Below are 54351 nucleotides of genomic sequence, written 5' to 3' on the forward strand. Positions count from 1 at the left end.
CACCGGCGAAGCCGGTGCCATGCACCGCGGAGTCGGCTTCGCGGGGCAAGCCCGCTCCCACAAGGTGCGATGCAAGCCTGACGTTTCACAGGCACAAAAAAGCCCGGCACATGGCCGGGCTTTTTCATGGCTTGAGCTTAGCGCGCACGGTAGGTGATGCGGCCCTTGCTCAGGTCGTACGGTGTCAGTTCGACGCGGACCTTGTCGCCAGTCAGAATGCGGATGTAGTTCTTGCGCATCTTTCCGGAGATGTGCGCGGTTACGACGTGCCCGTTTTCCAACTCCACGCGGAACATGGTGTTGGGCAGGGTGTCGACGACAGTACCTTCCATTTCGAAGCTGTCTTCTTTCGACATGCAGTAGAGCCCTCGGATCCAGTGTTGGCCCGACGCATAACCGCACCGGGCAAAAAAGTGGCGTGGATTATGCCCGAAAATTGTGTGTCAAGCCAATGCCTTTCAGTTGAGGGTAACCCAGCGCTGATTGATCAACAGTTCGATAGGCCGGTATTGCGTCTTGTAGTTCATTTTCTTGCAGTTCTTGATCCAGTAGCCCAGGTATACCGCCTCCAGGTCCTGGCGCACGGCTTCGGTGATCTGCCAGAGGATGGCGAAGCGGCCCAGGCTGCGGCGTTCTTCTTCCGGCTCGTAGAAGGTGTACACCGCCGACAGGCCGTTGGGCAGCAGGTCGCACACGGCCACCGCCACCAGGCGGCCCTCCAGGCGAAACTCGTAGAACCAGCAGAACGGCAGGTCGCGTACCAGGAAGGTGGCAAACTGGTCGCGACTGGGCGGGTACATGTCACCGTCGGCATGGCGCGTTTCGATATAGCGTCGGTACAGGTCGAAGTACTCTTCCTTGAACGCCGGGCGCGCCGCGGTCACGGTCAGGTCGGCGTTGCGCTTGAGGATGCGCCGTTGCTGACGGTTGGGAATGAAGCGCGCCGCCGGGATGCGCGCCGGTACGCAGGCATTGCAGTTCTGGCAATGCGGGCGGTACAGATGGTCGCCACTGCGGCGGAAGCCCATCTCCGACAAGTCGGCGTATACGTGCACGTCCATCGGCTGGCTGGGGTCGAGGAACAGCGTGGTGGCCTGCTCGTCGGGCAGGTAACTGCAGGAGTGGGGCTGAGTGGCATAGAACTTCAACCGCGCCAACTCTGTCATGATCAACCCCCTCGGTGAGACGTTGCTTTAAGTGTATGCCAGCTCTGGGAACTCGCCTAGGCAACCCAGGTGGCGCTGTTGGGCTGGTCCAGGTGGCGGGCCAGGTAGCCGACGAACTCGGCGCGGCTGATGGCCACGGCGCCGAGGCTGTGCAGGTGGTTGGTCGGCATCTGGCAGTCGATGAGGACGAAGCCGGCCTGACGCAGGTGCTTGACCAGGGTCGCGAAGCCGACCTTGGAGGCGTTGTCGGCGCGGCTGAACATCGATTCGCCGAAGAACAGCTGGCCCATGGCCAGGCCGTACAGGCCGCCGACCAGTTCACCGTCCTGGCGTACCTCCACCGAATGGGCGATGCCGCGCCGGTGCAGTTCGCAATAGGCGGCGCGCATGGTGTCGGTGATCCAGGTGCCATCGGCGTAGTCGCGGGGGGCGGCACAGGCGGTGATTACGGCGGCGAAGTCCGTGTCGAAGCTGACCTGGTAGCGGCCCTGGCGCATCAGTTTGGCCAGCGAACGCGATACGTGCAACTGGTCCGGGAACAGCACCGTGCGTGGGTCGGGCGACCACCAGAGAATCGGCTGGCCGTCCTGGTACCACGGGAAGCAGCCATGGCGATAAGCCTGTACCAGGCGCTCGGGGCTCAGGTCGCCGCCGGCGGCCAGCAGGCCGTTGGGCTCGTGCAGGGCTTTTTCCAGGGGTGGGAAGGTCAGCGAGTCGCGGGTCAGCCAGGTGAGCATGGTCTATCGTGCAGTGGGGGAGGGGAGCGGGCAGCATGGCTTGGGTGGGAGGCAGGGTCAATCTCTTTGGCTCCTTGGCGGGCACGCCCGCTCCCACAGGAGCCCAGCAGCCATCAGGGTTTGCACCCGGCTCGTGGCAGTGTGCATGGCCGCGAAAAGGACGGCACAGGCGGTGAAAAAAGGCAATTTCCTACACATTCAACAAAGCACAGGCACCATCCGCCACATTTGCTGTCACACCTGTGCAAAAACACAGCATAAGCCTTTGTCACAGAAGACAATGCGTGGTCAAATTGCAGCTATGTGAAAGTCGTCCCCGGCCAAGCCCCCATACGGCGCCCCGCCATGGCGGCCGGCGGGCAGTAATGTTAAAAGTAGTGGTTCATTGGCCGCACCGCCGGCCGATCACTATTGGACGCGCAGCACGCGCAGGAATACACGCGTTTTGAAGAAATCCACCGCAACCCCAGCTCCCTTGCCCGTGCCCCTGTGGCGGCAGCAGCTGCATTATCGCCTCAAGGAAGGTGCGTTGATCGCTGTCGGCGCCCTGTGCCTGTACCTGTGGATGGCGCTGCTCACCTACGACACGTCTGACCCGGGCTTCAGCCACACCAGCAACGTCGAGCAGGTGCAGAACGCCGCCGGGCGCGCCGGTGCCTACTTCGCCGACATCCTGTTCATGGTGCTGGGTTACTTCGCCTATATCTTCCCGCTGCTGCTGGCGATCAAGACCTGGCAGATCTTCCGCGAGCGCCACCAGCCCTGGGACTGGAGCGGCTGGCTGTTCTCCTGGCGGCTGATCGGCCTGGTGTTCCTGGTGCTGTCCGGTGCGGCGCTGGCGCATATTCATTTCCACCCGCCGGCCAGCATGCCGTTCTCCGCCGGTGGCGCACTGGGCGAGAGCCTGGGTGACCTGGCGCGTAACCTGCTGAACGTGCAGGGCAGCACGTTGATGTTCATTGCCCTGTTCCTGTTCGGCCTGACCGTGTTCACCGACCTGTCGTGGTTCAAGGTGATGGACCTGACCGGCAAGATCACCCTCGACCTGTTCGAACTGATGCAAGGCGCCGCCACCCGCTGGTGGGAAGCCCGCAACGAGCGCAAGCGCCTGGAGGCGCAACTGCGCGAGGACGAACCCGTATTCAAGGCCGCACCGGCGCCAGCCGACAAGCACGAGCAACCGGCACGCCCGGCGCTGCGCGAGCGCCTGTTCAAGCGTGAGGAAGCCCCCGCGCAACCGGTCGAGCCACGCGAGCCTACCCTGTCGCGCGAGCCGCTGGTGTCGCGCGAGGCCACTGCAGTGCGCGAGCCGGTAGTGCCCCGCGAGCCAGCGGTGCAGCGTGAACAACCCACGGCCCCGACAATCGTGCCGCCGTCTGCCGCCAGGGCAGCGGAACCGAGCAAGCGGGTAATGAAGGAAAAGCAGGCGCCGCTGTTCATCGACAGCGCCGTGGAGGGCACCTTGCCGTCCATCTCCATCCTCGACCCGGCCGAACAGAAGAAGATCGAGTATTCGCCAGAATCGCTCGCCGGTGTCGGCCAGCTGCTGGAAATCAAGCTCAAGGAATTCGGCGTGGAAGTGACGGTGGACTCGATCCACCCGGGCCCGGTGATCACCCGTTACGAGATCCAGCCGGCCGCAGGCGTGAAGGTCAGCCGCATCGCCAACCTGGCCAAGGACCTGGCGCGTTCGCTGGCCGTGACCAGCGTGCGGGTGGTCGAGGTCATCCCCGGCAAGACCACCGTGGGTATCGAGATCCCCAACGAAAACCGGCAAATGGTGCGCTTCTCCGAAGTGCTGGCCACGCCGCAGTACGACGAGCAGAAATCGCCGGTCACCTTGGCCCTGGGCCACGACATCGGTGGCAAGCCGGTGATCACCGACCTGGCCAAGATGCCGCACCTGCTGGTGGCCGGTACTACCGGTTCCGGTAAGTCGGTGGGTGTGAACGCGATGATCCTGTCGATTCTGTTCAAGTCCAGCCCGGAAGACGCGCGGCTGATCATGATCGACCCGAAAATGCTCGAGCTGTCGATCTACGAGGGCATCCCGCACTTGCTGTGCCCGGTGGTCACCGACATGAAGGACGCCGCCAACGCCCTGCGCTGGAGCGTGGCCGAGATGGAGCGGCGTTACAAGCTGATGGCGGCCATGGGCGTGCGTAACCTGGCCGGCTTCAACCGCAAGATCAAGGATGCACAGGAAGCCGGCGAAATCATCCATGATCCGCTGTACCGTCGCGAGAGCATGGACGACGAGCCGCCGGCGCTGAAGACCCTGCCGACCATCGTGGTGATCGTCGACGAGTTCGCCGACATGATGATGATCGTCGGCAAGAAGGTCGAAGAGCTGATCGCCCGTATCGCGCAGAAGGCGCGCGCGGCCGGTATCCACCTGATCCTCGCCACCCAGCGCCCCTCGGTGGACGTGATCACTGGCCTGATCAAGGCCAACATCCCGACCCGCATGGCGTTCCAGGTGTCGAGCAAGATCGACTCGCGGACCATCATCGACCAGGGCGGCGCCGAACAGCTGCTGGGCCATGGCGACATGCTGTACATGCCGCCGGGCACCAGCCTGCCGATCCGTGTGCATGGCGCGTTCGTCTCCGACGACGAGGTACACCGTGTGGTGGAGGCGTGGAAGCTGCGCGGCGCGCCGGACTACAACGATGACATCCTCAACGGCGTCGAGGAGGCCGGCAGTGGCTTCGAGGGCGGCAGCGGTGGTGGTGGCGATGGCGATGATTCGGAAAGTGACGCCCTGTATGATGAGGCGGTGCAGTTCGTGCTGGAAAGCCGCCGTGCGTCCATCTCGGCCGTGCAGCGCAAACTGAAGATTGGCTACAACCGCGCGGCGCGCATGATCGAAGCCATGGAAATGGCCGGCGTGGTCACCCCCATGAACAGCAACGGCTCGCGGGAAGTGATAGCCCCGGGCGGCCCGCGCGACTGATGAACACCTTGCCGGGCACCAACGGTGGTGCCCGGCCTATTTCAATGCTCGATGAGGATTCCCATGCGCGCGATTCGCATGCTGCTGGTTTCTGCCCTGACCCTGGGCACGGTTACGGCCTATGCCGGTGAGCAAGATGTACAACGCCTGACCCAACTGCTGGAAAAGTCGCAGACCATCGAGGCCAACTTTTCCCAGCTGACCCTGGATGCCGGGGGCACCAGCCTGCAGGAAACCTCCGGCAAGATGACAGTGAAGCGCCCGGGCCTGTTCTACTGGCACACCGATGCCCCGCAGGAGCAGGTGGTGGTTTCCGACGGCAAGAACGTCACCCTGTGGGACCCGGACCTGGAACAGGCCACCATCAAGAAGCTCGACGTGCGCCTGAACCAGACCCCGGCGCTGCTGCTGTCCGGTGACGTGTCGAAGATCAGCCAGAGCTTCGATATCACCTCGAAGGAGCAGGGCGAAGTGATGGACTTCACCCTCAAGCCAAAGACCAAGGACACCCTGTTCGACTCGCTGCGCGTGTCGTTCCGCAAAGGCCTGATCAATGACATGCAGCTGATCGACAGCGTCGGCCAGCGCACCAACATCCTGTTCAATGGCGTCAAGGCCAACCAGGCGGTCCCGGACAGCAAGTTCAAGTTCGATATCCCGCAAGGCGCGGACGTCATCAAGGAGTAACCAGAACCCGCCATGGACCTGTTTCGAAGCGAACCCGTCGCCCAGCCCCTGGCCGCCCGCCTGCGCCCGTCCAACCTGGACGAGTACGTCGGCCAGGAGCATCTGCTGGCGCGCGGCAAACCGCTGCGCGAAGCGCTGGAGCAGGGTGCGCTGCATTCGATGATCTTCTGGGGGCCTCCAGGGGTGGGCAAGACCACCCTGGCGCGGCTGCTGGCGCAGTTCTGCGATGCTCACTTCGAAACGGTGTCGGCGGTACTCGCCGGGGTGAAGGAGATTCGCCAGGCGGTCGAGGTGGCCAAGCAGCAGGCAGGCCAGTATGGCCGGCGCACCATCCTGTTCGTCGACGAAGTGCACCGCTTCAACAAGTCGCAGCAGGACGCCTTCCTGCCGTACGTGGAAGACGGCACCCTGTTGTTCATTGGCGCTACCACCGAAAATCCGTCGTTCGAGCTGAACAATGCGCTGCTGTCACGGGCGCGGGTGTACGTGCTCAAGAGCCTGGACGAGGCGGCGCTGCGCAAGCTGGTCAACCGCGCCCTGACCGAAGAGCGCGGCCTGGGCAAGCGCAACCTGCGCGTCAGCGATGACGCCTTCAGCATGCTGATGGCTGCTGCTGATGGCGATGGCCGGCGCATGCTCAACTTCCTCGAGAATGCTTCCGACCTTGCCGAGGACGGCAGCGAGATCGGCGTCGAGATGCTGCAAAGCCTGCTCGGCGACAGCCGCCGCCGTTTCGACAAGGGTGGCGAGGCGTTCTATGACCAGATTTCCGCGCTGCACAAGTCGGTGCGCGGCTCCAACCCGGATGGCGCCCTGTACTGGTTCGCGCGCATGCTCGATGGCGGCTGCGACCCGCTGTACATCGCCCGTCGCGTGGTGCGCATGGCCAGCGAAGACATCGGCAACGCCGACCCGCGGGCGCTCAGCCTGTGCCTGGCCGCCTGGGACGTGCAGGAGCGCCTGGGCAGCCCCGAAGGCGAGCTGGCGGTGGCCCAGGCCATCACCTACCTGGCCTGCGCGCCGAAGAGCAATGCGGTGTACATGGGTTTCAAGGCCGCCCTGCGCGAGGCTGCCGAACACGGTTCGCTGGAAGTGCCGCTGCACTTGCGCAACGCCCCGACCAAATTGATGAAGCAATTGGGTTACGGCGACGAGTACCGCTACGCCCATGACGAGCCCGATGCCTACGCTGCCGGCGAGGATTACTTCCCCGAAGCGCTCGAACCGCGCCAGTACTACCAGCCAGTGCCGCGTGGCCTGGAACTGAAGATTGGCGAGAAGCTGCGTCATCTGGCCGAGCTCGACCGCAGCAGCCCCCGACAGCGGAGAAAACCGTGATCGCATTGATTGCCGCCGTCAGCGCGGGCGGTATTGCCGGTACCTTGTTGCGCTTTGCCACCTCCAATTGGGTGGTTGCCCACTGGCCACGGCACTTCTATCTCGGTACGCTGGCGGTCAACCTGGTTGGCTGCCTGCTGATTGGCCTGCTCTATGGCCTGTTCCTGCACAAGCCGATGGTGCCGATCGAACTGCGCGCCGGTCTGATCGTCGGCTTTCTGGGCGGCCTGACGACTTTTTCTTCCTTGTCGCTGGATACCGTACGCCTGCTGGAAAGCGGGCAAGTGCCTCTGGCCCTGGGCTATACCGGTATCAGTGTGGTGGGCGGGTTGCTCGCGACCTGGGCCGGCCTGTCCCTGACCCGATTCTGAACCAACACCTACACATAACGAGAGAACGATATGCTCGATTCCAAACTGTTACGCGGCCAACTTCAGGAAGTGGCGGATCGCCTGGCCTCCCGTGGCTTCAGCCTGGATGTCGCGCGCATCGAATCACTGGAAGAGCGCCGCAAGGCGGTGCAGACCCGCACCGAGCAACTGCAGGCCGAGCGTAACGCCCGCTCCAAGTCCATCGGCCAGGCCAAGGCCAAGGGCGAAGACATCGCGCCGCTGATGGCCGACGTAGAGCGCATGGCCAACGAACTGGCGGCCGGCAAGGCCGAGCTGGATGGCATCCAGGCCGAACTGGACGGCATCCTGCTGACCATCCCCAACCTGCCGGACGCCAGCGTGCCGGTCGGTGCCAGCGAAGACGACAACGTCGAAGTGCGCCGTTGGGGCACGCCGAGAACCTTTGATTTCGACATCAAGGACCATGTCGCCCTCGGCGAAATCAGCGGTGGCCTGGACTTCGAAGCCGCCGCCAAACTGTCCGGCGCCCGTTTTGCCGTGCTGCGTGGCCCGATCGCTCGCCTGCACCGCGCCCTGGCGCAGTTCATGATCAACCTGCACACCACTGAGCACGGCTACGAGGAGCACTATACCCCGTACCTGGTGCAGGCCCCGGCCCTGCAGGGCACCGGCCAGCTGCCGAAGTTCGAGGAAGACCTGTTCAAGATCAGCCGCGAGGGCGAGGCTGACTTCTACCTGATTCCGACCGCCGAAGTGTCGCTGACCAACCTGGTGGCGGGTGAGATCCTCGATGCCAAGCAACTGCCGCTGAAACTGGTGGCTCACACGCCTTGCTTCCGCAGCGAAGCCGGTGCTTCCGGCCGTGACACCCGCGGCATGATCCGCCAGCACCAGTTCGACAAGGTCGAGATGGTGCAGGTCGTCGAACCGTCCAGGTCGATGGAGGCCCTGGAAGGCCTGACCGCCAACGCCGAGCGCGTGCTGCAGCTGCTGGAGCTGCCGTACCGCGTGCTGGCCCTGTGCACCGGCGACATGGGCTTTGGCGCGGTGAAGACCTACGACCTGGAAGTGTGGGTGCCGAGCCAGGACAAGTACCGTGAAATCAGCTCGTGCTCCAACTGCGGCGATTTCCAGGCGCGCCGCATGCAGGCCCGCTGGCGCAACCCGGAAACCGGCAAGCCGGAGCTGGTGCACACCCTCAACGGCTCCGGCCTGGCGGTGGGGCGTACCTTGGTCGCGGTGTTGGAAAACTACCAGCAGGCGGACGGTTCGATCCGCGTGCCGGAAGTGCTCAAGCCATACATGGGCGGCGTCGAGGTTATCCGCTAAATGGATTACCTGCCGCTGTTCCACAAGCTGCAGGGCGGCCGCGTGCTGGTTGTCGGCGGCGGTGAGATCGCGCTGCGCAAGGCGCGCCTGCTGGCCGATGCCGGGGCCGCGCTGCGCGTGGTGGCGCCGGAGGTCGACGGCCAACTGGCCGCGCTGGCCCGGGAAGGTGGCGGTGAGGTGCTGGTGCGTGGCTATCAGGCAGCCGACCTGGTCGGTTGCCGGCTGGTGATCGCGGCCACCGACGACACCGGGCTCAATGCCCAGGTGTCGGCTGACGCGCAGGCCCTCAGCCTGCCGGTCAACGTGGTTGACGCGCCGGCCCTGTGTACGGTGATTTTCCCCGCCATCGTCGACCGTTCGCCTTTGGTGATTGCAGTTTCCAGCGGCGGTGACGCGCCGGTGCTGGCGCGGTTGATTCGCGCCAAGCTCGAGGCCTGGATTCCATCGGCCTATGGCGAGCTGGCCGGGCTGGCGGCACGTTTCCGGCACAAGGTCAAATCCTTGTACCCGGACGTCAATCAGCGCCGCGGCTTCTGGGAAACCGTGTTCCAGGGCCCGATTGCCGAACGCCAGCTGGCCGGGCAGGGCGCCGAGGCCGAGCGCCTGTTACAGGCGATGGTGGACGGTGCGCCGGTACAGCAAGGTGGTGAGGTGTATCTGGTAGGTGCAGGCCCGGGCGACCCGGACCTGCTGACCTTCCGTGCCTTGCGCCTGATGCAGCAGGCCGACGTGGTGCTGTACGACCGCCTGGTGGCACCGGCAATCATCGATATGTGCCGGCGCGATGCCGAGCGTATCTATGTGGGCAAGCGTCGTTCCGACCATGCCGTGCCGCAGGACCAGATCAACCGCCTGCTGGTCGACTTGGCCAGACAGGGCAAGCGTGTATTGCGCCTGAAGGGCGGTGACCCGTTCATTTTCGGGCGCGGTGGCGAAGAGATCGAAGAGCTGGCCGGGCAGGGTATCCCGTTCCAGGTGGTGCCGGGCATAACCGCGGCCAGTGGTTGTTCCGCCTATGGCGGAATTCCGCTGACCCACCGCGACTATGCCCAGTCGGTGCGTTTCGTGACCGGGCACCTGAAGGACGGCACCAGCAACCTGCCGTGGCATGACCTGGTGGCACCGGCACAGACGCTGGTGTTCTACATGGGCCTGGTCGGCTTGCCGACCATCTGTGCCGAGCTGATTCGCCATGGCCGCGCGGCCAGTACCCCGGCAGCCCTGGTGCAGCAGGGGACCACACGTAATCAGCGGGTGTTCACCGGTACCCTGGCGGATCTGCCTGAACTGGTGGCCCGGCATGAAGTGCATGCGCCGACCTTGGTGATCGTCGGGGAGGTGGTGCAGTTGCGTGACAAGCTGGCCTGGTTCGAAGGTTCGCAGAACAGCTGAAACCGCCGGGGCCGCAAAGCGGCCCCGAATGCCTCAAACCTGCCAGATCCCTTCGCCCGGCAACCGCTCGCGATCATGCGGCAGGCTGAAATCCTGCAACGGCCCCTTGGGTACGATCCCGTTCGGGTTGATGGTCTTGTGGCTCAGGTAATAGTGTTTCTGGATATGCTCCATGTTCACCGTGCCCGCCACGCCCGGCCACTGGTACAGCTCGCGCAACCAGTTTGACAGGTTGTGATAATCGCTCAGGCGCCGCAGGTTGCACTTGAAGTGGCCGTGGTACACCGCATCGAAGCGCACCAGGGTGGTGAACAGCCGCACATCGGCCTCGGTCAGGTATTCGCCCGCCAGGTAGCGGTTGCGGCTGAGCAGGTCTTCCAGATAGTCCAGTTCGTTGAATACATCGTCGAAAGCCGCTTCGTAGGCCTCCTGCGTGGTGGCGAAGCCAGCGCGGTATACGCCATTGTTCACCGCTGGGTAGATGCGCTCGTTCAGTGCCTCGATGGTCGGACGCAGCGGCGCGGGGTAGAGGTCCAGTGTATTGCCGGTCAACTCGTTGAACGCGCTGTTGAAGATGCGGATGATCTCCGACGATTCGTTGTTGACGATGCGCTTGGCTTGCTTGTCCCACAGCACCGGTACTGTCACGCGGCCGGTGTAGTGTGGATCATCCTGGGTATAGCGCTGATGCAGGTACTGCAAGGCGTCGAGGTGGTCACCGGAGGAGCCTTGCTGCTGATCGAAGGTCCAGCCATGGTCCTGCATCAGCCAGCTGACCACCGATACATCGATCAGGGGCTCCAGGCCTTTGAGCGCGCGGACGATCAAGGTGCGGTGGGCCCATGGACAGGCCAGCGAGACATACAGGTGGTAACGGCCGGCTTCGGGGGCGGGCAGCGGGTTGCGGCGCTGGGCATTTTCACGCTTGAAGGTGCCGTCCTTGCCGTTTTCATACCACTGGTCATGCCAGCGGCCATCGATCAAAAGGCCCATGCTGAGCTCCTGAAACAAAGTTGTTTGTCGTTGGAGCTCAGTCTAGGCCAAATCGTTCGAAAAAATAGCGTAAAGATCCGGGGCTTATAATCGATTAGATCGATTGGTTTCGTGCTTGCCAATAGCCTCGGGCTGTTGCGAACGCCTCTTCGCGGCCCTGGCCCAAGCCGCGAAGGGCCAGGGCCATGGTGGCGATGACAGCCTTCTCGCCATAGCTGTCTTCAACCTCGCCACGCCAGAAAGCCAGCAGGTGCTCGGCTTGCAGGCTGGGTGGCTTGACGTGACGGCGCTCGCTCAGCGCAGGCCACTCTTCATCCCAGGCCTCGCCTGCCGTGGTGCCGTAAAGGTGGCTGATGACATCAGGGTTGACCTCGATCTCGCCACCATCGCCCTTGATCACCAGCGCATGGTCGCCCAGCAGGCGGCTGGCCTCGCGGTGGACTGCCTGGTAACCGGGGTGAAAAATGCTCTGCAGGCCACAGCGCGCGCCCAGCGGGTTGAGGACCCGGGCCAGCGAGTGGATCGGTGAGCGCAGGCCCAGGGTATTGCGCAGGTCGATCATACGCTGCAACTGCGGCGCCCAATCCTGCAGCGGGAAGAACGCCAGCTGATGCTGGTCGAGTGCCTCGGCAACGGCTGCCCAGCTGCGGCACGGGGGGATCTGCAACAGGCCGAGCAGTTGTTCGGTATACATGCGCCCGGCGGTATGTGCGCCGCCGCCATGCATCAAGATGCGCACACCATTGCTGGCCAGACACTTGGCGGCCAGCAGGTACCATGGCAGATGGCGCTTCTTGCCGGCGTACGTGGGCCAGTCCAGGTCTACGGTGATGCGCGGGGCCTGCAGGTGCGCGCGCAGTGCCTCGGTGAAGCCGGCCAGTTCTTCTGCGCTTTCTTCCTTGTGTCGCAGCAGCATGAGGAAGGCACCGAGCTGGGCGTCTTCGACCTTGTCTTCCAACAGCAGGGTCATGGCCGCGCGAGCCTCTTCACGGGTCAGGCCTCGCGCGCCGCGCTTGCCTTTGCCAAGAATGCGCACGAATTCGGCGAACGGGTGTTCGGTCGGGGTTTCCAGGGTGAGTGGGCGTGGCTGGGTCATATGCAGTTGGTCGGTTTGGGCAGGCCCGCCAGCTTGGCGGCGAGTTTGGCGGGAGTGCCGTTGAACAGGCGGTTCAGGTGCGGGCTGTTGCCCTTGTCCGGGCCCAGTTTGAGTGCCGTGTACTTGATCAGCGGGCGGGTGGCCGGGGACAGCTGGTATTCCTGGTAGAACTGGCGCAACAGTTCGAGGATCTCCCAGTGGTCCGCAGTCAGCGGGATGCCCTCGCGCGCGGCCAACGCCTCGGCAGCGGCAGGTGACCAGTCCTGCAGGTCGACCAGGAAACCGTCCTTGTCCAGGGCGATCGCCTGATCGCCAACGGTGAGCGTATTCATAGCCAGCTGTTGACCTTGTGGTAATGCAGCGACAGTTCGACGAAGCCGGTGTAGTCCACGGCCTTGGCCAGTTCGTTGCCGACTGCACGGGCCTGCACATCTTCCTCAAGCGCGAACAGGCGCTCGGCCAGGCCGGCGGCTTGCAACTGGCGGTACGGCTCGCTGCCGCTGCGCAGGGCGTATACCGCGTCACCGCACAGCAGCAGGGCATCGTCGGCGCCCAGCAGGCGCAGGCAACTGGCCAGGCGCTCGTCGCCAAACGGGGAGTGGGCAATTACATGCAGGGTTGTCATCACAGCGTTACCACCTGGTCAAAACGGGCGATCAGCGCGGCCAGAGCCGCATCGTCGAGCACTTGCACCGGCAGTGCCAGGCAGTCGGCGGCCAGGCCACGGCGGGCGAGGCTGTGGTTGCAGGCGAACAGCTCCTCCACGCCGAACATTGGCAGCGCTTGCAGATTGGCAGCCAGGTTCTTCTGCTGCACGACAGCGGGCTGCTGGTCCGGCGCAAGCTGGAAGACGCCGTCATCGAGAAACAGCATGCCCAGCGGCAGGTCGAACGCACCGCCGGCCAGGGCAATGTCCAGTGCCTCACGGGCCGATGGTCCGTTCCAGGGTGCCTGGCGGCTGATGATCAACAAGGATTTGGCCATTTCAGTCGCCTCCGAAGCAGACAAGGCGGTCGGCAACCTGGGCGGCCTCATGCAGTTGGCCGAGCCCTGACAGCTCCCACGGCTTGGGCAGGTTCACGGCCGGACGCTGATAGCGGTTGGCCTCGGCCTCGTCGAGCACGCCACGGCGTAGAGCAGCGGCAATGCATACTACGGCGTCCAGCCGGTTGGCGGCGATGAAGGTGCGCCACTGCCCAGCCACATCCAGCTCGTCCTGGGGCGCGACCACGTTGACCGAGGCGCTGTGCACCCCGTCCTGGTAAAAGAACAGCCGGGCAATCTCATGGCCGCCGGCCAGCACCGCCTCGGCGTAGCGCAGGGCGCGTCGCGAGGAGGGCGCATGGGCCGGGGAGAACACCGCGATAGCGAATTTCATGGGTCACTCATGCAGAAGGAATGGTGCCATGATAAAGCAAAAAAGCCCGCGCCCGCTTGTGCATGCGGGGCGGGCTTGCTGGGGCGCGCCAATCTCAAGGCCCACGCTCTTTCAGGAATCGTGCAAGGCTTGGGAGAAACTCAAACCTGTTCCTTGCTCTCCGGCAGGAACCAGTTCAGCACCAGCGCACAGATACCTCCGGTCGCCACACCCGACTCCAGCACGTTGCGAATCGCTGCCGGCATGTGTGCCAGGAACTCCGGCACCTGCGCCACACCCAGGCCCAGCGCCAGCGACACCGCGATGATCAGCAGGGCGCGACGATCCAGCCGGGTACTGGCCAGGATATTGATGCCCGAAGCGGCAACTGCGCCGAACATGACCATGGCCGCGCCACCCAGCACCGGCTCCGGTACCGCCTGGATGACCCCGGCAACGCTCGGGAACAGGCCCAGCAGCACCAGCATTGCAGCGATCCAGATTCCGATATGGCGGCTGGCGATACCGGTCAACTGGATCACCCCATTGTTCTGCGCAAAGATCGAGCTCGGGAAGGTGTTGAAGAACCCGGCCAGCAGCGAGTTGGCCCCATTGACCAGCACGCCGCCCTTGATCCGCTGCATCCATACCGGCCCTTCGACCGGCTGGCGCGACACCTTGCTGGTGGCAGTGACGTCGCCGATGGCTTCCAGCGAAGTCACCAGGTAGATCACCAGCATCGGAATGAACAGCGCCCAGGAGAAGCCCAGGCCGAAGTGCAGCGGTGTCGGTACCTGGAACAGTGCGGCCTGATGCATGCCGGTGAAGTCGAGGCGGCCCAGGTAGCCGGCCAGCGCATAGCCGACCGCAAGGGCGATGACGATCGCGCAACTGCGCATCCATACCACCGGGATGCGGTTGAGGACGACGATGATCGTCAGCACCACGCCCGACAGCAGCAGGTTCTCACCATTGGCGAACGTACCGTTGGCCATGGCGCCGAAACCACCCCCCATGCTGATCAGGCCGACCTTGATCAGGGTCAGGCCGATCATCAGCACGACAATGCCGGTCACCAGCGGCGTGATCAGCCGTTTGACGAAGGGCAGGATGCGCGACACGCCCATCTCGACGAACGAGCCGGCGATGACTACACCAAAGATTGCCGCCATGACACTTTCCACCGGCGTGCCTTGCTTGACCATCAGCGCGCCACCGGCAATCAGCGGGCCGACGAAGTTGAAGCTGGTACCCTGGACGATCAGCAGCCCGGCACCGAACGGCCCGAAGCGCTTGCACTGGACGAAGGTGGCGATGCCGGAAATCACCAGCGACATCGATACGATCAGGTTGGTATCCCGCGCGGAAACGCCCAGCGCCTGGCAAATCAGCAGGCCAGGGGTGACGATTGGCACTATGATCGCCAGCAGGTGTTGCAGCGCTGCCAGCAGGCCAATCAGCGGCCGTGGCCTGTCTTCCAGGCCAAGCACCAGTTCATTGGCAGGCGCCGCTGCGCCTGGGCTGTGTTCGTGTGAGCTCATGGCTGAAAGCTGCCCCGGAGAAAAAAGGAGCGCATTCTACGGGTGATGATGGGTTTGGGGTAGTGGCAGGCACAATGGCGGCATGATCGAAGCGCAGCCCGCAACTCGCTCCCACAAAAAAGCCCGCCGAAGCGGGCTATTTCAGGCAGCACTCAATCAGTCATCGCGACCCATGATGCCAAACAGTTGCAGCAGGCTGACGAACAGGTTGTAGATCGATACATACAGGCTGATAGTTGCCATGATGTAGTTGCGCTCGCCACCGTGAATGATCGCGCTGGTCTGGAACAGGATGCAGACCGACGAGAACAGCACGAAGCCGGCGCTGATCGCCAGTTGCAGGCCGCTGATCTGGAAGAAGAAGCTCGCCACCACAGCTCCCAGCAGAACGAAGAAGCCTGCAGTGATGAAGCCGCTGAGGAAGCTCATGTCCTTGCGGGTGATCAGCACATAGGCCGACAGGCCACCGAACACCAGTGCGGTCATCGCAAATGCCGAGCTGACCACTTCGGCGCCACCGGCCATGCCCAGGTAACGGTTGAGGATAGGGCCGAGAATGAAGCCCATGAAACCGGTGAGGGCGAAGGTGGACACCAGGCCCCAGGCCGAATTGCGCAATTTGTTGGTGAGGAAGAACAGCCCGTAGAAGCCGATCAGCACCACGAACACGTTCGGGTAGCCGACGCGCATCTGCTGGGCCACGAAGGCCATGACACCGCTGAAGGCGAGGGTAAGCGCCAGCAGGCTGTACGTGTTGCGCAGGACCTTGCTGATCTCCTGCTGCTCGACCTGCTGGCCGCTGTGTACGGCGTAATCCTGTTCGCGCATGGCGACACTCCTTGATGAACCTGTGGTTTTGAACGTTCAGATGCCTGGAGTCTATCAGAGCCGCCGCAACCCGCGACACAGAGAGTTTGACAGCTTGTTTCATTACGGTATGATGGCGGCCGCAAAACGAGCTGGAAGCGTGGCCGAGTGGTTTAAGGCAACGGTCTTGAAAGCTGGTGGTCCCTCTGTCTGGGGTCGCAAGAAAGCTGTGCAAAATCAAAGCTTTAGCGTGGTTTGCTAGCATCCTCCGGGGGCATCGTTTAGCAGATTCTTAGCACGTCAAAGAATTTGGGGAATTGGCAGAGTGGTTGAATGCACCGGTCTTGAAAACCGGCGAACGTGAGAGCGTTCCCAGGGTTCGAATCCCTGGTTCCCCGCCAAACACTTCAAGAAGAAGCACGCAGGGACGGACGTGAGAAAAATTTCTCCTGATGCTGTTAGGGATGACTTTCGGCAGCAGTTGGCTGACCTGACGACATTTCACAATACAGGTTTCAGCGCCTTCACTAGCGAAACTGACCAGTCCACTCTGACCGAGCACAGCTTGCTTGCAGCTGCGGTCACTTGGGAGGGCTTTGTCAGTGATATGTTCATCGCATACATCAATCGCGATGCAACTCGCTTCAAGCAGCATTTGCAGGACTCATTCGACACTCATCTCGGTACGTCATCCACACCGAAGCGGGTGTTCGATACGTTCGGCTCGCTCTCCTTTCCGGATCATTTGAAGAAGGCAGACGTGATTGCCCTTGCGAATAGCATGGGAAACAACATCACATTCTCGAACTTCGATTTGCTTGAGCAGAAAGCGGGCATTTGGCTGATTGCTGCCCATGCGACGAGATTCTCTGGCCTAACCGCCCAGCAGAAAGCGGTCGTAAATTCGGTCATCGCGCTACGCAACCACATCGCCCATCGCAGCCAACGCTCGCTCGATGCGATGAATGAGGTATTGGCCCGAGGTGTCCTTCATCCGACTGGCATTAAGCGTCTCGACAACCGTTTCCACAACGTAGGCGCTTGGCTGAAATCCACACCTGTTGGCCACAACCAGACGCGGTTTGCCATTATCATTAATACTCTTGATGGTATTGGGGCGACATTTTAATCCCAGATCAGATATTTTTCCGGCGTATATCGCCTGCTGTTTTTTCACTCAGTGGTGATAAGCGTAAGGAATAGTAGGTGCGTATGACCACATGGCTTCGTCGCGCGGGAGTCTAGATACAGCATGAAGTGGAAAAATAGAAACCTTCGCGAGCTTGCCGACCTCATCTGTGGAAATAGTGATCTCAGCAAGCCGAACTATTTCCACTACCGGTCGAGTAGCTACCTGACAGAATTCTTCGAGGACTGCGATTTAGACTTCGTTCATGACGGCTCTACTCGCTGGGCGTGGGTAGCTAGCCGGCTTGAAGAAGTGCTTGCGTATCCACACCCTGGTCCTTCCGTTCCACCTGAGGCATTCATCCGAATCATTCGTGCGTTGCTCGACAAGGGCGAGGCACAAGAAGGCGATCCCGACAGAAGCAAGGCGCTTGCAGCGCTGAATGTTGTGCTGGCGCGTGAAGGCTGGGGGGCGTTCTACGACGAGCACGGTATTGGTCAGCTCCGCCATATTGCTACAAACACCGTTGCGCAGAAGGCGAACCCGCATCGCCCCATGACGCCTGCGGAGTTGGAGCGCAGAGACCAGCTCATCACCTATCTCAACAAGTGTTCTGAGGACAAACTGATTGAGGAGGTGCTGCTACCTCTGTTCCGTCAGCTAGGCTTTCACCGCATCACTGCGGCTGGCCACAAGGATAAGGCATTGGAGTACGGCAAAGACGTGTGGATGAAGTTCACACTGCCAACCCTCAATGTCCTCTACTTCGGCCTCCAGGCTAAGAAGGGGAAACTGGACTCGGCTGGCGTTAGCCGAGATGGTTCCGCCAATATCGCCGAGATCCACAATCAGGCAAATATGATGCTTGGGCATGAGATATTCGACCCAGAGTTGAATCGGCGCGTACTGGTTGACCACGCTTTCATCGTTGCGGGCGGCGAGATTACGAAGCAGGCGCGTAATTGGATTGGCAACAAGCTTGATGCAACCAAGCGCTCGCAAATTATGTTTATGGATAGAGACGACATTCTCAACCTATTCATCGTGACGAACTTGCCGCTGCCTAAAGGGGCATTACCTCAGGTGAAAGAGTTCGATCCCTTTGACGAAGATATACCATTCTGATGGATTGCTGCTCCCAATAAGCTAAATCGCGGCGCGTCACACTGGTATAATCACAGAGGCAACAATCATTTAGCAAGCATGCCCACCAAATTCAGGGTTTGGCGTTCCCGGTGTGGCAGTACAAACGCTGCTATTGCGCACGCACGGTGCTCGGTAATATCCTAACGACGATAGTGTGATGATCTCGGCAGCAGTGCTGGCCCCAAGCACGACAACGGGCAGCCGTGAATGCCCGCTGGAAGACAGCAACAAGAGCCTGTCTCGTTTACTCCATCCGATGGCTAGCAACGAAACCAGGGTTACCCGCACGCTAAGCCTTCCCCAGCTAATCCACTCCGCGAGTCCCCAGCGGAAAGCCACTTGATCAAGCAATTCATGACCACAGGCCATCTGTGTTGCACATGCGGCCTTCCGCGATAGCTAGAGTGAAGGTTTCGAGGATAAATCGCGTCTCTTCCTGCGCGTTATTCGAGCGCTCTAGCTTTTTCAGTCGCGCCAACATGCCTTTAGCGCTGCCGATGCTCATGTGGTTAGTCCTTCGACTTACTCAGAACTTCGGATTTTTCAACCGCCAAGCGCAGGTGGTACAAGCAAGCACCCTGCTCCTGTTTGAGTTCCATGATGTGGTTCTGGTGTATGCGCTGAAGAATTCTTATCATGTCATCCATGATCACTGTTCCTCTACTTTGACGACGTTGAGATCGTCACGGCTGCACATTGTGTGTAGCAGCCTGGCGGCGGCGCGGCGAACGAGTGGATCGGGGCAGTCTCGGATCACCTCATAGCAAGTGGCGACAATTTGGTCCCAATCGCGATAGCGGTCATGTTGCTCCTGCACGCGCTGATTCCCCAACTGCTCCTTTTTCTTTGCTATGTACGCTTGCAAGTCGGCCTGTCGTTGCCGGCGCATAGCCTCGAATCGTTCACCTGCTTTGCGCTATGGGTCCTGGGTGTAGATGATGGGCTTGTTCATTTCTGTGCCTACAGCGCCTCAAGGCGCGCTTCCAAGTGATCGACGGTGCGGATGCCTGCAACCGAGTGGATGTAATCAATGATCATCTTTCCTGTATCTGGATCGACTCGCCCCTCTGGTACTGCGATGAGCACCTGCTGTGCCTGCTCATGTAGGGGCTTGCCAGGATCAAGCTGAAACTCGACAGTGGCAGCGCGTGCTCGCAAAGGGGGTTGAGTCTCTGTACCCACAGGTTCATGGCTGTGGCGTCTCCTGCAAGCGCCGCCTCTTTGATCGCTCGCGCCAGTTCTGTGCCATCCTTTTGAAGTTCCTCAGCGAGCAAAGTTTTCCGGTTCTTCGCTCATTTCGGTCTTCCGTTCGGGTTTCCAGACTGTCCAGGCTGCCAAAGGTGTGTCCCTGCGGCTTCGGTGCAAAGTCTTGTGACGAGCCTGATGATTCAGCTTCTGACATTTTCAGTCTCTCGATATTTGTTTAACAACAGCAAATAACAGGTAGCGCTCGTTTATGGGAACTCCAGTGCAGCCACTGCCTTGTCATTACCTCGACGAAGCTCGCTAATCGTTGACCATGAAGCCCCCATAGCTTTCTCAACTTTCTTGAAAATTAATCCCGCCCTTTCTTCGAGAAGAGTTTTGGCGTTTGTCGCTGCTTTTAGCTTTATTGCATTTTCAGGGGGCTGTGCTCATGCTACATGCGGGTGTATACCTTTTGAAGGTTGGTATCGAGGCCGAAGAGATAGCCAGGTGCGCCCAGCGGTTGTGTGATCGCCTTCGCAGATCGCGGCTCTTAAAAATTGGTGGCGATCTTCGGTAGTTAGATCAAGAGCGAACTTCCGAATCTCACCCGAAATACCCACGCTAGCGCGAACCTCGAGTGGTTGTGAGAGTTCTTGCTCAAAGTGCGAGATTTAGCGGTTGTGAAGGGGCTGTTCTATGAGCTGGTGTGCGCCGACTGCAATGGTTCAGATTGGATTATTTAAGGGGCCAAGTTGGTGCTTCCGCTTGAGAAGCCAAAAAAATAATGTATCAACCCGTAATGTCGGCGACGACTAACGGATTCCAGAAATTAAAAGAGGTTAGGCCGCTTTTGGTGCGGCCTGGTTACTAGATAAAGAAAGGGGAAGGGTGGAAAATCAACAAACCGTGTGGAACGAGCTCACGACTTCATCGTGGTCAGAGGACTTTTCGATAGGAAAACTTTTTGCCTGTTCAAGCTTAGAATCGGCGGTGGTAAGTTTGCTATAAACTAGTCTCGAAAATTCTATAACCTCATTTTCAGAGCTCGTTCCTGGGAGTTGCGTGTTTTCGCTAGTGAAGTTCTCACTTTCCCCTTCAATGACAGGGGGTAGCAGTAAATATTTTGTGAGGTTTTCTTGTAGTTGCTCAAAAGATTCGTAAAGTCGATACACTGCAGTGTGTACGGTCTTCTGCTTTTCCGGGTCATAGTAGCTAATTATCGGGGAGGTGCTCTGTTTTAGGTAGTTCCCCAGAATTAATTCATCTACGACTGGTACTTCGTTGATTGGAAAGCCCGAAAATGTTTTGTTGTTGCTAATGACGATCGGGATGATTTTGTAATCCCTGGTGCTATCGTAGCTCCAGTGGATCTGGTTGAAGACTGAACCTAGATCGGATTGTATGAAGTTTGCTTTTCTTTTCGCCTGATTTGCACCGAATTCCAGCTTCTCATAAGCTCGGAAATGCGATCTCGGACTGTCACTTGTGAAAATGCTTTTCAATTCCCCTACTAAGATGACTGATCCTATTCTGACGAGCAAGTCAATTTCTTCTTTCTTTTCGTTCAAGGTCACAGTCGTGGAAATACATGGCGAATAGTCGGATATTAGTTTATTGCTTGGAATGATTGTATTTATTGACTTGCAAACTGCTTCCTCATGAGTTTTTCCTTTCTCCTTAATGTCGTCATTGCTAAAGCACTCAGCCAGCCAGTGCTCTAATACTCTCTGCATAATGGGCGATGATGCCGCGCCAAGGATGAATGAAAGTTTACCTTTGCGCGTTTCAATAATTGGATGAGACCAAAGGTCTTGTTTTGGCTCGCCAGAGAATGTTATAAAGTCTATTATCTGTCTTGTTTTTGAGTTGCTTAACTTTGTCGCTCTGGCAATTGCTTGTATCAAGCCTCGTCTGCTCACCTGTGCAAGATAGACGAGCATTTGATTTGCGCTGAATATGTCGATATCGTACTGAGTGTTTTTATGTGCAAATTGTTTTGATATTAGGCTTAATTGCTTTAACACCTCAAGAGCTTCTTTCAGGCAAAATTCCAAATGGCCTATATTTTTGCTTGTAAGTTCCTTGGGGAAGCTCTCCATTGCATCATGCATGCTTAAAAAAAGGCTGGCGTTCTCTGCTTGCAATTGCAAAGGTGCCTTTTCAATTGGTGTAATGATTAGGTTTGCTTCGCCTGATTTTTTAAAATCGATTTTTATGTAGTTGTACTTTCCATGAAAAAGACTTGTGGCGTCTGTCTGTGCAGTGGAGAGCGCGTGCCTAATTTGAAAGCGGCTTTTTCTTAGGTTGCTTACTTCAAGTGCAAGTTCCTTACTGGAGGGTTGCTGTTGAATCGATATCTTGTTTCCTTCTTTGCTATAAGAATAGTCTCCCCATACCAATGCTTGAAAGTACTGCTCATATGATGAGTAGAGGTTGGATAGTATGGCTTCATGTCGAATAAAGTCGACAGGTTTTATTTTTTTCTTGCCGGCTGCAATCTCCTTGCTGCCGTTTAGTTTATATAAACAAGCCCGTATAGCAGGTTGGACTCCATCGACAGCACCTACAGTTACCTCCTCGCCGGATAAAGGGTTGCCAGCGACGTTGTTATCTAACAGGAGACTGTGGATGCTAGCCCCATTAAATAGTCCTTCTTTTATTGCGTTAGACGCAATGGCGATATCGCGATTGGACACGCAGCAGTAAAGCTCAAGCATCCGGCTGAGATTTACTCCAGGGAATTTATCTTGATAAAGCTTTTCTATTTCAGATCTTATGTCGCCAAGCAGTTGGTTAAAGGTTATGCCGGCATCATATATGTGCCTCTCATCGTCATTCGCTACGTTTTCCCAAGCTTTAGCCCATTTATTTAGATCAAAACCTCGATCTGTTGGGCTCTTCAATTTTTGACTGCGCAGCAGGGTTCGAAACGAAGTGTTCATGCAATATCCTTAATGCAGTTCGAATTGGGGCCATTAGGAACCAGTATTTTTATACCTTTTGATGGTGATGTTCAAGTGCCATTACGGCACCTCGAAGAGTTACATGAGGGCGTGTCCAGCAGATGCCGCATACGATCCTAGCCATCCTAAAAATCTATTATTGGCTCCGAATTTGCATCGAAATGAGTACATCCTGCTACATTCACGTGCATTGCTGGATCACTTTTGGCAGAAAGCATTGCCTGTTACAGACAACAAGCAGAGCAGAAGAAGCGCCATCCTCAATAACTCAAAAAAATACTTTTCCGCACGGAATAGGTTGGATTTCATAGCAGCAAGTGTTGTATGAACGCAGTGCGACCCTATCAAGAACCGGCCATCGAGCCGGTTTTTTGTTTCCCTCTTAAAGCCCTGCCTTCGTGCAGGGCTTTTCGTTATCGGCCCTATGTCTGCTCCCAGTTTTCGCTGACCCTGCCGAAGCTGGCACTCAAGATGGAGGAGTTTCGACCGGGCGGCATTGATATGCTGATTGAGACGGACTTGGGCATGGAAAAGCTGGAACTCAGCTTCACGACTGTGGGATGTGGTTTTTTAACGCGGTCTTTAAAACCGTCGATGGGCAACTATCCTAGAGTTGAATTTCTACGCTTTCGCCATATAACTGCCTGATTCACTTGATGTTCACGGCTGCTTACCCGTTAAGCGTTTCGGGAACACCTGGAAATCGCAGGCAAGAGAAAGGGGCCCTCCGTGGCCCCTTTGTCGTTTCTTCAGCTCAGCCCGAGCGCCAGGTTCAACAACCCCACCACGTCCAGCCCTTGCTCGCTGGCTCACTTCGCGTAATGCGAAGGTCCTCGCCATCGACGTGTACCTGTGGGGTTGTGGTGACCGCGCCTACACCGACCCGAAACGCACTTCCACCGCCAGGCTGCCCAGGTTATCGCGCAGGCCAGCCCCGTAACGCCCGTCCAGGTCGTCATTGATGCACAGCTGCAGCTCGCCCTGCTGGCCACGCGGCAACTGTGCCTGGTTGCCGACCAGGAACGGCGCGCCGCTGTTACCGATACGCCCGATCAGAGCTCCTTCCGGTTGGCCCGGCAAGGTGTAGCCGGGCTTGGCGATGAGCCCAGGGTTGCCCGCCGCGCCAACCATTCCGGTGGCCGGGTTGGCTGTCCACTGCCCACCGGTGCACACTGCCAGTTGCCAGCTCTGCCCGTTGACCTGCACGCCGGTGCCCTGCCAGGCCTGGTTGGCCTGCACCTGCACGGTACGCTTGAGCAGGTCGCTGGCAACCACGTCGGCGGCCTGGAAGGTCAGCGCGGTGATGGTCAGGGTCGGGTTGGCGGTGCCGGTGGTGGGGAACACGCCGTCACCGACCAGGAACAGGTTGGGGTGGTCCCAACTGCGCTGGTCCTTGTTCACCACCGATTTGGTGCTGTCCGTGCCCATCCGATAAGTGCCCATCAGGTGGCCGGCGCCGAAGAACGGATAGTGCTGGCCGTCATACTCGAACACCGTCTGCGGCCCCGGGCCCACCTTGGGCGCGAAGTCGGTCAGTTCGGTGGCGCCCATCAGTTCGGTGATGATATGCGTGGCGGCCAGGCGCGCCTGCTTGAAACCCTCCTTGGTGTAGTTGGAGAAATCGTAGGTGATCTGCGGCCTGGGCAGGCCCAGGCCATCGGTGAACGTCTTCGACACTTCCACCCGGCAAATCGCCTTGTCCGGGTCTTGCTCCAGTTGCTCGACCAGGAAGCCCAGGCGGAACTGGCGGGTCAGCACACTGTTGAGCTGCTGCACCAGTGCCGTGCCGGACAACGCCTGCTGGCCGGGGTTGGCACCGCCGATGTTGGTGCCGTCGATGTAATCGCAGACCGTGGTGTACGGATCATTCGCCGACCAGTTCCAGCCCTCGTTGCCGATCTCGATACGCCAGGCGGCACGCTGGCTGCGGAACGCGCCGTCGCGCATGTCCTCGATCCCCGAGGTGGACAGCGGCCCGCGGAACGGGAACAGCGGCTTGCCTTCAGGCATCAGGCCCCAGGCCAGGTATACCGGGTGGTCGGACAGCCCCCGACCGACCTGGCCGCTGCTGTTGGCCACACCGTTCGGGCTGTGCGGGCCGACCGAGTTGAGCAGCAGTTTCGGCGTTTCGATCGCGTGGGCGGCGATCACGTAGCGTTTACCCTGGGCCAAGCCGTTCTGCCGCCTGCCGTCGTTCTGGTACTGGATGTACTCGATGCCGGTGACGCCGCTGGCATCGACCTGCACCTTGCTCGCCACACTCTGGTAAAGGATGCGCACATTGCCGGTATCCAGCGCCTTGGCCATGGTCACGGTGGCGTCATACTTGGCCTGGATCGGGCAGATCGGCGTGCAACTGGTGTTGCCGGCGCACACCCGGCGGCCGTTGTCGTTCTGCGAGTTGCGCCCGGCTGGTGTTTGCCGCACCTTGAGCGTGACACCCTGGTACTGGGTGCCATCGACGGCCTGGCCCAGGCCTTGGTCGACCAATGACGGAGGAATGCCGTGCATGCTGTATTTGTAGCCCGGCGGGAAGGTTACGCCGAGGTAGCTTTGCGACGCGACATCGGCGGATACGCCTATCTCCTCCTCGGCGCGACAATAGGCGGTTTGCAGGTCGTCGTAGCTGATCGGCCAGTCGACCCCAACCTGATACACGCTGCGCATGCGAAAGTCGTTGGGCAACAGGCGCAGGGCCGTGCCCATCCAGTGCCACATGGTGCCGCCGCCCACGCGTTCATAGGTGCTGGCGAACAGCAACGGTCCCTGCTGTACCAGGTAGCTCTTCTGCGCCTTGTTCGGGTCACTGCTGCCGGCGGTTATCAGGTCCTGGATGGTTGCCCGTGGGGCGAACTGCGTGGCCGGGGTCTGCTCGGTCTGCTCGGGGGGGTAGGGTGACTCGGGCGCCTTGAGCACGGCGGTGTAGAAGCGCTCCAGGTACTCGCTGCGGTTCGGCGGTATGGCCGGGCCAGACTCGAGCACCAACACTTTCAAGCCGGCCAGGCCCAACTGGTAGGCCATGACGCTGCCGGCCATACCGGCGCCCACCACGATCACATCGGCGGTTTCGATACTTTGGGTTTGTACGTTGCTCATGGCTGCTGCCCTTCCTTGGCGTCAACACCGGTGAACTGCTTGAGTGTGGGGGGCTGCTCGGCCCAGTAGCCGAAGTGGAACTGGCTGTAGCCCATGGGGTGGGACTGGGCGATCTTCCACGCCCAGCTTTGCTTGTAAGCCTGGTCGGAGACCACGCTGGTGTCACCCTTGTGTGCGCTGCCTTGGTCATACGGCTGGTACCAACTGCCGAGCAGCCACAGCTTCATGATCGAGCGCGCGCCTTGGGCGATCTGCGGGTCGGAATTGCCGAGTACGGCGCTGGCGATCTGTGCAGGGGGCTGGCCCTTGAGGCTGACGTACAGCTCCAGCAGGTTGCTGAACGCCGCGGTGCCCATGCCTTGCTGGGTAGTGGCGAAGAACAGCGGTGGCAGGTTGATCGGGTCGACGGCAGGCGCCAGCCGGTCGGCTGACAGGCCGGTGAGTACGGCGGACAATTCGATGAAGTTCTGCAGGTTCGGGTCGCTCATGGCATCACTCCTTGGCGCCAGTGGATTGGGCACGTTCAAGCAGGAAAGTGAAATCGGCGAAGCTGGTGCGCGGTGACTGGGTCACACGAGTGGTCGCGTTGTTGTGGCACTCCATGCAGCTGGATGACGCCTGCGGCGTGGTGCCCTGGTTGTAGGTTTCCAGCGTGGCGTTCGCCAGGAAATTCGGCGCAGGCGTGCCCAGCGGGTTGGTTGCCGAGGGTACCTGGCAGTCATCGGCGGGGTCGGTCGGCCACTGGGTGCTGATCAACTGGTAGTTGGCCCACACCGTGCCCTTGAGCGCGCCTTGCCATTGTGCGTTGAGCTGGTGGGTAGCGGCGGTGAGCGGAATTTCCCGCACGATCTGCGAAGGCGTGGCCTTCTTCGAGGGGTCCCACGGTGGTGCGGGCGGCTCGTTCACCGGGCGGTCGCTGGCCTGGGCGTCGTAGAACAGGTAGGGGCCTTTGCGCTCGCTGACCGGCGTGGTCTTTTCCGGCACGTTGCGCACGTGCTCGAAGCTCGACCATACCCACTGTGGGGCACTGCTGGTCTTGTGCACGATGTGCAGGCCGACCAGCCCGACCTTCTGCGCGCTGCACGACTCGGGAATCACCGCGCCCTTGTTCGGGTCGGCGTTGCCGGGGGTGTAGACCAGCGCGTCGACGGCGTGGAAATCCGCCGGGTTGTCACTGCCATCGAGCACTTTCCAGGCCGACTTGACCATGATCGCGCCGACCTGCTGGGTTTTTTGCGAGCCGCAGGCGAAGGCGATGCGGTTGTCGGCCTTGCCCAGGAACGCTTGCTGGCCTTCCTTGTTGTACAGGCCGTTGTTGACGATGTCATCGAACATTGGCTGGTTGACCATGATCGCGTTGCGCGTGTAGGTGCCGCTCTGGTCGACCAGCGGGCCGGTCTTGAACGGCTGGATGAACTCGTCGAGCACGCCGGCGACCTTGCCCATCTGCTGTAGCACGGGCAGGTCCCCCTGGCCTTGGCAGGCAGCGGGTAGCGGCGAGTCCTGGTTCCAGGCGACCGGCTTCTGGCCTTTGGGCCGGAAAATCTCGTAGCTTTCCTTCCACGACTCCCACACCGTCTGCCCCGGCGCGCCGATCTTCAGCGAAGTGTTGGCGCTGCCGTCGGCATTGGCAGGCCAGTTCAGGGCGACGAAGGTCTGCCACGAGAGCACGTCGAAATCGTGTTGCAGGTTGTCCAGGGTGAAGGGGGGCGTGGCGTTGACATCGAAGGGAATCGCCGGTGACAGCACCGGGGGGCTGGCCGCATCGGCCATGGCGAGCGCACTGGTGAAGCTTGCACCCAGGCACGCCAACCGTTTCAGGGTTATTTTCATTGTCGTCTCCTCAGCAGATAGAGCGTCGGGACGACGAGGCGGAGTGGCCCTTCCTGGACCCTATGTTTAGCGTTATCCCTGACGCTAGGCTGAAGGCTAGCCGTCGCGTCGGAACCCCCGGATATATCCGACCAACGGTTGGGATAAGGCGGTGGCGCACCTTGTCTAAGCGCGCCGGTGTGGCTACCTGCGAACCCTTTCGTAGCGTCTATTGCAAGGTCATCGGCTTCATGCCGTCCGGTAGCTTGCGCAATGTCTCTTCAAGCCGGGCAATCGTCTCTGCGAGTTCATCCGCTTCCTTGTCCTTGCCCTCCCTTCTCAGGCGATCACGCTCCAGGCGCAGGTTGAGGAGATTTTTCTGCAGTTTCAGGGCCGAGGCGTTGAACGGATCCATGCTTTTCTCACGCTGTGGGCGTCCGTGCCGTTGTAGGAAAACTGGACCCTAACAGCTCGAATTTGCGGGAGAAACTGATGTTTCATACAGGCAATGCTTGCTGACGCGAATCTTCCTACTCTGCCTGGAAAAACATCCTACAAGCCACGTTTCAAACCATGTCTTTCCGGCCCGTCTCAACGCGCGAGGTAGCTGGCCGCTGCCGTTTTTGCACGAGGCAGGCCAGCAACTGCGCTTCACTCCGGCCTGCCATGCTTTTGAAACGTTATGTAGCAATTGCAGAGGCCAGCACTACATATGATCCGCATCCACAACCGCCTGGGTGAACGCCTGCGGAGCCTCCTGGGGCAGGTTGTGGCCAATGCCGCCGCTGATCAGCCGGTACTCGTACTTGCCGGTGAAGCGCTGTGCATACGCTGAGGCTGGTGGATGCGGGGCGCCGTTGGCGTCACCCTCCAAGGCAATGGTCGGCACGCCGATGCTGGGGAAGCGGGCCAGCCTGGCTTCAAGCGGGTCGTAGCGTGTTTCGCCCTGTGCCAGCCCCAGCCGCCAACGGTAGTTGTGCACGGTGATCGCCACCTGGTCGGGGTTGTCCAGGGCCTTGGCGCTGCGCTCGAAGGTGGCGTCGTCGAAGGCCCACTTCGGGGAAGCGGTTTGCCAGATCAGTTTGGCGAAGGCATGGCGGTTCTGCTCATAGCCGGCCTGGCCGCGTGCGGTGGCGAAGTAATACTGGTACCACCATTGCAGTTCGGCACTGGGGGGCAGGGGGGCCTTGGCTGCTTCCTGGCTGCTGATCAGGTAACCGCTGACCGACACCAGCGCCTTGACCCGCTCGGGCCACAGTGCCGAGACGATATCGGCAGTGCGTGCGCCCCAATCGAAGCCGGCGAGCACGGCACGCTGGATGTGCAGCGCGTCCATGAACGCGATGACGTCGCTGGCCAGCGCCGCGGGCTGTGCATTGCGTGGGGTGGCGGCAGACAGGAAACGGGTCTGGCCATAGCCGCGAACGTAGGGCACCAACACCCGGTAGCCTTTGGCGGCGAGGGCAGGCGCGACATGTTCGAAGCTGTGGATGTCGTAGGGCCAGCCATGCAACAGGATCACCACCGGGCCGTCGGCTGGGCCCTGCTCGACATAGGCCACGTCGAGCACGCCGGCGTTGATATGTTTCAGCGGGCCGAAGTCATCCTTCACGCTGGCGGCTGGCTGGACCTCCTGTGGCGCAGCCGTGGCGATATTCACCGACATCAGGCCAAGCGGCAACAGGGCACAGGCAAGCAGCGTACGGCTGAAACGGTGTGGCAGGGCGGTGCTCGGGTGGCGGGCAGACATTGGGCATCTCCTTGACGAAACCATCGGTGCGGGTTGATGGGCCCAGTAGAGAGGATGGCTGTATCGGTGATGTGTCCGCTCGGCGTGCAGCCGCGTGGTTGTGTATCAGGGTTCGGTCTGTACACATTAAGCTACAAACCGCAGCGTCAGCCGCCGCCGGCAAGCGCGCTGTCAGCCAGTACCTGTTCCGTGCGCAAGATGCACGCATAATCCAGGGCCAGGTTAGCCAGCGAAAGGGCGTGCACGTCCTCTGCGGGCCACAGTCGGCCATGCAGGTCGTGCTGGTCGAAGGTGAAGCAGGCGTCTTCGACCACCACCGCATCGAAACCGAGGTTGCCCGCCGAGCGGGCAGTGGATTCCACGGAGTTGTTGGTAATGACCCCGGCGATGACCAGTTGGCTTATTCCGCGAGTGTGTAGCCAGCGCTCCAGGCCAGAGTTGGCGAAGGCATCGGGCACATGCTTGTCGAACACCGTTTCGCTCGCCAGTGGCCTGAACGCAGGCTGGAATTCGCAACCGGACTGCCCAGGCCAGAACACCGAATCCGGCGAGCGGGACAGGTGGCGTACATGCACCACCGGGCGCACCAGACGACGCCATGCAGCCAGCAACTCGCCGATGCGCAGTTCGGCTTCGGGATTGTTGCGCCGGCCCAGACGGGGGTGGTGGATGCCGGCCTGAAGGTCGATCAGCAGCAGGGCTGTGTTGTCGGTAAAAGCGGTCATGGCGGGTGGCACTCCCTGGCAGGTTCGAGCGGTTGACCCTAGCACAGCGTCGATGACTGGGCAGCCTGCGTGAACGCGCAGCCCAGCGAGGCCAGCTGGGTTGGTCATCTGATCCGCTTTTTTTCCACAAACCTGAATCTGTAACCGTATCAGTCCAGATCGGACAATAGGCCCATTCCCGCATCCACACTGTTGAGGTTCCGATGGGCAAGCTCGCGCTGTTCCTGGGTGGTTTTCTGCTGTTGACCCTGCTGATAGGTATTCTTGGCACCATCCCGCCAAGCTGAACTCGATTCCTGCACTTCCCACCTCTGCGCGGCCTGCCCGGTTTCCCGGCGGGCCGGCTGCCGTTCGTTTTGGCCGATTCACCCTGCCGATTTGTACGATAAGTCGTTCTTTACGCTGGGAAATCTGTCCACAAAAAACGTGGGTAGGTCTGTGGATAAAGTGCTGCAAGCCAAGCCTGCGGCGGGCTCTGTTAAATTGAGCAGAATTTGAACAGCCGTTCCCGGGGCGGTTTCAGCAGGCCATGCCGGCGCGGCGCAGGGCGCCGAGCAGGTCACGTACCCGCGCCGGTAGTTCGCCGGCGGGGTAGACGGCATGCATCTGCGGGTCCTGGCCGCTGCTGGAGGTCAGGCGATAATGCGGGCACACCCGCACCAGCCGCCCTGTCTTCACCTGTGCTTCGCCGACCCAGGCAGCCAGGCGAGCGATGCCCGCACCGGCCAGCGTGCTGTGGTACACCGCGTGGCCTGAGTCCAGGCGCAGCCTCGGTCTGGGGCGCAGGCTGGTGATCTGGCCGTCGCGACAGAAGTGCCAGGCTTTGAGGATCCGCGGCGCGGTGTGCAGGATCAGGGCGTGCCTCTGGAGGTCTTCGGGGTGCTGTGGCGTGCCGGCCAATGCCAGGTATGCCGGGCTTGCATACAGGTGGCGCTGGTAATCCCACAGCGGGTAGCCAATCAACTCGCTCGATTGCGGAAAGGCGCCGCGCACCACGAAGTCGAACTTGCCTTGCAGCGGGTCGACGGCGCCGTCGTTGTACTGCACATCCAGGGTGACCTGCGGGTGGCAGCGGGAAAACTCGGCCAGCACCTGTGGCAGCATATGTTCGCCCAGCAGTTGCGGTACGGCGAAGCGAATCCAGCCTTGCGCACTGCCGCTGAGCGCGGCCAGTTCGTCGGCGGCATCACGTTGCATATCCAGCAAGCGTTCGGCGTGTGGCAGCAGGCGCTCACCGGCTTCGGTCAGGCTCACGGCGCTGGCGTTGCGGTTGAGCAGCTTGCTGCCGGCGCTATCTTCAAGCGCCTGTACCGCACGAGTCACTGCGCTGGGCGAGCGCCCCAGGGCGCGGGCCGCAGCGACGAAACTGCGCTTGTGCGCGACACTGACGAACGCTTGTATCTCCCGCAGCATGTCCAGTGCCATTGCCGGCTCCTTGTTGCAGTTTTCGCAATGCGATATTTCACCACAAGTGCAGCACTTTGATTAGCCTTGCTGGCGTCTTCACTGCCTGGAACCGCATCATGATGGATATCGCTGTGCTTTCCGTGTTCGCCTTCGCCGCCGGGCTGATTGACGCCGCCGTCGGTGGCGGCGGGCTGATCCAGATTCCGGCCTTGTTCAACGTGTTGCCTACTGCGCAACCGGCGGCCCTGCTTGGTAGCAACAAGCTGGCTTCGGTATGCGGCACGGCCTTCGCGGCGCGTTCGTTCATCCACAAGGTGACGCTGGACTGGGGGTTGATCGTGCCGGCTGCGCTAAGCGCCTTTGTCATGTCGTTTGCCGGGGCTGCCACGGTGTCGCTGGTACCGCCCAGCGTGATGCGCCCGGCGGTGCTGGTACTGATCGTGCTGATGGCGATCTACACCTTCTGCAAGAAGGATTTCGGCACCTTGCACAAACCCGCGAAGATCGGCCGCAAGGAACAGTGCCTGGCAGTGCTGATCGGCGGCGCGATCGGCTTTTACGACGGCCTGTTCGGGCCGGGTACCGGCAGCTTCCTGATCTTCCTGTTCATCCGCTTTTTCGCGTTGGACTTCCTGCACGCCTCGGCGTCGGCAAAGGTCGTGAACATCGCCACCAACCTGGCGGCACTGGTGTTTTTCGTGCCCTCGGGGAACGTGCTGTACGCCATCGCCTTGCCCATGGCAGCGTGCAACATCCTTGGCGCGCTCACCGGCACCTGGCTGGCGGTGCGCAAGGGCGCGGGTTTTGTCCGCGGGCTGTTCCTGGTGTTGTTGTGCGTGCTGATCACCAAGTTGTCGTGGGACTTGCTCGCCGGCTAGTTCAGATTACCTGGCGCTGTGCCTCGGCCTGTTCCACGCGGTTGCGGCCATGGGCCTTGGCCTGGTACAGCGCCTGATCGGCGAGCGCCAGCAGCGCGTCCAGGCTGGGAGCCGGGGTGTCGGCGGCACAACCGGCCACGCCGATGCTCACGGTAATCTGCAGGGGCTGGTCGGCCTGCATCACCTGCAGGTCCTGCACGGCGCGGCGCAGGCGTTCGGCAGTGAACTTGGCCCGCTCGGGCGCCAGCCCCGGCACGACCACAACGAACTCTTCGCCACCCATGCGGGCGAGCAATTCACCTTCGTGCAACTGATCTTGCAGGGCAGCGGCGAACTGGCGCAGCACCTGGTCACCTATGGCGTGGCCGTGGACATCGTTGATCGCCTTGAAATGGTCGATGTCCAGCATCATCAGGGTCAACGGCAGCGCCTGGGCATGTTGCTGGCGGCTGTCCAGCAGGGCATTGGCGCGGCGGGTGAAGGCGCTGCGGGTGAGCACGCCGGTCAGGTGGTCGATGGTGGCCTGGTGCGCCAGGCGAGCCATGAGGCTGCGGTTGGCCTGGCTGACGCAGGCCACCACCAACGGCCCGAGCACCAGCATGGCGATGCCCAGTCGCGCCGACACCAGGGAGGTCACGCCCGGCTCGCTCTGCGGCACGATGAAATGCATGAGGTTTTGTGCCACGGCCACGATCAGTGTGCTGCCGGCAGTCAAGGTCAACAGCGCAACCAGAAAGGGTGAGTAGGTCCAGGCACACCACAGCAGCGCGGCAATCGGGAACGCGATGGCCCCGGGCCCACCGAAGGCAATGGCGAACGCCAGCGAGGCCAGCAGCACCAGCAGCGGCGCCAGGCGGATGGCCTCGGCGCCGCCGCGTAGCAGGGCGGGCGCCGAGGGCGCGGTGAGCAGCACTGGCAGCACCAGTACACTGGTCGAGAACTGTTCGCTGAACCAGGCCAGCCAGGTCGCCCGCAAGGATTGGTCGAACCAGGGGGCAGCCATCAGCGTGGCCATGCTGGCCGCTACCGCGGCGCCAGCGGCACTGGCGGCAAACATGCTGAGTACGCCGTGCGGGGTACGCATGCGCCGGTGCAGGCGCGGTAGGCGCGCAAGCAATTGCCACAGCGTGACGACCATGCCCAGGTTGCACAGGTTGAACCACAGCGCCGGTACCCAGGCGCTACCGCACAGCAGGTCGGCGCCCACCATGGCCAACCAGACCAGGGCGAAGCCGGCCAGGGTGGCCTGCCGGGGGAAACGCAGCAGCACCCCGGCCAGTACCGCATTGACCGGCCAGAACAACGACAGGGATTCGATCGGCCGGGCCAGGATACCGCCCACCGTCAGGGCAAAGGTCAGGGTGAGCAGAATGACGAGGTGCAACAAGCGCGATTGGGCTGGAAAAACCATGGGCTCGACCGGCAAAGCGGAAACGAAATCCAGGACAACGGCTGGACGCACCTGGGGCAATGACGCATCAGTGTGTTTCGTCAGGGGACTTGATGTCAATCTGCCCCCGATCGGGCTGGATGATGTCAAATGGCCGTCACCGCTTGCGACGCGCCTCACAGCCTGAAGAACCAAGGCACCATCAACACGGTCACCAGCATCACCAGCAGCGTGAACGGCACGCCGACCTTGACGAAATCGGCAAAGCGATATTGTCCAGGGCCCAGCACCAGCGTATTGACTGGCGAGGAAACCGGCGTCATGAACGCGGCCGAGGCGGCCAGCGCCACGGTCATGGCGAACGGGTAGGGTGACATGCCCAACTGCGCGGCGGTGCTGACGGCTACCGGGGCCATCAATACCGCAGTGGCGGTGTTGGAGATGAACAGGCCGATCAGCGCAGTGACCGCAAACAGGCAGGCCAGGATGGCGCCAGGGCCCGCACCGCCGAGTACGCTGACCAGCGCGCCCACGGCCAGGTCGATGCCGCCGGTTTTCTGCAGTGCCTGGGCAAAGGGCAGCATGCCGACGATCAGTACCAGGCTCTGCCAGTGGATGGCCCGGTAGGCGCTGTTCATGTCGATGCAGCGGCCTGCGCCCATCAGCAGGCAGCCGATCAGCGCGGCGATGACGTTGGGTACCGCGCCGCTGACCATCAGGCCGACCATCACTGCCAGGCTCAGCAGCGCCTGCGGTGCGCGCCTGCGGGCGGGCGCGACCAGGTCGATTTCCGCAGGCAGGCTCAGGACCAGAAAGTCCTTGGGCCGGCTTTGCAGCTGGCGCACCGCCTTCCACGGTCCGACTACCAGCAGGGTGTCGCCCAGGCGCAGCTTCTCTTCCACCAGTTGCGCCTCGATCGCTGCCTGCTCGCGGCGCAGGCCGACCACGTTGAGGTCGAAGCGCGTGCGGAAGGCCAGCTCGAGAATGCTCTTGCCGATCAGTTGCGAGCCTGGCGGTAGCGAGACCTCGGCCATGCCCAGCTCCTGGGACTGGTCAATGAAGTAGGCGGCCTTGAAGTGCAATGGCTCCAGTTGCATGGCCTGGCACAGGCTGCGCAGGTCGTCCCGGTTGGCAAACAGATCCAGCAGCAGCACGTCGCCCTGCTGCAGCACGGTGCCGGAGTCGGCGGCGATCACCCGGGTGGTGAACTTGTGCTGGCGTTCGATACCGATCACGTTGGCGCCATGCCGCGTACGCAGTTCCAGCTCGCCCAGGGTATGGCCTATCAATGGCGAGTGCGGGCGGATGCGCAGGCGCCGTTCACGGCCGCTGAGCTTGTAGTCCAGCACCAGGTCGAGCAAGGTGCGACGGCTTTCCACCCGGCCGTCCTTGCGCACCTCGCCATTCAGCCAATGCCGGGTCAGCAGCATGTAGCCGATGCCCAGCACCAGCACCACCAGGCCGAACGGGGTGAAGCTGAAGAAGCTGAAGCCCACTTCGCCATGGCGCACCAGCTCGCTGTGCACCACCACGTTGGGCGGCGTTGCCACCAGGCTGAGCATGCCGCTGATCAGGCCGGCGAAGGCCAGCGGCATCATCAGGCGGCTGGGCGAAAGCTGCAGGCGCGCGGCGATGCTCAGCACCACCGGAATGAAGATGGCCACCACGCCAGTGGAACTCATGATCGACCCCAGCCCCGCCACGGCCACCATCAGCAGCACCAGCAAACGAGCTTCGCTGTTGCCGGCACGCTCGCTCATCCACTCGCCGATGCGGTAGGCAATACCGGTGCGCACCAGGCCTTCACCGATTACGAACAGGGCGGCGATCAGCACTACGTTGGGGTCACTGAAGCCGGCCAGGGCCTGCTCCACGGTCAGGATGCCCGACAGTGGCAGGGCGAGTATCACCAATAGCGCGACCACATCCATGCGCGGGCGGTTGATGACGAACAGGACGATGACGATGGCCAGCAGGCCGAGGACCCAGAGCAGCTCTTGGTTCATGGGGAGGGGGTGTTCCTTCACACGGGGGCACGTTAGACAGTAGCAGGCAGTGTGCCGGATTGTGCTGAAGGAGATATTGATGTACTGCAGGGTCGGCAAAACAGAAGGGGCCGCATGGCGGCCCCTTGGTCACCGCGATCAGTGACGGTGACGGTGACGGCGGCCGCCATTGTCGCCCAGGTGGTTGCCAATGGCACCACCGGCCGCGCCGCCCAGGCCGGCACCCACGGTAGAACCGGTCTTGCCGCCCACCGCGCCGCCCAGCAGCGAACCGCCAGCCGAGCCCAGGCCACCGCCGATGGCAGCTTCGGTACGGTTGCCTTTGCGTGCGCCTACTGCACTGCCGGCTGCGCCGCCGAGGCCGGCACCAATGGCCGCCCCGGTGCGGCCGCCGATCTGTTGGCCGACAACGTTACCCAGGACACCACCCAGGCCACCGCCAATGGCGGCAGTACCGTCACCGGCGAAAGCGCCTTGGCACAGCAGCAGGCCAAAGGCAAGGGAAGGCAGAGTCAGACGCATGATACGAACCTCGAAGGAGTCATCAGGTAAAGGTGCCGCGCAATGGGCGGCGGGTCAGGGGAAAAAGACGCTTCAGCGGTAGTAGCGGTCACCGCGGTAATCACGGTCGTCATCATCGTCGTCATGGCGATCATGCCGATGGTGGTGACGGTGCTCATGGTCGCGGTCCCGCCAGCCATCGTCATCGTCATGGTAGCGATGGCTATGGCAGCCGGCGGTAAGCAGGACAACGGCGATCAGCGAAAGGCTTGCAAGACGGGGTATCACGATATAGGTCCTTGATCCGCAATGGTTTACGGCACCCCCCTGAGACTGAAAATGCTCCATTTGGTTTCGCTGGCAGGCAAAAAATAATTGCCGTGCCAGCGATGAGCTGCTTGGCCTGATGCGGGTAGGTTCAGCGTGCTGGCTGGATCGCCAGCACGACACCATTGGTGATCTGCACCAGCACGTAGTGGTCGCCCATGCGTACCCAATGGCTTTCCTTTTCCGGTGCCGGCAGGCCTTTGGCTTTCCAGTTCGTGAGCGCCTGGTCGTCGCGCTTGTACTGGTCAGGCGCCTTGTCGCCGACCTTGAGTTCGCGGTTGTGGGTTTCCGGGGCGGTGATGCTTTCTTCGCTGGACGGGGCGGCGCTAACGGCCAGGGGCAGGCAAGGCAGGGCGGCAAGAAGCAGGTAGTGCAGTTTCATGACGATTCCTCGTAACGACGTGTCTTAGCTGCGACAGCGGTTTGCGCCTGGCAATTCACTCGCGATGCCTGCCAATGCTAGAGTCGCCTTCTTTTTAACCCTGAGGATGGAACATGCGTGCGATTCTGCCGATGGCCGCGGCGCTGATGCTGGTGGGTTGTGCTTCTGCAACCATGGAAACGGCCCGCGACGGCAAGCCGACCGCGCAACTCGACTCGCACAAGGCGCCGCAACTGGTAGCCCAGTGCATCCAGTTCGGCTGGCAGGAGGAGAAGGTGTTCGGCGACGACGCCAGCGGTTACCTGGAACCGCGCGAGCAGGGCGGGTTCACGGTTTATACCCGTGAAGCCGAAGCGTTCGTGGATGTGTACCCGCAAGCCGGTGGGGCACGGGTGGATTTCTACGCGCAGAACAACGACGGCGTGGCCCTGCAGCGCCGTGCGGCGGCGGCGACCTGCCTGTAACGCGCCGAATGGCAGGCCGAAGGCACAACGCCCGTCCCTGTGGGAGCAGGCTCACCCGCTAATGCGACATTGGCCGTCCCGGCGCATTCGCGGGTGAACCCGCTCCCACAGGGGCCGCGCGAACCTTATGGCAGCAGAACCCTGATCAGGACAGATATCCCCCGTCGACATTGAGCGCCGTGCCGGTGGTGTAGCTGGAGGCATCGCTGGCCAGGTACAACACGGCGCCGGCCATCTCTTTAGGGTCGGCTACGCGTTTGAGCGGGATCTGCTGCAACGCGGCGTTGCGGATGGCGTCATTCTTCACCAGTGCCGAGGCGAACTTGGTGTCGGTAAGGCCCGGCAACAGGGCGTTGCAGCGGATGCCGAACGGCGCACATTCCTTGGCGAAGACCTTGGTCATGTTGATGACCGCCGCCTTGGTCACCGAATAGATGCCCTGGAACAGGCCCGGCGACACCCCGTTTATCGATGCGACGTTGATGATGCTGCCGCCGCCCTGCTCGCGCATCAGCTTGCCGGCCTCCACCGACATGAAGAAGTAGCCACGGATGTTGACGTCCACGGTCTTCTGGAATGCGCCCGGGTCGGTGTCCAGCACGTTGCAGAACTGCGGGTTGGTCGCCGCATTGTTGACCAGGATGTCCAGCCGACCGAACTGTTCGCGAATGCCGGCAAACACCTGCTGGATCTGCTCCAGTTCGCCAATGTGGCAAGCCACCGCCGTGGCCTTGCCACCGGCGGCGATGATGGCGTCGGCGACCTGCTGGCAGCCATCGAGCTTGCGGCTGGACACAATCACATGGGCGCCCTGTTGCGCCAGCAGATGGGCAATCGCTTCGCCGATGCCACGGCTGGCGCCGGAAACGAAGGCGATCTTGCCATCGAGGTCGAACAGGTGGGTCTTGGACATGCTGTTTTCCTTGTTATCCGTCGTCGAGGTCGGGCTCAGAGGCTGGACTTGGCAATGACCTGCAGGGTCATTTGCTCCAGCAGGCGGTTCATGTGAATGAACTGGGCGAAACGCTTGTCCTGGGTCTGGCCGTGGTAATAGCGGTAGTAGATCTGCTGGACGATGCCGGCCAGGCGGAACAGGCCATAGCAATAGTAGAAGTCAAAGTTGTCCAGGCGGATGCCGGCGCGCTCGGCGTAGTAGTCGACGAACTGGCGGCGGCTGAGCATGCCCGGCGCATTACTGGGCTGGCGGCGCATCAGTTGCACCGGCGCCGGGTCATCGGCCTCGATCCAGTAGGCCAGGCTGTTGCCCAGGTCCATCAGCGGGTCGCCGAGGGTGGCCATTTCCCAGTCCAGTACACCGATGATGCGCATGGGGTTTACGGCATCGAGGATCACGTTGTCGAAACGGTAGTCGTTGTGCACGATGGCCGGGCGTGGGTGGTCCGCAGGCATCTTTTCGTGCAGCCAGGCGGTCACCTGTTCCCAACGCGGGGCATCCGGGGTCAGGGCCTTTTCATAGCGGCTGGTCCAGCCTTCGATCTGGCGCTGTACATAGCCTTGCGGCTTGCCGAGGTCGGCAAGGCCGCAGGCGTTGTAGTCCACCTGGTGCAACTCTACCAGGCGGTCGATGAAGCTTTTGCACAGGGCCTCGGTGCGCGGGGCATCGAGGTCCAGTTCGGCCGGGATGTCCGAACGCAGGATGATGCCGTTGACCCGCTCCATGACATAGAACTCGCCGCCAATCAGGCTGCTGTCGGTGCAGTGCACGTAGGCCTTGGGGCAGTACGGGAAGCCGCTGTTCAACTGGTTGAGAATACGGAACTCGCGGCCCATGTCGTGGGCCGACTTGGCCTTTTGGCCAAACGGCGGGCGGCGCAGCACGAAGTCGCGGCCCGGGTAGCTGACCAGATAGGTAAGGTTGGAGGCGCCTCCGGGGAACTGGGTGATGCGCGGCAGGCCGTGCAGGCCGGGGATATTGGCCTTGAGGTAAGGGTCGATGACGGCTGCATCAAGTTCTTCGCCGGGGCGTACCTGGGTGGACTGGTCGGTGAGCGTCATGCGTTTTCCTTATTCTCGATCGCAAGGACTATTGGCTAATCTAATGCGCTGGTGAGGTTGGAACAAGCGTGCCAATTGCCAAATAGGTGCGGGTGTTGCTGCACGATCAACTGCCTTGATGAAAGCTGCGCTGATCGCCTTTGTGCGCTGCTACAGAAGCAAGCACAGCCTGGCGAGGGCAAAAAAAAACCGAAGCCATTCAGGCTTCGGTTTTCCATCAGGCGGTATCCCCAGCCCTCAGGACGGGAACAGCTCGCTGAGCTTCATCGACAGCATCATGTCGCCTTCGACGCGCAGCTTGCCGCTCATGAATGCCTGCATGCCGTCGGTTTCGCCGCTGACGATACCCTTCAGGGTTTCGCTGTCCATGACCAGCGTGCAGTTGGCATCCGGGTTTTCGCCTTCCTGCAGGTCGCAGGTGCCGTCCTTGACGATCAGCGCGTAGTGCTTGTCTTCGTCGGTGATGTTGAAGCCGAACACCAGGTCCAGGCCGGCGGCAGCGGATGGGTTGAACTTCTCTTGCATCTTTTTGACGGCATCAGCTACGGAGGTCATGGCGCATTCCTTATAGAGTGATTTACATGTCCCCGCAGGGACACAACAAGCCGGGCTCATCGATAGGTGACAAGCTCCGGCGCCTTCAACAGCTGCACATGGGCCTGGCTGTTGAAGGAAGCCAGTGCCACGTCGCGGCCGCGGAACTTCAGCTGGCTGAGCGACGTGTTGATGATCTGCCAGTTCAGCGCGAACGCCTGGCCGGGGGTAATGCAGGTAACCAGGTGGAGCAGGGCGGCAATGGTGCCGCCCGAGGTGAAGATGGCGATATTGTCACCGCCGCCGGCAGCATCGAGCACACGCTGCAGGCCACCTTGCACCCGGGCGGTGAAGGCCTGCCAGGTCTCCAGGCCATCGTCGGCATGCTCGCCCTCGTACCAGCGCTGCACCATCAGTGCGAACAGGCGCTGGAATTCGCTGCGATGCTGTGCGCCGTTACGCAGGATGTGCAGGGCGTCGGGTTCGTCCGGTAGCAGCCCGGGCAACAGGGCGCGGATCACGCCGTCGGCGTCGAACTCATTGAACGCTGCGTCGGTCTCAACAGCCGGCACCGGGCAACCGCTGGCATGCAAGGCTGCCAATGCCAGGCGCGCGGTATCCTGCTGGCGGCGCAGGTCGCCGGCCACGCAGCGGTCCAGGCGCAGGCCGAGCTGGGCCAGGTGTTCGCCCAGGGCCTGACTTTGGCGCACACCCACGGGTGAGAGGACGTCGTAGTCTTTGGCGCCGAAGGAGGCTTGGCCATGTCGGATCAGGTAGAGGTTGCCCACGAAAGGTTCCGGCCTGTTGGAGGTTGCTGCGAGGTTAGGATGCGGCACACGGGCTGTCAACGAAAAAACATACAAGCGTTTGAAAAGGTTGTTTGAAAGATGTTGCCAGCGTTTGCACTGGCTGGCAGCACCTGAGGCGCAACGGTATGCTTGCTACAGTTACGCGCCGTTGTGGCGCAGGTATTTAAGGAGTCAATGTGGAGTTTCTTGCCGAATACGCAAGCTTTCTCGCCAAAACCGCCACCCTGGTCATCGCCATCCTCGTGGTGCTGTCGGCCATTGCCGGGCTGCGGGGCAAAGGGCGGCGTAAACCGGGTGGGCAATTGCAGGTCACCCGCCTGAACGAATTCTACAAGGACCTGCGTGAGCGCCTGGAGTCCGGCCTGCTCGACAAGACCCAGCTCAAGGCGTTGCGCAAGCAACAGGCCAAGGCAGAAAAACAGCAGCAGAAGAAGAAGGGCAAGGCCGAGGAAAAGGGTCGGGTCTTCGTCCTCGACTTCGATGGCGACATCAAAGCCTCTGCCACCGAAAGCCTGCGCAACGAAATCACCGCACTGCTGACCCTGGCCACCCCGCAGGACGAGGTGGTACTGCGCCTGGAAAGCGGGGGAGGCCTGGTACACAGCTATGGCCTGGCCGCATCGCAGCTGGCGCGTATTCGCCAGGCCGGTATTCCGTTGACCGTGTGCATCGACAAGGTGGCTGCCAGCGGCGGCTACATGATGGCCTGCATTGGCGAAAAGATTGTCAGCGCACCGTTCGCCGTGCTGGGTTCCATCGGCGTCGTTGCGCAACTGCCCAACGTCAACCGCCTGCTGAAAAAGCACGACATCGATTTCGAAGTGCTCACCGCTGGTGAGTACAAGCGCACCCTGACCGTGTTCGGCGAGAACACCGAGAAGGGGCGGGAGAAGTTCCAGGAAGACCTGGACATCACCCATCAGCTGTTCAAGGATTTCGTCGCCCGTTATCGCCCGCAACTGCACATCGACGAAGTGGCCACCGGTGAGGTCTGGCTGGGCGTCGCGGCACTCAACCGCAAGCTGGTGGACGAGTTGCAGACCAGCGACGAGTATCTCAGCGAACGCGCGCGCACGGCCAACCTGTTCCATTTGCACTATGCCGAACGCAAGAGCCTGCAGGAGCGCATCGGCATGGCGGCCAGCGGCACGGTGGAAAACACCGTGGTGGGTTTATGGAGTAAACTCGGCCGCCTGCGCTAACACCTTGAACCCGTTGAAATTTTTTTTCGTTCAGGGGGTTGCAAGGTTAAACGAATGCAGACATAATGGCGCCCATCGAAACGCAGCAAACTTTGAAAAAGGTTCAGCGTTTCAAGGAGATAGCGAAGCGCAAGCCGCTAGATCCGAACTTTGAGGCCGAGTAGCAAAGTGGTTATGCTCCGGATTGCAAATCCGTCTACGCCGGTTCGATTCCGACCTCGGCCTCCACCATTCGAAAGCCCCGCAGATTAACGTCTGCGGGGTTTTTCTTTTATGGGGCGGAAAATGCCATGAGCACCTGCAAATGTAGCGGTAGAGCGGCGGCGGCAGGTTTGGCTCATGGGTTTCTGAGCAAAATTGCAGAATTTGGTATTTATTTTGCGGGCATTTTTCAGTATCTAGCTTTAATTGCCAGGGATTCTGCACAATTGCCTGTATAATGACTGCCTAGCCGTTTTCTGCGGCTTTACACGTTGAGGTAGCTTTATGCACCAGGCCATATCCCCCGAGACGCAGCGTGCCCATGAGCGCTTGAATGAACAGACCGAGCGGTTCATCAAGCAGGGAGGCCAGATTGAGAGCGTTCCCTCTGGAGTCAGCGGAGTGCTAGCGAGCAAGCCGAAGGTCGTTTGGACCAACCCTCACACGGCCAAGCCCATCCACAAGCGATAGCACGTTCAAAAACAGCACTGCTTGGTTGCTCCATAGCGAATGCGAGGGCACAAGTATGGTTGAGGCACCTAGTGATTTGGATATTGCCGGGTGGATTGGAGTCAGCGAGACGGATGTCGCTCTTTACCGGGGTGATACATTTCGATTGAAGGATGGTTCGTGGCTCATCCATTTTTCTTTCGCAATGCCCCGCGAGCTTCGCCACAGCCTTACTGGCAGTTTCACCCTCCTTGTAAAAGCTGAAAACCCAGGCGACAGGCGTATGAGCGAGTTGGATTGAGCATACGATCTGGACTCAAGCTCATTCCAAGCCTTGTCCCGGTGGTCCGTTTTAAACCGCCTGAAAGCGTTGGAGGCGCATACTTCAAATAGCTCAGTACTTCTGAGCATTGAGAGGTGTGTATGTGCAGAGACAGGTATGGTGTAGATAGCGAAAGACAGTGCTGTCAGCCAGCCGGTAATGAAGGTCCGCTACAGAGATCAATCGCTCACAACGGAACCGTTTGCCAAGAGGGGCGTGACGACAACTTCGACGCCTTCCCTCGCGAAGAGGGCATAAGCAGGGGCCGCCGGACCCACCGAGGGTATCCCATGCGCAGCATTATGGTAATCACAAGCGCCCATTGGAATAACGTCCAGCTGTAGATGGGCATTGATGAAAGGATCGGGCCCCGGGGGATAACTGAACCCGCCGAAGGCGCCCTGCGGGCGTTGAGTTGCGGACTTGACCTTCATAGGCGACGCATCATGGATGCTGCGAGAATAAGGCGCTAGCGCACATGGCATTTCAGCCTGCCAATGTGCCTCAAAAGGGATCGAGCCGTGCATCGATGCCGGCCTGCCTGGCCAGCGTAATAAGGTCTTCGACGCCTTCTTGTTCAATTATGCAGCCCACGTAATCGGCGCCGCCTGTGTCCATATGCAGAAAGCGCTTTCCGAACCCGCTTAGCCATTGATCGAAATCGATCAGCACCTGCATCAGTGATTGTGTACCTTCCAGCTTGTAGGCATAAACCTGGTCAATACCGCTGGCTTCAACCAGCTTCGGTGCCTGGTACTCGAAATCATCGAAGCCACGCACATCCACGGCCATGAGAATCAGATGATTGAGTGGCTGGCCTTTCTCAGCGTCCAGAAGACCGCTTGCGAGCGCGGTGGCTGGATCCTCTCCCTGGTTGTAATAGCGCAATACCCTTCTGACGAGACGCATGCGTTCTTTTTCTGGCAGACGCGCCAACAAGGCTTGGGTGAATACTTTCAACTGGGCACGCAGTGGATAAAGCTCTCGCATTATCGCGGCGTCGCTCATCCGTGGTTCATCGGGTGGAGGTTGTGTGAAGCGACCGCCAAACAATCGACTGAACAAGCCCATTCCGTTCATTCCCCTTGGTCAGTGAAGCCAGTTGCAAAGCTTACCCCAGCGGTTCAGTGACAGCGAACAGGGTCCAGGTGATATCACCGGTCATTTTTCGAGGTTGCCATATCGCGGCAACTGTCCAAGGAGGGGTAAAAACAGCCGGTGGTCCGATTCCGTTCTCGAACTGGGTTGCAGCGATTGCGTGCCGCCTCGCTTTCGCTATGGTGAAAGTTCACCAATGGCATACAACTAAAGTCGTAGGAGGCTGACATGAGAAATCGCGGTGAAGTTTTCTGGGAGTGGGCTGATCCGACCCTTCACCACCGCACTCACAACGAGACCCTCAGCGATGGAACGTACATAGATGTTCAAGTGCGACTGTCGCGCACGGGTAAAACACAGATGTTCATTGGGGTGTACGCCGCAGGCGGCATGGCCCTTCACGAGGAGGCAATTGAATCGCGCCCCGGTGAATCCATGACCAGGGCTTTGGCCTGGGGTGTGGGCCGGGCTCGCCGCATTGCCACTGACACGCAGCCGCAGTTCGACCAAGTCGTCTGCTCAAAATAGAAGCGAGAGGCGGGGTCAGTGGTGAGAACAAATGGGCGCTGGGCTAATCGTTCCGATTTCAGCATTTGCGCCGTCGCCACCCCCCGCACTGCAATGCCTCGTTTGTCGCTTGAATTTTCCAGGTACGGCTTTAGAATCACGGCCCGGTCGGCCGGAGCTGCCGACTGTCCTTCTCTCCCATCCGCGAACAAGGAGGTGCCCATGACCCAGTTTCCAATGATGTGTCCGTCAATGAACCGTCAACGAAATCCTGGAGGGGCCGTTGCTGCCCCGCGGAGAACCCAACATGTCTACTCCCTGTCCATCAGTGCTTCTGGTGGCCCTCAGCTCGGCTGAGGAGCAAGCCCAATGCCGTGCCCTGCGGGTACGCGACGAGCAGTCTGACTTCATCGCCAGCAACAGCGAATCGCTGGAACAGGCCGCCGATAGCCCCTGGTGTGAACCCTTGGCCGTGCGTGCGCTGCACAGCGGTGAAATGGTCGGTTTCCTGATGCATGCTCTCGACCCGGATGAGAACAGCCGCTGGATCTATCGCCTGATGATCGACCACCAATATCAGGGGCGTGGTTATGGGCGCGCAGCCTTGCGCGCGCTGCTGGCATACCTGCAACAGCTGCCGGGTGGGCCAGGCGTGGCCCTTGGCGTAGCCCCGGAAAACGTCGCGGCACGACGCCTCTACGCTGGCGAAGGCTTCGTCGAAACTGGCGAAGTGATCGATGACGAGCTGATCATGCGACGAATGTTGGCATGAGCGAAGGCGGGGCGCCCAGGCGTTCCCGCCACCTCGCCTCGTGAGCAAGTGCTAGCCTTCAGGCGGGGTTACCCCACAGACAAATTCATCCGATCCCAAGCGGTGTGAACCAAACTCGACAACATAGCCATGACCACGGCGCTGCGCCTCGGCCGTGGCGGTCTTCTGGTCGGCGTATACATCGACGAAATGCCAGGGATAGCGGTCCCTCAGTACACCCCAGCCAAGCACCCAGCCTTCATTGCCTGGATCGGGTGGCAGGTTCTTCGCCAAGCTGCGGATGCCCATATTTTCACCCCGGTGTGTCCTTCAGGTTTCTGTTTGCAAAACCGCATGGCTCACGGTTTGGGCAGGACCGTATAGGAAGCATCACACTTCGGCTCCAGCAACACCGGCCTGTCGAACAGCATAGTGCCATTGATGATACCGCCGGCTTTCTCCAGACGGGCCCATAACCCCAGGTCATGGATGATTATGCGCGTCGCGGTGTGCGGCTGATGAAGGCTGAGCTCGTACTCGATTCGCTCAAGCACATCGTTTGCTTCTTCTTCCGTCATGCTGTTCACCCTCTTCGGCTACGTGTCATCCATGCCTGGCTGGTTGCCGGGCAGAAATTCGTACGCTTACCAGAAACTAGAGCCCAGAGCGCGCCGTTGGTTCGCTTTGATCAAGGGGAAGCGTGCGCTGCAGCCACAGCCAGCGCACGCGAACCTCAACCTTCGAACTGAATCACCATACGCCCTTTGATCTTGCCTTCCAGCATCTCCTCGAAGATGTGGTTGATATCTTCGATAGGGCGCAGTGTGACCTTCGGCACCACTTTCCCTTCCGCGGCAAACTGGAAGGCTTCCTGCAAGTCCTGCCGGGTACCAACCAGCGAACCGACCACTTCGATACCGTCCAGCACCAGGCGGGGGATATTCAGGTCCATGGCTTCCGATGGCAGCCCTACTGCCACCAGGCGTCCCCCGGCGCGCAGGGCGTCGACCGCCGAGTTGAAGGCCGCCTTGGCCACTGCAGTCACTACCGCAGCATGGGCGCCCCCGGTCTGTGCCTGGATGACCTTGGCGGTATCTTCGGTGCGTGGGTTGACCACCAGCTCGGCGCCCATTTCGCTGGCGAAGCGCAACTGCTCGTCATTGACATCGATGGCGATCACCCTGGCGTTGAACACGTTCCTGGCATATTGCAGCGCCAGGTTGCCAAGGCCACCGAGGCCGTAGATGGCGATCCACTGGCCGGGGCGGATGTTGGACACCTTCACCGCCTTGTAGGTGGTCACACCGGCACAGGTGATGCTGCTGGCAGCAGCGGAGTCGAGCCCGTCGGGCACCTTGACCGAGTAGTCGGCCTTGACGATGCAGGCTTCGGCCATGCCGCCGTCCACCGTGTAGCCGGCATTCTTCACTTCGCGGCACAGGGTTTCATTGCCGCTATTGCAGTATTCGCAATGGCCGCAGCCCTGGTAGAACCAGGCCACGCTGGCCCGGTCGCCTGGCTTGAGCGAGGTGACGCCCGGCCCGACCTCCTGGACCACGCCAATCCCTTCGTGGCCTAGTACCACTCCGGTCTTGTCACCGAAATCGCCATTTTTCACATGCAGGTCGGTGTGGCATACGCCACAGCATTGCATCTTCAGCAGCGCCTCGCCGTGCTCGAGTGGACGCAGGGTTTTCTCCACCACTTCCACGCGACGACCTGGTGCAACAACAGCAGCTTTCATACCAGCCTCCATGTCCTATCCGAATGAGCGGGCTTATCGCCGGGTAAGCATAGCCCTGGGCTGGTACGGTAAAACTGCTTCAGGTCATGGTCTGCGGGCGGATGCATGCCACAAAAAGAAAAGCCCGCGGCAAAAATGCGGCGGGCTGCAAGAACATAAGGAGCAGGGTTAGTGTGCCCCGCCGCATGTCAGTATTTTGTGAAGCTCAGGTGATGAGAGTGTCACGCATGGCGCAGCTCAAGCTGGCTGATAACGCACACCGAGCCGTCCTCGGCTGGCGTGGTATCGGTATAGTCCACCTGGTTGTACACACCGCCATGGAATTTCAGCGTGCGCGTGGCCCAGCTACTGCTGAGTTGAAGCCCCGAAGTGGTACCTGTGCGGCCATTACAGCTGGCGCTGACCATGCAGGCGCCGTCTCCCGTTACCTCGATGGTGACGTCGAACCGCGCACCTAGCGGGACGTCGGTCAGTACCGTACTGCTGGTTGTCGTGAGCTGGTTGAATTCGGTGCGGAAACCGACGGTGATCCTGGCCTTGTTCCAGAACACTTTGATAGGTGGGCTGTCGTCATCCTTGACGTGCAGCTGGGCTATCACCACTTTCTGAACCAGGTTGACTTTCTGAAGAACCATGGTCTGGTGGTTGCGGTGGCGAGCGGCACTGTTCAACGCCCAATAAACCGGCTCCTTCCATTCACAGCGGGTGCGGTGGGTGCTTTTGCTGGAGGCGCCCTTGGTCGGGGCCGTCAGGCGCACCGAGCCATCACTGAGGCGGGTAACCACCTCGGGCAGCGTCGCCAGCGCCTGGGCGCCGGTCAGTTCCAGCGCTACCGGGTTGGTTGCGGATTTGGCTACAGGGGTAGTGATGATCAGGGTGTCGATGTTTACAGTCATGGATGTTCTCCTTGAAAACAAAGGTCCTGCATCATTTGCGAGCGTGGCCAGCATTGGCAGGGTTCCCTGTGATTTCTCTGCACGGGACGGAGGGAGAACGACGGCCATAAAAAAGCCCGCCGGGAAGGCGGGCAAGCAACGTTTGAAGGAAGAGCCTGCAGAGTGGACCTGGCCGGTTAACCCAGCATTAAACGCTATGCATTGACCTCTGCAACTGTTCAGCCTATATAAGCCTACCATCCGCCCAGGAGCCAGCATGCACGACGAAGACGACCTGCACGAACCCGAGCATGATCACCTGCTTGATCACGAATTCCTCCATGACCACAGTGAGCCTGAAGCCGACGCCCGAGGCGTCGAGGATGATGTCGAGGAGGATGAAGAAACGCTGGATGACCTCGACGAGGAGGAGCGTGATCACCCAGCCTGGTTCGACGACTGCGAAGAGGAGTGATTCAACGCCGGTCCAGCGAGAAACGGCCGGGGCCGCTCACGGCCAGCAGCAACAGGCCGCCCATGATGCCGAGGTTCTTCAGGAACTGGGTCATGTTGGCACTGCGCTCCGGGTCGACCATGTTCCAGAACGGGTGGCCAAGCAGCGCGGTACCGAGCACGAACAGGGCGAACAGGAAGGCCAGCGGCCGGGTATAGAAACCAAGGATCAGCAGAATGCCGACAACGAACTCCATGACCACGGCGACTGCTGCGGCCAGCGTTGGGGCAGGGGCGCCCAGTGAGGTCATGTAGCCGACCGTGCCTTCGAAACCGGTCAGCTTGCCCCAGCCAGACAAGATGAACAGCACCATCAGCAGTATGCGGGCGATCAGTAGCAGGGTGTCGCGTTGACCATCGAACAGTGAGTAGCGCATGGCGGCGCTCCAGTGAACCCGTTTAAGCTCACTCTAGCAGTTGCGCCACGGATTGCTGGCGGGCAATAAAAAGGCGCCCTAAAGGCGCCTTTTCAAAGAAATTTGGTGCGAGTGGCGGGACTCGAACCCGCAAGGCTCACGCCGACAGATTTTAAGTCTGCTGTGTATACCAATTCCACCACACTCGCACGTTTGAAGGGGTCGCGACGACCGGCTCGCTTCTAAGCAGAAGGGCTTCGCAATCAAGCGCGCTTTATAACCCATCGTTATAGTTGAGTCAACCGCAGCGCCTATGATCAACAGAGAAGGGGTCGATCGAAGGGGTAATTGACACCTTGTTGTCATTGCGCCACTTTCCCCCCGCCTGGATCCAATGAGCGTGCAGCAATGACTCAGCCCAATGTTTCGCAGCCTAACGTGTGCCCACGGCTGTTTTGGCGCCTGGTGTTCGCGCAGATGCTTGTCTTGAGCGCATTCCTGTATATTTCGCTGATCAGCCTCGGTGTTTACCTGCTGATGCTGGGGTTCGATGCCGAACAGGCCCAGCCGCAGCAATGGGTGGCCCTGGCCGGTGGTGGCTTCATATTGCTGGTCAGCCTGTGGCTGATCGAAGTGACGATGCCGTGGTGCATTGGCCCGGCAGCGATTGATTCCGAGCGCTGAGCTTAACCCTTCACCTGGGCAGTCACATGAATGCTGGCTGGTGCTCGCGCTCGGCCAAGCCGGTTTTCCCTTTCCTGTCGTACCGGTGGAGTTTGCATGGTTTCAACCGACTGTTTCGAACCCGTGATGCCTGACCACCGCTATGAGCAGTTGGTCCAGTCGGTGGTGGATTACGCCATCTACATGATCGACCCGTCGGGCCATGTGGTGTCATGGAATGCTGGTGCGCAACGCATCAAGGGCTACCGTGCCGATGAGGTGATCGGCCAGCATTTTTCGGTGTTCTTTACTCCCCAGGATTGTGCCGAAGGCCGCCCGGAACGCTTGCTGCGCCAGGCGCTGGAGCAGGGCGGGGCACAGGACGAAGGCTGGCGGGTGCGCAAGGATGGCACGCAGTTCTGGGCCTTGGCCGTGCTGCATGTGATCCACGATGACCAAGGCCAGGTGGTTGGCGTGGCCAAGGTGATCCGAGACATCACCGACCGCCGCGAGGCGGCGCAGCAACTGGATGCGGTACGTGCCCAGCTGTTCCAGGCACAGAAGCTGGAGGCACTCGGCCAGTTGACGGGTGGCCTGGCCCATGACTTCAACAACCTGTTGACCATCATCCTCAGCTCGGCGCACCTGGCCCTGTCCACCAAGGACCCGGCGCGCGCCCAACGCATGCTGCAGCACATTGTCGATGCCGGGCAGCGCGGCACTGAGCTGACCCAGCAATTGCTCAGCTTTGCTCGCCATCGCAAGCTCGACGTGACCCGGGTCGCCCCGGCCAACCTGATCGACGCCACCCGCGGTCTGCTGGAGCATGCGCTGCCAGATTCGATCGAACTGACGGTGTTGGTGCAACCCGACCTGCCGCTGATCGAGATCGACGCCGGGCAGTTGCAGATGGTGCTGCTCAACCTGCTGTTCAATGCCCGCGATGCCATTGCCGGGCCGGGCCGGATCGGCTTGACGGCCGATGTGGTTGAACTGGCCGGCGAGGTCGAAGGGCTGTGCGGTGGTTTCGTGCGTTTCGAGGTGGAAGACAGCGGCGAGGGTATTGCGCCAGCGGTGCTGCCGCGCATCTTCGAGCCGTTCTTCACCACCAAACCGTTTGGCAAGGGCACAGGCCTGGGCCTTTGCCAGGTGTACGGTTTTGCCAGGCAGAGCGGCGGCGCGATCTGCGTGAAAAGCGAACCCGGCCAGGGAACTTGCATGCAGCTTTACTTGCCAATCTATCAGGCTCCGGCAGACAGCCAACTCGACAGGTAGACACCATGGCTCAGGCACTCAGGCGGCTGAAGACCAGCATCGAAGGGCTCGATGCGTTGCTCAAGGGTGGCCTGGTGGCCGGTGCGTCCTACATCATTCAGGGGCCGCCGGGGGCCGGCAAGACCATTCTCGCCAACCAGCTGGCCTGCGGGCATGTGCGCGGCGGCGGCCGGGTGCTGGTGGCGACCCTGCTGAGCGAGTCGCACGAGCGGCTGTTCCAGTACCTGGCGACCCTGGAATTCTTCGACCCGGCGCTGGTCGGCGACCCGATCCAGTTCGTCAGTGCCTTTGACGCCCTGGAACAGGAAGGCCTCGACGCGGTGGTACGGCTGCTGCGTCAGGAAATCGCCCGCCAGCAGGCCAGCCTGCTGATCGTCGATGGCGTGCTCAATGCCCGGGTCCGCGCGGAAACCACCCTGGACACCAAGAAGTTCGTCTCCGAACTGCAGGGCCATGCGGCCTTTGCCGGCTGTACCGTGCTGCTGCTGACCAGTGCCCGGCTGGAAGAAGGCAGCCCGGAGCACACCATGGTCGACGGCGTGATCGAACTGGGCGAGCAACTGTGCGGCAGCCGTGCCGTGCGCCATATCCAGCTGCGCAAGACGCGCGGCAGTGGGGCATTGTCGGGGCGCCACGAATGCCTTATCGATGAAGCCGGCATGCATGTCTACCCGCGCCTGGAGGCGCTGTTCAGTCACCCCAGCAATGCTGGCAGCGCTACCCGCGAGCGTGTCAGCAGCGGGGTGGAAACCCTCGATGAAATGCTCGGTGGTGGCCTCGCCAGCGGCTCGGTGAGCTTGCTGATCGGGCCCTCCGGCATTGGCAAGACTTCATTGGGCCTGGCCTTCCTCGGTGCCAGCAGCCCGCAGGCACCGGGGCTGCATTTCGGCTTCTACGAAACGCCCGAGCGGCTGCGTAACAAGGCTGCGTCGCTGGGGCACGACTTTGTCGCGATGGAGCAGGCCGGCAGCCTGCAGCTGTGCTGGCAGCCGACTACCGAGGGCTTGCTCGACCAGGTCGGGGCGCGCCTGCTGGAGCGTGTCGAGGCACAAGGCAGCAAACGCGTGCTGATCGATAGCCTGGGGGCGTTCAGCCGCCTGGCCACCGACCCGGCGCGGCTCAATGCATTTTTCCGCGCGTTGACGGGCGAGCTGCGCGCGCGTGACGTCAGCGTGATGCTGACCTGGGAAATGCGCGATATCTTCGGCGCGGAAATCAGTGCCCCCGCGCCGGACCTGTCGAGCATCGTCGACAACCTGATGCTGATGCGTTTCGTCGAGCTGCAATCGCAGTTGCGGCGGATGCTGTCGATCCTCAAGGTGCGTGACAGCCACCACGACCCTGCCTTGCACGAGCTGCAGATCGGTTCACATGGCATTACCTTGCGCAAGGCGTTCGAAGGCGCCTGTGGTGTGCTTTCGGGAACGCCGGTGCCACAGGGAAGTGGCTGACGGGACGGCCCCATGAACACCATCCTGATCGTCGATGACGAGTACCTGATTGCCGACATCCTTGGTTTCGCCCTGGAGGATGAAGGTTTTCTGGTGGAGAAGGCGAGCAACGGCTGCAAGGCGCTGGAAGCGCTGAAGGAAAAGCGCGTTCAGTTGGTGATCACCGACTACATGATGCCGCTGCTCAATGGCGAGGAGCTGGTGCGCGCGATGCGCGAAGACCCGGCCCTGAGCGGCTTGCCGGTCATTCTCATGAGTGGCGCGCAAGCCAACCAAGGCTGCCCGGACCTGTTTGCCGCAGTGTTCGACAAACCGTTCGACATGGACTGTATGATCGCCAAGGTGCGCGAGCTGCTGGGCGCCTGAAGCGCGGGGCGATCAAGCGCATCCGTGCGGCTCGAGGCAGGTCGTTCAGTGTGAGTCGTCGTGCTTCTCCGGGGCCGGGCTGCCGGCCTGGATACGCTTGAAGATCTCTTCGCGATGGACCTGGACATCTTTCGGTGCATCGATACCGATCCTCACCTGCATCCCCTTGACGCCCAGAATGGTGACTTTGATGTCATCATTGATGACGATGCTTTCGCCAACCTTACGGGTGAGTATCAGCATGTAGTTCTCCTTGGTAATTAAAAGTCCGTCGGGCTAGTTGCCACGGCGGCGGGAGCTGGTCCCTCTTCCTTCTCATTAAAGACGCTTTCGGCAGATAGTAATTCCCCGACAGACAAATTCTGTTGCGTGCTTTCAGTCGCAGGTGCCGAAGCAAACCGCCAGGGGTTTGTCGGCCAAGGTGCTCGCTGGCAAGAATAGGGGGCTTGGTGGCCAATGGGAAATTTCTTCGCATCATGGACTGAATAGACCGGGTTAATGGTCCTGCTGTTCCGCCAGTGCTTGAAGAAATACCAGCAATGCCACTTCTTCGCGGTCGAGGCCTTTGCGCAGGCGGCTTTTTGGCAAGTTGGCCAGGCGTCCCGCAGCAAAGTGTTCAAGTACCGCCGGGTGGATGTAGCAGCGCCTGCACACGGCCGGTGTGTTGCCCAGGCGCGTGGCGACCTGGCGGACGATGGCACTGACCTGGCGCCTGGCTTCGCTTTCGGGTTCCCAGGCCAGGGGCCGCAGCAACTCCAGGGCCAGGCGGCTGCCGGCCCAGGTGCGGTAGTCCTTGGCGGTGAAATCGGCACCGGTCAACTGTTGCAGGAACTGGTTGACCTCGCTGGAGCCGACGCTATGCCGTTGGCCATTCTCATCCAGGTACTGGAACAGCGACTGGCCAGGCAGCTCCATGCAGCGCTTGAGCAGGTTGGCCAGGCGCCGGTCGTTGAGGGTGACGTTGTGTTCGACACCACGCTTGCCACGGAACTGGAAACGAATGGTACTGCCCTTGACCTGCACGTGGCGGTTGCGCAAGGTGGTCAACCCGTAAGACTTGTTGTCACGCAGGTAGCGTTGGTTGCCGATGCGGATCAGGGTGTGGTCCAGCAGGCTGACCACCAGGGCCATGACCTTTTCCCGATCCAGGCCCGGGCGGGCAAGGTGCGCCTCCAGCTGTTTGCGCAGCTTGGGCAAGGCCTGGGCGAAGGCCAGCATGCGCCCGTACTTGTGCTGGTCGCGGGTTTCCCGCCACTGTGCATGGTAGCGGTACTGCTTGCGGCCACGGGCATCGCGCCCCGTCGCTTGCAGGTGGCCCTGCGGGTCGGCACAGATCCAGACATCGGTGTAGGCCGGGGGTATCACCAGCGCAGCGATGCGTGCCAAGGTGTCCGGGTCACGCACCCGGCGGCCTTCGGCGTCCAGGTAGATGAAGCGGTCGCGCCAGCGTCGGCGGGTCAGGCCGGGCTGGCTGTCATCGACGTAATGCAGTGTGGCGGGAAGCGGGCAGTCGAGCATCGGCAGCAGGCCTCGATCAGGTGACTGATCAATGGACAGCGGCCATGCGGCGGATGCTCAGCCCAGCAAGGCCACCGACTTGATCTGGGCAAACAGCACCTGGCCCGGGTGCAGGCCGAGCTGGTCTGCCGAGAAGCGGGTGATCCGCGCCAGCAGGGCATTGCCGTCGGCATCCAGGCTGACCAGCACATGGGCCGGGTTGGCCGCCGCCCGGCTTGCGCACACGCGCACCGGCAGGCGGTTGAGGATGCTCGATGTGCCATCGGCAGTCAGCGCAAGGCTGATGTCACGCGCCTGCACTTTGACCCGCAAGGTGCTGCCGATCACCTGGGCCGGGTGGGCGATGCGCAGCAGCGGCCCATTGTTGCCGGGCAGGCGTAGGCTGAGCAGGTCGTAGTGTGGATCGTGGCCCACCACCAGGCCGTCGAACACCACGCCGGCGTCCTCGCCCTGGGCCAGCGACAGGTCGAGCCGGGCCAGCGTTTCGCCGACCGGGCCGCTGGCCACCGCCTGACCTTGTTCCAGCAATACCAGGTGGTCGGCCAGCCGCGCCACTTCGTCCTGGGCATGGCTGACATACACCAGGGGGATGTCCAGCTCGCCGTGCAGGCGTTCCAGGTAGGGCAGGATCTCGCGCTTGCGTGGCCCGTCCAGCGCCGCCAGCGGCTCGTCCATCAACAGCAGGCGCGGGCTGCTCAGCAGGGCGCGGGCGATGCCCACCCGCTGTGCCTCGCCCCCCGACAAGGTTGCAGGCCGGCGTGCCAGCAAATGGCCTATGCCCAGC

General features: G+C 61.0%; 58 protein-coding genes, 3 tRNA genes and 1 pseudogene (1 of these 62 only partly in view). 23 read left to right on the plus strand and 39 right to left on the minus strand.

Going from position 1 to position 54351, the window contains the following annotated elements; genetic code table 11:
- Positions 1-137: 137 nt before the first annotated feature.
- The 3 genes from infA to aat form a co-directional block, all read right to left on the minus strand.
- Entirely contained in the window at positions 138-356 is a 219-nt protein-coding gene (gene infA, locus B4L76_RS03900) for a translation initiation factor IF-1 (RefSeq protein WP_002553999.1), read from the minus strand.
- A 102-nt stretch (positions 357-458) separates the two neighbouring features.
- Positions 459-1166: an arginyltransferase gene (locus B4L76_RS03905; protein ID WP_296230639.1), complete on the minus strand. Its 708-nt coding sequence runs from the start codon at positions 1164-1166 to the stop codon at positions 459-461.
- A gap of 56 nt (positions 1167-1222) precedes the next feature.
- On the minus strand, positions 1223-1903 hold the full coding sequence (gene aat, locus B4L76_RS03910) for a leucyl/phenylalanyl-tRNA--protein transferase (protein WP_296230641.1): 681 nt from the start codon (positions 1901-1903) through the stop codon (positions 1223-1225).
- 445 nt (positions 1904-2348) lie between these two features.
- On the opposite strand from aat, the gene B4L76_RS03915 reads away from it, so the two are divergent.
- From B4L76_RS03915 to cysG, 6 genes are all read left to right on the plus strand, one after another.
- On the plus strand, positions 2349-4859 hold the full coding sequence (locus B4L76_RS03915; protein WP_296230643.1) for a DNA translocase FtsK: 2511 nt from the start codon (positions 2349-2351) through the stop codon (positions 4857-4859).
- A 63-nt stretch (positions 4860-4922) separates the two neighbouring features.
- Entirely contained in the window at positions 4923-5546 is a 624-nt protein-coding gene (gene lolA / locus B4L76_RS03920; protein ID WP_170030555.1) for an outer membrane lipoprotein chaperone LolA, read from the plus strand.
- A gap of 12 nt (positions 5547-5558) precedes the next feature.
- The gene (locus B4L76_RS03925) at positions 5559-6884 is read left to right on the plus strand and encodes a replication-associated recombination protein A (protein ID WP_296230646.1); all 1326 of its coding nucleotides are present in this window, start codon (positions 5559-5561) and stop codon (positions 6882-6884) included.
- The gene (gene crcB / locus B4L76_RS03930; protein WP_289133153.1) at positions 6881-7255 is read left to right on the plus strand and encodes a fluoride efflux transporter CrcB; all 375 of its coding nucleotides are present in this window, start codon (positions 6881-6883) and stop codon (positions 7253-7255) included. The genes B4L76_RS03925 and crcB overlap by 4 nt, the downstream gene beginning before the upstream one ends.
- A 30-nt stretch (positions 7256-7285) precedes the next feature.
- Positions 7286-8566 (plus strand): serine--tRNA ligase, encoded by a 1281-nt coding sequence (gene serS / locus B4L76_RS03935; RefSeq protein WP_296230651.1) that lies wholly within the window; start codon positions 7286-7288, stop codon positions 8564-8566.
- A complete protein-coding gene (gene cysG / locus B4L76_RS03940; protein ID WP_296230653.1) occupies positions 8567-9958 on the plus strand; it encodes a siroheme synthase CysG in 1392 nt (463 codons plus the stop codon). It begins immediately after the preceding gene.
- Between the two features lie 33 nt (positions 9959-9991).
- On the opposite strand, the gene B4L76_RS03945 is transcribed toward cysG, so the two are convergent.
- The 8 genes from B4L76_RS03945 to B4L76_RS03980 form a co-directional block, all read right to left on the minus strand.
- Positions 9992-10951 carry a glutathione S-transferase family protein gene (locus B4L76_RS03945; RefSeq protein ID WP_296230655.1) on the minus strand — a complete coding sequence of 320 codons (960 nt, stop codon included), beginning with the start codon at positions 10949-10951 and terminating at the stop codon, positions 9992-9994.
- Between the two features lie 94 nt (positions 10952-11045).
- Positions 11046-12047, minus strand: coding sequence for a glycosyl transferase family protein (locus B4L76_RS03950; RefSeq protein ID WP_296230657.1), 1002 nt, complete (start codon positions 12045-12047; stop codon positions 11046-11048).
- The gene (locus B4L76_RS03955) at positions 12044-12379 is read right to left on the minus strand and encodes a TusE/DsrC/DsvC family sulfur relay protein (protein WP_186687011.1); all 336 of its coding nucleotides are present in this window, start codon (positions 12377-12379) and stop codon (positions 12044-12046) included. Before B4L76_RS03955 ends, B4L76_RS03950 begins: the two co-directional genes overlap by 4 nt.
- Complete coding sequence (gene tusB / locus B4L76_RS03960; protein WP_296230660.1) at positions 12376-12672, minus strand: sulfurtransferase complex subunit TusB; 297 nt, start codon at positions 12670-12672, stop codon at positions 12376-12378. Before tusB ends, B4L76_RS03955 begins: the two co-directional genes overlap by 4 nt.
- Positions 12672-13031 carry a sulfurtransferase complex subunit TusC gene (tusC, locus tag B4L76_RS03965; RefSeq protein ID WP_296230662.1) on the minus strand — a complete coding sequence of 120 codons (360 nt, stop codon included), beginning with the start codon at positions 13029-13031 and terminating at the stop codon, positions 12672-12674. The genes tusB and tusC overlap by 1 nt, the downstream gene beginning before the upstream one ends.
- A gap of 1 nt (position 13032) precedes the next feature.
- Complete coding sequence (gene tusD / locus B4L76_RS03970) at positions 13033-13425, minus strand: sulfurtransferase complex subunit TusD (RefSeq protein ID WP_296230663.1); 393 nt, start codon at positions 13423-13425, stop codon at positions 13033-13035.
- A 140-nt stretch (positions 13426-13565) separates the two neighbouring features.
- Positions 13566-14945 carry a nucleobase:cation symporter-2 family protein gene (locus B4L76_RS03975; RefSeq protein ID WP_296230664.1) on the minus strand — a complete coding sequence of 460 codons (1380 nt, stop codon included), beginning with the start codon at positions 14943-14945 and terminating at the stop codon, positions 13566-13568.
- A gap of 156 nt (positions 14946-15101) precedes the next feature.
- Positions 15102-15773 carry a Bax inhibitor-1/YccA family protein gene (locus B4L76_RS03980; RefSeq protein WP_296230666.1) on the minus strand — a complete coding sequence of 224 codons (672 nt, stop codon included), beginning with the start codon at positions 15771-15773 and terminating at the stop codon, positions 15102-15104.
- A gap of 290 nt (positions 15774-16063) precedes the next feature.
- On the opposite strand from B4L76_RS03980, the gene B4L76_RS03985 reads away from it, so the two are divergent.
- From B4L76_RS03985 to B4L76_RS03995, 3 genes are all read left to right on the plus strand, one after another.
- Positions 16064-16153, plus strand: a tRNA-Ser gene (locus B4L76_RS03985).
- A gap of 32 nt (positions 16154-16185) precedes the next feature.
- Positions 16186-16881, plus strand: a complete 696-nt coding sequence (locus B4L76_RS03990; RefSeq protein WP_296230668.1) for a hypothetical protein — start codon at positions 16186-16188, stop codon at positions 16879-16881.
- Between the two features lie 123 nt (positions 16882-17004).
- Positions 17005-18006: a hypothetical protein gene (locus B4L76_RS03995; RefSeq protein ID WP_296230670.1), complete on the plus strand. Its 1002-nt coding sequence runs from the start codon at positions 17005-17007 to the stop codon at positions 18004-18006.
- 373 nt (positions 18007-18379) lie between these two features.
- On the opposite strand, the gene B4L76_RS04000 is transcribed toward B4L76_RS03995, so the two are convergent.
- Complete coding sequence (locus tag B4L76_RS04000) at positions 18380-18532, minus strand: hypothetical protein (RefSeq protein ID WP_296230672.1); 153 nt, start codon at positions 18530-18532, stop codon at positions 18380-18382.
- Positions 18533-20111: 1579 nt separating this feature from the next.
- Positions 20112-22157 (minus strand): hypothetical protein, encoded by a 2046-nt coding sequence (locus tag B4L76_RS04005; protein WP_296230674.1) that lies wholly within the window; start codon positions 22155-22157, stop codon positions 20112-20114.
- A gap of 462 nt (positions 22158-22619) precedes the next feature.
- On the opposite strand from B4L76_RS04005, the pseudogene B4L76_RS04010 reads away from it, so the two are divergent.
- A pseudogene (locus B4L76_RS04010) lies at positions 22620-22739 on the plus strand (phage major tail tube protein); the annotation flags it as partial.
- A 312-nt stretch (positions 22740-23051) separates the two neighbouring features.
- On the opposite strand, the gene B4L76_RS04015 reads toward B4L76_RS04010, so the two are convergent.
- The 7 genes from B4L76_RS04015 to B4L76_RS04045 form a co-directional block, all read right to left on the minus strand.
- Positions 23052-25274, minus strand: coding sequence for a GMC family oxidoreductase (locus tag B4L76_RS04015; protein WP_296230676.1), 2223 nt, complete (start codon positions 25272-25274; stop codon positions 23052-23054).
- Positions 25271-25762 (minus strand): sorbitol dehydrogenase, encoded by a 492-nt coding sequence (locus B4L76_RS04020; RefSeq protein ID WP_296230678.1) that lies wholly within the window; start codon positions 25760-25762, stop codon positions 25271-25273. The genes B4L76_RS04015 and B4L76_RS04020 overlap by 4 nt, the downstream gene beginning before the upstream one ends.
- 4 nt (positions 25763-25766) lie before the next feature.
- Positions 25767-27107, minus strand: coding sequence for a cytochrome C (locus B4L76_RS04025; RefSeq protein WP_296230679.1), 1341 nt, complete (start codon positions 27105-27107; stop codon positions 25767-25769).
- Positions 27108-27315: 208 nt separating this feature from the next.
- Positions 27316-27501: a hypothetical protein gene (locus B4L76_RS04030; protein ID WP_296230680.1), complete on the minus strand. Its 186-nt coding sequence runs from the start codon at positions 27499-27501 to the stop codon at positions 27316-27318.
- A gap of 291 nt (positions 27502-27792) precedes the next feature.
- Positions 27793-28836, minus strand: a complete 1044-nt coding sequence (locus tag B4L76_RS04035; RefSeq protein WP_296230681.1) for an alpha/beta fold hydrolase — start codon at positions 28834-28836, stop codon at positions 27793-27795.
- 146 nt (positions 28837-28982) lie between these two features.
- Positions 28983-29561: a cysteine hydrolase family protein gene (locus B4L76_RS04040; protein WP_296230682.1), complete on the minus strand. Its 579-nt coding sequence runs from the start codon at positions 29559-29561 to the stop codon at positions 28983-28985.
- A 519-nt stretch (positions 29562-30080) separates the two neighbouring features.
- Positions 30081-30986, minus strand: coding sequence for a LysR family transcriptional regulator (locus B4L76_RS04045; RefSeq protein WP_296230683.1), 906 nt, complete (start codon positions 30984-30986; stop codon positions 30081-30083).
- Positions 30987-31084: 98 nt separating this feature from the next.
- Between B4L76_RS04045 and B4L76_RS04050 the strand changes: the two genes are divergently transcribed.
- A complete protein-coding gene (locus B4L76_RS04050) occupies positions 31085-31846 on the plus strand; it encodes a sulfite exporter TauE/SafE family protein (protein ID WP_296230684.1) in 762 nt (253 codons plus the stop codon).
- A 1-nt stretch (position 31847) separates the two neighbouring features.
- Here B4L76_RS04050 and B4L76_RS04055 read toward each other — a convergent pair whose 3' ends face one another.
- The 5 genes from B4L76_RS04055 to B4L76_RS04075 all read right to left on the minus strand — a co-directional run bounded on the left by B4L76_RS04055 (position 31848) and on the right by B4L76_RS04075 (position 36452).
- A complete protein-coding gene (locus tag B4L76_RS04055) occupies positions 31848-33272 on the minus strand; it encodes a GGDEF domain-containing protein (protein ID WP_296230804.1) in 1425 nt (474 codons plus the stop codon).
- 140 nt (positions 33273-33412) lie between these two features.
- On the minus strand, positions 33413-35242 hold the full coding sequence (locus B4L76_RS04060) for an SLC13 family permease (RefSeq protein WP_296230686.1): 1830 nt from the start codon (positions 35240-35242) through the stop codon (positions 33413-33415).
- A 138-nt stretch (positions 35243-35380) separates the two neighbouring features.
- Positions 35381-35764: a glycine zipper domain-containing protein gene (locus B4L76_RS04065; RefSeq protein ID WP_296230689.1), complete on the minus strand. Its 384-nt coding sequence runs from the start codon at positions 35762-35764 to the stop codon at positions 35381-35383.
- A 72-nt stretch (positions 35765-35836) separates the two neighbouring features.
- A complete protein-coding gene (locus tag B4L76_RS04070) occupies positions 35837-36028 on the minus strand; it encodes a hypothetical protein (protein ID WP_186687162.1) in 192 nt (63 codons plus the stop codon).
- A gap of 133 nt (positions 36029-36161) precedes the next feature.
- Positions 36162-36452: an RcnB family protein gene (locus B4L76_RS04075; RefSeq protein ID WP_296230692.1), complete on the minus strand. Its 291-nt coding sequence runs from the start codon at positions 36450-36452 to the stop codon at positions 36162-36164.
- Between the two features lie 113 nt (positions 36453-36565).
- Here B4L76_RS04075 and B4L76_RS04080 point away from each other — a divergent pair, with 113 nt between their 5' ends.
- Positions 36566-36916 carry a hypothetical protein gene (locus B4L76_RS04080; protein ID WP_296230693.1) on the plus strand — a complete coding sequence of 117 codons (351 nt, stop codon included), beginning with the start codon at positions 36566-36568 and terminating at the stop codon, positions 36914-36916.
- 145 nt (positions 36917-37061) lie between these two features.
- Here B4L76_RS04080 and B4L76_RS04085 read toward each other — a convergent pair whose 3' ends face one another.
- The 4 genes from B4L76_RS04085 to B4L76_RS04100 all read right to left on the minus strand — a co-directional run bounded on the left by B4L76_RS04085 (position 37062) and on the right by B4L76_RS04100 (position 40254).
- On the minus strand, positions 37062-37829 hold the full coding sequence (locus tag B4L76_RS04085; protein ID WP_296230694.1) for an SDR family oxidoreductase: 768 nt from the start codon (positions 37827-37829) through the stop codon (positions 37062-37064).
- Positions 37830-37864: 35 nt separating this feature from the next.
- A complete protein-coding gene (locus tag B4L76_RS04090) occupies positions 37865-38932 on the minus strand; it encodes a phosphotransferase family protein (RefSeq protein WP_296230695.1) in 1068 nt (355 codons plus the stop codon).
- 237 nt (positions 38933-39169) lie between these two features.
- The gene (locus tag B4L76_RS04095) at positions 39170-39487 is read right to left on the minus strand and encodes an SCP2 sterol-binding domain-containing protein (protein ID WP_186687057.1); all 318 of its coding nucleotides are present in this window, start codon (positions 39485-39487) and stop codon (positions 39170-39172) included.
- A gap of 56 nt (positions 39488-39543) precedes the next feature.
- Positions 39544-40254 carry a histidine phosphatase family protein gene (locus B4L76_RS04100; protein WP_296230698.1) on the minus strand — a complete coding sequence of 237 codons (711 nt, stop codon included), beginning with the start codon at positions 40252-40254 and terminating at the stop codon, positions 39544-39546.
- Between the two features lie 197 nt (positions 40255-40451).
- On the opposite strand from B4L76_RS04100, the gene sohB reads away from it, so the two are divergent.
- The 4 genes from sohB (at position 40452) to B4L76_RS24275 (ending at position 42149) form a co-directional block, all read left to right on the plus strand.
- Positions 40452-41477 carry a protease SohB gene (gene sohB, locus B4L76_RS04105; protein ID WP_296230700.1) on the plus strand — a complete coding sequence of 342 codons (1026 nt, stop codon included), beginning with the start codon at positions 40452-40454 and terminating at the stop codon, positions 41475-41477.
- Positions 41478-41631: 154 nt separating this feature from the next.
- Positions 41632-41705 (plus strand) — tRNA-Cys (locus B4L76_RS04110).
- A 62-nt stretch (positions 41706-41767) separates the two neighbouring features.
- Complete coding sequence (locus tag B4L76_RS04115) at positions 41768-41917, plus strand: hypothetical protein (protein WP_296230702.1); 150 nt, start codon at positions 41768-41770, stop codon at positions 41915-41917.
- Between the two features lie 46 nt (positions 41918-41963).
- Positions 41964-42149: a hypothetical protein gene (locus B4L76_RS24275; protein WP_353853243.1), complete on the plus strand. Its 186-nt coding sequence runs from the start codon at positions 41964-41966 to the stop codon at positions 42147-42149.
- A gap of 805 nt (positions 42150-42954) precedes the next feature.
- On the opposite strand, the gene B4L76_RS04120 is transcribed toward B4L76_RS24275, so the two are convergent.
- Positions 42955-43458, minus strand: coding sequence for a DUF6630 family protein (locus tag B4L76_RS04120; protein ID WP_349679065.1), 504 nt, complete (start codon positions 43456-43458; stop codon positions 42955-42957).
- A gap of 318 nt (positions 43459-43776) precedes the next feature.
- On the opposite strand from B4L76_RS04120, the gene B4L76_RS04125 reads away from it, so the two are divergent.
- Positions 43777-44076 carry a hypothetical protein gene (locus tag B4L76_RS04125; RefSeq protein WP_296230704.1) on the plus strand — a complete coding sequence of 100 codons (300 nt, stop codon included), beginning with the start codon at positions 43777-43779 and terminating at the stop codon, positions 44074-44076.
- Between the two features lie 286 nt (positions 44077-44362).
- Entirely contained in the window at positions 44363-44827 is a 465-nt protein-coding gene (locus tag B4L76_RS04130; RefSeq protein WP_296230705.1) for a GNAT family N-acetyltransferase, read from the plus strand.
- Positions 44828-44878: 51 nt separating this feature from the next.
- On the opposite strand, the gene B4L76_RS04135 is transcribed toward B4L76_RS04130, so the two are convergent.
- From B4L76_RS04135 to B4L76_RS04150, 4 genes are all read right to left on the minus strand, one after another.
- Positions 44879-45115 (minus strand): hypothetical protein, encoded by a 237-nt coding sequence (locus B4L76_RS04135; RefSeq protein ID WP_296230706.1) that lies wholly within the window; start codon positions 45113-45115, stop codon positions 44879-44881.
- 50 nt (positions 45116-45165) lie between these two features.
- Complete coding sequence (locus B4L76_RS04140) at positions 45166-45384, minus strand: hypothetical protein (RefSeq protein ID WP_296230707.1); 219 nt, start codon at positions 45382-45384, stop codon at positions 45166-45168.
- Between the two features lie 155 nt (positions 45385-45539).
- Positions 45540-46550, minus strand: coding sequence for an alcohol dehydrogenase AdhP (adhP, locus tag B4L76_RS04145; protein ID WP_296230709.1), 1011 nt, complete (start codon positions 46548-46550; stop codon positions 45540-45542).
- Between the two features lie 221 nt (positions 46551-46771).
- On the minus strand, positions 46772-47446 hold the full coding sequence (locus tag B4L76_RS04150; RefSeq protein ID WP_296230711.1) for a polysaccharide lyase family 7 protein: 675 nt from the start codon (positions 47444-47446) through the stop codon (positions 46772-46774).
- Between the two features lie 256 nt (positions 47447-47702).
- On the opposite strand from B4L76_RS04150, the gene B4L76_RS04155 reads away from it, so the two are divergent.
- Positions 47703-47900, plus strand: a complete 198-nt coding sequence (locus B4L76_RS04155) for a hypothetical protein (protein ID WP_296230712.1) — start codon at positions 47703-47705, stop codon at positions 47898-47900.
- Position 47901: 1 nt separating this feature from the next.
- Here B4L76_RS04155 and B4L76_RS04160 read toward each other — a convergent pair whose 3' ends face one another.
- Together B4L76_RS04160 and B4L76_RS04165 are read right to left on the minus strand one after the other, a co-directional pair.
- Positions 47902-48315 (minus strand): DoxX family protein, encoded by a 414-nt coding sequence (locus B4L76_RS04160; RefSeq protein WP_296230714.1) that lies wholly within the window; start codon positions 48313-48315, stop codon positions 47902-47904.
- A gap of 103 nt (positions 48316-48418) precedes the next feature.
- Positions 48419-48503 (minus strand) — tRNA-Leu (locus B4L76_RS04165).
- A gap of 268 nt (positions 48504-48771) precedes the next feature.
- On the opposite strand from B4L76_RS04165, the gene B4L76_RS04170 reads away from it, so the two are divergent.
- From B4L76_RS04170 to B4L76_RS04185, 4 genes are all read left to right on the plus strand, one after another.
- Positions 48772-48978 (plus strand): hypothetical protein, encoded by a 207-nt coding sequence (locus B4L76_RS04170; protein WP_414707160.1) that lies wholly within the window; start codon positions 48772-48774, stop codon positions 48976-48978.
- Positions 48979-49074: 96 nt separating this feature from the next.
- A complete protein-coding gene (locus tag B4L76_RS04175) occupies positions 49075-50232 on the plus strand; it encodes a two-component system sensor histidine kinase NtrB (RefSeq protein WP_296230716.1) in 1158 nt (385 codons plus the stop codon).
- 5 nt (positions 50233-50237) lie between these two features.
- Positions 50238-51683, plus strand: a complete 1446-nt coding sequence (locus tag B4L76_RS04180) for an ATPase domain-containing protein (RefSeq protein WP_296230717.1) — start codon at positions 50238-50240, stop codon at positions 51681-51683.
- Between the two features lie 12 nt (positions 51684-51695).
- Positions 51696-52049 carry a response regulator gene (locus B4L76_RS04185; RefSeq protein ID WP_296230718.1) on the plus strand — a complete coding sequence of 118 codons (354 nt, stop codon included), beginning with the start codon at positions 51696-51698 and terminating at the stop codon, positions 52047-52049.
- 45 nt (positions 52050-52094) lie between these two features.
- Here B4L76_RS04185 and csrA read toward each other — a convergent pair whose 3' ends face one another.
- From csrA to modC, 3 genes are all read right to left on the minus strand, one after another.
- Positions 52095-52292 (minus strand): carbon storage regulator CsrA, encoded by a 198-nt coding sequence (gene csrA, locus B4L76_RS04190; protein ID WP_004375914.1) that lies wholly within the window; start codon positions 52290-52292, stop codon positions 52095-52097.
- A 252-nt stretch (positions 52293-52544) separates the two neighbouring features.
- Positions 52545-53567 (minus strand): DNA topoisomerase IB, encoded by a 1023-nt coding sequence (locus tag B4L76_RS04195; protein WP_296230719.1) that lies wholly within the window; start codon positions 53565-53567, stop codon positions 52545-52547.
- A gap of 57 nt (positions 53568-53624) precedes the next feature.
- Positions 53625-54351, minus strand: the 3' portion of a protein-coding gene (gene modC / locus B4L76_RS04200; RefSeq protein ID WP_296230721.1) for a molybdenum ABC transporter ATP-binding protein. It continues 365 nt past the right edge of the window; the window shows 727 of its 1092 coding nt (coding positions 366-1092); its start codon lies beyond the right edge, outside the window; its stop codon occupies positions 53625-53627.

Source organism: Pseudomonas sp. UBA4617 (genome assembly GCF_002386445.1).
Lineage (GTDB): Bacteria > Pseudomonadota > Gammaproteobacteria > Pseudomonadales > Pseudomonadaceae > Aquipseudomonas.

Coding starts and splice junctions, on each gene's coding strand:
- B4L76_RS04150 (WP_296230711.1), bottom strand. CDS start 47,446: ATGACTGTAAACATCGACACCCTGATCATCACTACCCCTGTAGCCAAA.
- B4L76_RS04025 (WP_296230679.1), bottom strand. CDS start 27,107: ATGAAAATAACCCTGAAACGGTTGGCGTGCCTGGGTGCAAGCTTCACC.
- B4L76_RS04195 (WP_296230719.1), bottom strand. CDS start 53,567: ATGCTCGACTGCCCGCTTCCCGCCACACTGCATTACGTCGATGACAGC.
- B4L76_RS04000 (WP_296230672.1), bottom strand. CDS start 18,532: ATGAGCATCGGCAGCGCTAAAGGCATGTTGGCGCGACTGAAAAAGCTA.
- aat (WP_296230641.1), bottom strand. CDS start 1,903: ATGCTCACCTGGCTGACCCGCGACTCGCTGACCTTCCCACCCCTGGAA.
- B4L76_RS04120 (WP_349679065.1), bottom strand. CDS start 43,458: ATGAGCGACGCCGCGATAATGCGAGAGCTTTATCCACTGCGTGCCCAG.
- B4L76_RS24275 (WP_353853243.1), top strand. CDS start 41,964: ATGCACCAGGCCATATCCCCCGAGACGCAGCGTGCCCATGAGCGCTTG.
- B4L76_RS04045 (WP_296230683.1), bottom strand. CDS start 30,986: ATGGCACTGGACATGCTGCGGGAGATACAAGCGTTCGTCAGTGTCGCG.
- B4L76_RS04170 (WP_414707160.1), top strand. CDS start 48,772: ATGCTTGTCTTGAGCGCATTCCTGTATATTTCGCTGATCAGCCTCGGT.
- B4L76_RS04035 (WP_296230681.1), bottom strand. CDS start 28,836: ATGTCTGCCCGCCACCCGAGCACCGCCCTGCCACACCGTTTCAGCCGT.
- B4L76_RS04140 (WP_296230707.1), bottom strand. CDS start 45,384: ATGACGGAAGAAGAAGCAAACGATGTGCTTGAGCGAATCGAGTACGAG.
- B4L76_RS04125 (WP_296230704.1), top strand. CDS start 43,777: ATGAGAAATCGCGGTGAAGTTTTCTGGGAGTGGGCTGATCCGACCCTT.
- B4L76_RS04180 (WP_296230717.1), top strand. CDS start 50,238: ATGGCTCAGGCACTCAGGCGGCTGAAGACCAGCATCGAAGGGCTCGAT.
- tusD (WP_296230663.1), bottom strand. CDS start 13,425: ATGAAATTCGCTATCGCGGTGTTCTCCCCGGCCCATGCGCCCTCCTCG.
- B4L76_RS04005 (WP_296230674.1), bottom strand. CDS start 22,157: ATGAACACTTCGTTTCGAACCCTGCTGCGCAGTCAAAAATTGAAGAGC.
- adhP (WP_296230709.1), bottom strand. CDS start 46,550: ATGAAAGCTGCTGTTGTTGCACCAGGTCGTCGCGTGGAAGTGGTGGAG.
- tusB (WP_296230660.1), bottom strand. CDS start 12,672: ATGACAACCCTGCATGTAATTGCCCACTCCCCGTTTGGCGACGAGCGC.
- B4L76_RS03950 (WP_296230657.1), bottom strand. CDS start 12,047: ATGACCCAGCCACGCCCACTCACCCTGGAAACCCCGACCGAACACCCG.
- B4L76_RS04095 (WP_186687057.1), bottom strand. CDS start 39,487: ATGACCTCCGTAGCTGATGCCGTCAAAAAGATGCAAGAGAAGTTCAAC.
- B4L76_RS04175 (WP_296230716.1), top strand. CDS start 49,075: ATGGTTTCAACCGACTGTTTCGAACCCGTGATGCCTGACCACCGCTAT.
- infA (WP_002553999.1), bottom strand. CDS start 356: ATGTCGAAAGAAGACAGCTTCGAAATGGAAGGTACTGTCGTCGACACC.
- lolA (WP_170030555.1), top strand. CDS start 4,923: ATGCGCGCGATTCGCATGCTGCTGGTTTCTGCCCTGACCCTGGGCACG.
- B4L76_RS04085 (WP_296230694.1), bottom strand. CDS start 37,829: ATGTCCAAGACCCACCTGTTCGACCTCGATGGCAAGATCGCCTTCGTT.
- csrA (WP_004375914.1), bottom strand. CDS start 52,292: ATGCTGATACTCACCCGTAAGGTTGGCGAAAGCATCGTCATCAATGAT.
- B4L76_RS04020 (WP_296230678.1), bottom strand. CDS start 25,762: ATGAGCGACCCGAACCTGCAGAACTTCATCGAATTGTCCGCCGTACTC.
- B4L76_RS04135 (WP_296230706.1), bottom strand. CDS start 45,115: ATGGGCATCCGCAGCTTGGCGAAGAACCTGCCACCCGATCCAGGCAAT.
- B4L76_RS04030 (WP_296230680.1), bottom strand. CDS start 27,501: ATGGATCCGTTCAACGCCTCGGCCCTGAAACTGCAGAAAAATCTCCTC.
- B4L76_RS03955 (WP_186687011.1), bottom strand. CDS start 12,379: ATGAATACGCTCACCGTTGGCGATCAGGCGATCGCCCTGGACAAGGAC.
- B4L76_RS04115 (WP_296230702.1), top strand. CDS start 41,768: ATGAGCACCTGCAAATGTAGCGGTAGAGCGGCGGCGGCAGGTTTGGCT.
- B4L76_RS04015 (WP_296230676.1), bottom strand. CDS start 25,274: ATGAGCAACGTACAAACCCAAAGTATCGAAACCGCCGATGTGATCGTG.
- B4L76_RS04185 (WP_296230718.1), top strand. CDS start 51,696: ATGAACACCATCCTGATCGTCGATGACGAGTACCTGATTGCCGACATC.
- B4L76_RS04065 (WP_296230689.1), bottom strand. CDS start 35,764: ATGCGTCTGACTCTGCCTTCCCTTGCCTTTGGCCTGCTGCTGTGCCAA.
- B4L76_RS04075 (WP_296230692.1), bottom strand. CDS start 36,452: ATGAAACTGCACTACCTGCTTCTTGCCGCCCTGCCTTGCCTGCCCCTG.
- B4L76_RS04090 (WP_296230695.1), bottom strand. CDS start 38,932: ATGACGCTCACCGACCAGTCCACCCAGGTACGCCCCGGCGAAGAACTT.
- B4L76_RS04040 (WP_296230682.1), bottom strand. CDS start 29,561: ATGACCGCTTTTACCGACAACACAGCCCTGCTGCTGATCGACCTTCAG.
- B4L76_RS04130 (WP_296230705.1), top strand. CDS start 44,363: ATGTCTACTCCCTGTCCATCAGTGCTTCTGGTGGCCCTCAGCTCGGCT.
- B4L76_RS04155 (WP_296230712.1), top strand. CDS start 47,703: ATGCACGACGAAGACGACCTGCACGAACCCGAGCATGATCACCTGCTT.
- B4L76_RS04060 (WP_296230686.1), bottom strand. CDS start 35,242: ATGAACCAAGAGCTGCTCTGGGTCCTCGGCCTGCTGGCCATCGTCATC.
- B4L76_RS04160 (WP_296230714.1), bottom strand. CDS start 48,315: ATGCGCTACTCACTGTTCGATGGTCAACGCGACACCCTGCTACTGATC.
- B4L76_RS03905 (WP_296230639.1), bottom strand. CDS start 1,166: ATGACAGAGTTGGCGCGGTTGAAGTTCTATGCCACTCAGCCCCACTCC.
- B4L76_RS03995 (WP_296230670.1), top strand. CDS start 17,005: ATGAAGTGGAAAAATAGAAACCTTCGCGAGCTTGCCGACCTCATCTGT.
- cysG (WP_296230653.1), top strand. CDS start 8,567: ATGGATTACCTGCCGCTGTTCCACAAGCTGCAGGGCGGCCGCGTGCTG.
- B4L76_RS03980 (WP_296230666.1), bottom strand. CDS start 15,773: ATGCGCGAACAGGATTACGCCGTACACAGCGGCCAGCAGGTCGAGCAG.
- B4L76_RS03975 (WP_296230664.1), bottom strand. CDS start 14,945: ATGAGCTCACACGAACACAGCCCAGGCGCAGCGGCGCCTGCCAATGAA.
- B4L76_RS03925 (WP_296230646.1), top strand. CDS start 5,559: ATGGACCTGTTTCGAAGCGAACCCGTCGCCCAGCCCCTGGCCGCCCGC.
- tusC (WP_296230662.1), bottom strand. CDS start 13,031: ATGGCCAAATCCTTGTTGATCATCAGCCGCCAGGCACCCTGGAACGGA.
- B4L76_RS03945 (WP_296230655.1), bottom strand. CDS start 10,951: ATGGGCCTTTTGATCGATGGCCGCTGGCATGACCAGTGGTATGAAAAC.
- serS (WP_296230651.1), top strand. CDS start 7,286: ATGCTCGATTCCAAACTGTTACGCGGCCAACTTCAGGAAGTGGCGGAT.
- B4L76_RS04050 (WP_296230684.1), top strand. CDS start 31,085: ATGATGGATATCGCTGTGCTTTCCGTGTTCGCCTTCGCCGCCGGGCTG.
- B4L76_RS04080 (WP_296230693.1), top strand. CDS start 36,566: ATGCGTGCGATTCTGCCGATGGCCGCGGCGCTGATGCTGGTGGGTTGT.